The sequence below is a fragment of the Streptomyces sp. NBC_01317 genome, assembly GCF_035961655.1.
Classification (GTDB): Bacteria; Actinomycetota; Actinomycetes; order Streptomycetales; family Streptomycetaceae; genus Streptomyces.
This window is the reverse complement of the sequence record NZ_CP108393.1, coordinates 4,945,671-5,001,956: the sequence shown is the minus strand read 5'-3', so window position 1 is coordinate 5,001,956 and position 56,286 is coordinate 4,945,671. Positions and strand designations below refer to the sequence as shown.

Sequence of the window (56,286 nt, the reverse complement as noted above, 5' to 3'; positions counted from 1 at the left end):
CACCACGGGATAGGTCGCGAGCCCCAGCATCGGATTCGGGAATCCGAAGACCGACGCCTGGGCGCTCTTCATGATGTTCCCGCAGGACACGACCGGATTCAGACTGCACCCGGGGGTGAAATTCGGGTCCTCCAGCAGCTTGAACTTGTCCAGCGTGATCACCCACGCCGCCAGCAACCCCATCGCACCCGTGATCACCAGCATCAGCGCGAACGCCCGAACGCCTCCCGGGGAAAGCCCGGTTCCGTCCGGCGCCGCCGTCTCGTCCTTCGCGTGTTTCCTGTTTCCTTCGCCGGCTGTCGCATTGCCGACCAGTGCTGATGTCATGCTTTCCACGCTCCGTGAGTGAGGCGATGCTTTCCACGCCCGCCGCCTGGGGCCCGTCCGGCGGACTCAGCCGCGCAGGCTCCGTACGGGCAGCAGGCAGTGCGCGGCGCTGGAAAGCACTTCGTCGTCCCCGATGAAGGCGCGCAAACGCTCCTCGGTGACGGGCTTTCCGGGCGTCCCCGAGGTCCACGGCCGGGTGGCGACCATGAAGTAGACGTGCCCGATCTCGCGCGCGTCCTCCTCCCACTCCGGCGGGACGGGGCACTGCGCGTTGAGGTACGGCATGGTCAGGACGGCCCGGCCCGCCTCCACCAGCAGCTTGATCCCGAGGCCGGGGCTGCGGGAGAGGTCCATCAGGTCGCCGCCGGGCTTCAGCCCGACCTCGCCGAGGACGGTCCGCATGGTCTCCTCGCCGACCTCCGGGCCCTCGCGGCCGTCACCCAGTGAATAGGCCAGCAGATAAGGCGCGTTGCGTTCTTCGTCGGCGGGATCGCTGGTCCAGGGAATCACCGAAAGGGTGCCCAGGAGAGGGGTGTGACGAAGGCTGTTCGCGGCGGTGTGGGGAGTGGTCATGCTCCCGCACAGTAGCGGCCCGCGGGGAATGTCCGTGAGTCCGCGTCACCCGAGTGGGCGAGCGCACTCGCATTTCGTTCTCCTGTGCGAGAGTTGGTCCCGCGCCGGAACCTCCTCTTCGTGGCAAGCTCCTTGACCACACCCCGACCCGAGAGGAATTCCCATGACCACGCTGGCGGAACAGGCCGCGGTAGGGGGAGAAAAGCCGGAGGGACCGAGACCGGATCTCGGGGATCCGTCGTTCTGGCAACGTCCGCACGCCGAACGGCTGCACGCATTCGCCCTGCTGCGTCAATGGGACGCGCCTCAGTACTTCGTGGAGCGGGAAAAGGGCCGGGGGCGGCGGGAGCGCGGATTCCACGCGCTGGTCACCCACGCGGACGTGGTCGAGGCGAGCCGCAACCCCGAGGTGTTCGCCAGCGCGCCGGGCGCCACGACACCCGAGCCGGCCCGCTGGGTGCGCGCGCTGTTCGGCGACTCCCTGGTCAATCTGGACGGCCCGCACCACGCGCAGCTGCGCCGTATCGTCTCCCGGTCCTTCACCCCGCGCATCCTCGGCCGGACGGAGGAGGACATCCGGGCGGTGGCGGCGCGGATCGTGGACGATGTGCTGGCGGACGGGGGCGGCGCGGGCGGGGGCGCGGGCTTCGACGGCCGGCCGGGGGACTTCGTCACGGCGGTCGCGTCGCGGATGCCGTTCGAGGTCATCTGCAATCTGATGGGCATCCCGGAGAAGGAACGGCCGGCGATCCTGGGCCAGGTGAACCGCGCCTCGGGCGACACGGGGGTGGCGCGGGCGGCTCGCGACCGGTTCCGGATGCCGGGCAAGGGCCTGCGGGCGCTCGCCTCGATGCAGGGCATGGTGGCGGACCTGGGCCGGGAGCGCCGCAAGAACCCCACGGACGACCTGGTGTCGATGCTGGTCAGTGCCGACGTCGACGGGCAGGCTCTGACGGGTCGTCAACTGGGCGCCTTCTTCTCCCTCCTGATGGTCGCGGGCGTCGAGACGACCAGGAACGCCCTCGCGCACGGCCTGGACCTACTCACCCGCCACCCGGAGCAACGGGCGCTGCTGATGGGGGACTTCGACCGGTACGCGGACGGCGCGACGGAGGAGATCGTGCGGCACTCGACGCCGATCATCCAGTTCCGGCGCACGCTCACCCGGGACCACCGGATGAACGGCCACACCTTCCGCGAGGGCGACAAGGTCGTCCTCTTCTACGCGTCGGCCAACCGCGACGAGACCGTCTTCACCGACCCGGACGCCTTCGACATCACGCGCAGCCCGAACCCCCATGTCGGGTACGGGGGCGGGGGGCCGCACTACTGCCTGGGCACGTACCTCGCCAAGCAGGAGATGAAGGCGCTCTTCCGCGAGCTGCTGACGCGGGCACCCGGCCTGCGCGCGACGGCTGCGCCGGTCCTGGTCCCGTCGAACTTCGACAACCGGGTGCGGTCGATGCCGTACACGGTCGGGAGGGGGTGAGTGCCACCGTCACCGGCGACCTGCCGCGGCGTCCGGCGGTGGTCGCCCGGGTCGGGCAGGAGGACAGGGTCCGGGTCGTGGCCGCGGATCAGCTCTTCCTGATCGTCTCGCCCACCTGCGCCGGTGAGGTGCGCCAGGGGGCGCCGTGGCCGGGAAGTACCCAGGACGCCCGCAGTCCGGCGATCTTGTCGAGGGAGGCGAGTGCTTCGGCCTCGTCGTCCGTGAAGGGTGCGGGCTGTGGTCCGGTGCGGCCGGTGAGGACGTGCCGGGTGGTCAGGGCGTCCCCGACGAAGACGGCGTCGGCGAGGGGGACATGTACGGCCACGCTCCCCGGGGAGTGTCCCGGCATGCCCACGATCGAGGGGTTGCCGGGCAGGTCCAGGACGTCGCCGTCGTGGACCTCGGTGACCGAGGCGACGTATCGGGTCCTGAGGCCGTTCTTGCTCAACAAGTAGCCGAAGAAACGCAGCGTGGGGCCCGGCCGCAGGGGGCCGAGCGTGCTCTTGGGCTTGTCTCCGGTGCGCGCGCGGGCGGCATCGGCGGCGTGGATGAACACCGGCACACCGTGCTCCTCGCGGAGACGTTCGGCGAAGCCGATGTGGTCGGAGTCGCCGTGGGTCAGGACGAGTCCGCGGATGTCGGCGACGGACTTGCCCAGGGAGCTCAGTTCGCGCTGGAGATCGCGCCAGTGGCCCGGCAGGCCCGCGTCGACGAGCGTGATGCCGTCGGGGGTGTCGATGAGGTAGCACGCCACCACGTCGTTGCCGAGGCGGTGCAAATGAGGTGCGAGCTTCATGGAGACTCTCTCTGGGATGAGGACTGCGGGTTCTGATAGCTAACCTACGTAGCTATGATGGCTTCGGTCAATAGCTTTCAGAGGGGAAGTGTGGATCATGCCGACTCCGGAGAAGACCTCGCTCAGCCGGATCGTCACCGCCGGCCGTGAGCTGCTGGAGACGGGCGGTCAGCAGGGACTGACCATGCAGAGCGTCGCCAGTCGGGTGGGGGTGCGGGCCCCTTCGCTGTACAAGCACGTCGACAACCGCGGCGCCCTCCTGGCCGCCGTGGCCGAGGCGACCGTCGCCGACATGACCACTCACCTGGAGGCGACCGACGGCACCCTTGAGGACCTGGCACGCTGCTACCGGCGACAGGCTTTGAAGTGGCCCGAGGGCTTCCGGCTCATGCATTCGCCGCACGCGGCCCCCGAGGCCCTCGCCCGCCTGGCCGGCCCGGTATTGCGCATCGCCGCGGAACTCGTCGGCGAGGAGGAGGCACTTGAGGCCGCGCGCATGCTGACGGCTTGGGTCACCGGCTTCATCGAGATGGAGATCAACGGCGCCTTCCGGCTCGGGGGCGACATCGACCGCGCCTTCGAGTACGGCCTGAGCGGCATGCGCCGAGCCCTCACCTGACGCTCGGAGGGAGCCTGTCGGAGTACGGGGCCGCGGCGGCCGACCTGGCGCGCGCCGCCGTTCTCCCCGTACCGAAAACCGCTCGGCGTCCGCACCCCGTACATGCCATGGTGTGCGGATGTTGATCCGAGAAGCCACGGCGGCCGACTGGCCCGCCATATGGCCCTTCTTCCACGAGATCGTCGCCGCGGGCGAGACCTTCACGTACGCGACCGACCTGCCGGAGGAGGCCGGGCGGGACATGTGGCTGCTGCCGGCCCCGAACCGTACGGTCGTCGCCGTCGACGACGCCGGGGCCGTCCTCGGCACGGCGAAGATGAACACCAACCAGATGGGCAACGGTTCGCACATCGCGAGCGCGAGCTACATGGTCGATCCGGCGCGTTCGGGGCGGGGCGTCGGCCGGGCACTGTGCGAGTACACGGTGGAGTGGGCGCGGGCGGCGGGGTTCCGGGGGATTCAGTTCAACGCGGTGGTGGAGACGAACGAGCACGCGGTGAGGCTGTACCGCTCGCTCGGCTTCGAGGTGGTGGGCACGGTGCCGGGGGCGTTCCGGCACCCGGGGAAGGGATATGTGGGACTGCACGTCATGCACCTGGCGCTCTGACGTTGTTCACCGACGTTGTTCACCGAGGCGCCCTTGCAGATTTGACATGCTACGGACATGCTTTTCGGAGCATGGGTCTACCCGCATAGATCCACGGCTCACCGCTCACAGATCCACAGATCCGGCGCAGTCCTGAACGCAACGCCCCCACACCGCCGCCGCGTCGAGAGGCGCTCGCGGCCGGCCTCCAGGAGGATCGCTTGAGCCCGTCCCGCATGTCGCGCACGTCCCGCACGCGCCGCAGTGCCCTCGCTCTCGCACTCTGCGCCGCCGCTGTCGCCGCTCTGCAAGGAGTGGCGTCGCCGGCGGCGGGCGCGGCGCCGGCTTCCTCGCCGTCCGCCTCCACGTCCGCGTCCACCTCTACCTCCTCGCCCACCTCCACGTCGACGGTCGGCCGTATCGAGGACAGCACGGCCCGCGCGTTCGCCGAGTCGCTCGGCGAGGGGAGCTGGCGGACCCAGGTACGTACCGCCGCGCTCGCCTCGGACCAGATCGACCTGCGCGCGCTGACCGGCCGGACCACCACCCGGGCCGGCAGCGCCCTCGAACCGGCGATCGCGACCGCCGACCGGCACATCGCCGAGGCCAAGGGCCTGGCCGCCGACACCGGCTCCCTGCTGCGCCTGCGCCTGGCCGCCCCGTCCATGCGGGGTGAACTGGCTTCGGGTACGGCCCCGTTGGTCGCGGCGGCCACCACGGACGACAGCGCGGAGACGATCACGGCGTACGACAGCCGGGGCCGCGCGCACACGCTGGACGCCCGGCGGACCCCGGACCGCCCGGTCTACGTGGTGGACATCGACGTGTCGCGGGCGATGACAGCAGGACTGAGAACGCTCAACAAGGAACTGACGGAGCGGGGCCTGTCCGCTCCCGCCCAGCAGGCCCCCACCTCTCCCACCCGGTCGGCGGCGGCGGGCTTCTGGACCACCAAGATCGACTCGGTCCAGCTGTCGAGCGACGAGGAGCCCTGGGTCTCGGGTGACGCCGAGGTCTTCTCGATCGTCAGCGGCTTCGGTTTCGACGGCAAGGTGCGCGTCGACACGGTCGACATGCCGTACTTGGACAACGACGGCACGACGTACTACCCGAACCAGATTCTCGTCAACTGGTCCTCGTACAAGTACAACCTCGCCGACGTGGTGATGATGGAGGACGACGGCGACACCAACTACCAGGCCCTGGCCAAGGCCCTGGCGGACGCCCTGCTCACCATCACCGACCTGGGCACCTACATCCCCCTGGTGAACGCGATCCTCGACGCGATCCCCGCCTCCTGGTGGACCAACGACCCGGACTACGTGGACTCCTGGTACACCCTGGCCAACACCTCCACGGGCCGCCTCAACGGCGCCCGGGCCAACGGCTGGCTGACGGTGACCCCGTACTTCGTCACCCAGTCCTAGGGCGTGGCGAGACGGCGGGAAGGGACCGTTCCCCGGCAACGGTCCCTTCGCGCCCTCTCAGGAGTGGCGGTGATACGCCTTGTTGGCGATGCGCCAGCCGTCGTCGGTGCGGACCAGCAGGAAGACGTCGGTGAACGTGTCCGCACCGTGCGAGAGCGTCATGGTGGCGGTCGCGACGGTGCCGTGGACCTCTACGGAGTCGATACGGCGGGCGCGGGCCGGTTCGTCCGGTGCCGGCCGGCCCTGGAAGAGGGTGCGGTACTCGTCCAGGCGCCAGGAGACGAACGCGCCATCCCGTATCCCTTCGATGTGGGCGGTGGAGAGGAACGCGTCCCGGAAGTGAGCGGGGTCGCCGGTGGCGTGTCCGCGGATGTAGGCGCGGAGCGGTTCGAGCACGACGTCCGCCACGGCGGGGACCGTGGCGGCGACGGCGATGTCGTCGTCCAGGGCGGCAGGAGCGCCGGCCAGGCCCGTCGCCCCGCGCAAGGGAGTGTTCGACGCGGCGGCCAGCAGAGCCATGTCCTTGTCCAGCGCACCGATCGTGAATTCGGCCGTGGCGGCGGTCGGCTCACCGAGGAGGAAGGGGCGCTTGCGGGCCACGAGCCCGCCGAGCTGGCCGAGTTCAAGGATGTCCAGCGTCTGGGTACGGGGCAGGCCGAGGGCATTCGCCTGCCGCAGTGAGTCCCGCAGCGCGAGGACGGCACCGGCGAGGCTGTGGTTGGCGATCAGCTTCAGGGCGGCGGCGGTGGAGGCGTCGTCCACGTACCGGACAGTGCCCAGCGTTTCGAGCACCGGCCGGACCCGGTCGAGTGCGTCCTCGCCGCCGGCGGCAAGAATCCGCAGCGCACCGGCGTTGGCAGCGGACACCGAGCCGAGCACGGGCGCGTGGACGTAGGACGGGCCGAGTTCCCGGGCCAGACGGGACGCTTCGGCGGGTGCGACGGTGCTCGTGTTGAGCACCAGCGTGTCCGGTCGGAGTGAGTAACGGATGTCGTCGACGACCTGCCGACAGGCCGGTCCGTCGAACAGTGCCAGGAGTACGACATCGGCCCGCGCCACGGCCTCGTACGGGTCGTCTGTCGTCTTGACGGTGCCTGACGCGCGCCCGGAGCGGGTCCAGCCGACGACGTCCCGGCCCAGGGTGGCCAGCCGTGCCGCGATGGCGCCGCCCATGCGCCCCAGACCGAGGACGGCGATGGTGTGCGATGTGGTCATGGGCGCCATGCTGGTGCAGTGCGACGACTGCGACAAGCGCAGATCTCGCAGCCCAGGCATGCGTCATTCGCATACCACCCGCCATACTTGTCGCCATGGATCTGACGGTGTGGCGGGCCTTCGTGACCGTGTGCCGGGTCGGCTCGCTGTCGGCGGCCGCGGCCGAGTTGAATCACACGCAGTCGGCCGTTTCCCGGCAGATCGCCGGGCTGGAGCGGCAGCTCGGCGTGTCCTTGGTGGAGCGCCATGCCCGTGGGGTGCGCCCGACGTCGGCCGGTGAGGTGTTCCGGCGCCATGCCTTGGCCACGCTCGACGAGGCCGACCGCGCCGTTCGCGCGGTACGGGACCTCCACGGCGGGGTGTCCGACAGGCCCCTGGCCATCGGGGCGACGCCGTCTCTCGCCGGGGGGATCGTCCCCGAGGCCGTTCAGGGCCTGCTGAAACGGGACGGATCCCTCCGGTGGAGCCTGCGTCCCGGTCTCAGCGCACCCCTGCACAGCCGTGTGATCGCCGGCGCTCTCGACATCGCTTTTGTCACCGACGCCCCGCCGGGGCTGCCCGTCGACCCGCGGGTCGAGCGCCGGTTCCTCGGGCTGGACGAGATGGTCGTCGTCCTGCCCGCCGGCCATCCGCGCGCCGGGGGCGGGCCGGTGCGCATCCAGGAGCTGGCCGACGAGACCTGGGCCGAGGACAACGACGGCTCCGCGGCACTCCTCCACCAGCACGCCGCCCGCGCCGGAGTCAGCCCCCGCATCGGTCTGACCGCCGCCGACCTGCCCGGCAAACTCGCCCTGGTCGCCACCGGTCACGCGATCGCGCTGATCCCCGGCGTGCTGACGCCCGCGCTGCGGGCCGATGTCACTACGGTCGCCCTGGCCGACCCCCCGACCCGCGGCATCTACGCGATCACCCCGCGCCGCGACCCCCACCCCCGCGCGGTCCCCCTGCTCGAACTGCTCGCCACGGCCTTCGCCTCGGTCCGTACGGCCCGAGCTGCTCACCGGCCCGGCACGACGGACGACCGCACCGCCGCACCGGCGCCGCAGGACAACATCACGGAATCGTGAGCCGCGATCGTGGCGGCCAGGATTCCGGCGGACCCCACTGCCGGACGCGATCCCGCCCTTGGGTGTCCGGAACGACATCTGACGTTCCCTGGCCCCCCGAACACCCCGGAAACGACGAAGTCCCGTCCGATCAAACTGATCGGACGGGACCCGCGAACCGCCTACGAGCTGACCCGCGAACGGCCTTTGCGGTGGGGTGTTCACGAGTGGGGTTGACCAGCGGTGCGGCCGACGTTCGAAGATCGTCCCCACGCTGCCGATGACTTTGTCCCGCATAGAATCCCGGAATGCCGCAGCAAAGCCCGGTCCGGGTCGATGAAGGGGCACTGCTGGCCCGGCTCGGTCCTGATGCCACAAGGTTCGAGCTGACAGGCGCCTCGGTGGTCGTCGGCGCCACGGAGATCCTGATCATCGCCGATGCCGGTGACGACCTGGCGTCCAGCGGCGTCTGGAACGAAAGCCTGTTCCGGTTGGCCGGCGAGGTCCCGGAAGCGGCCGCTCAGGCACTCTCCGGGTTTACGGACTTCTGGAGCTTCGAGGAACCGCAGCAGCGGCCGATCCACGTCGCCGTCCGCGTAGGAACGGCCTGCCTGCTGCTCGGAGGCGTCCGGTTCGGCTGCGGCGGACCCGACCACTACGAGTTCAAGTTCTTCGAACCGCTGGACCGCGAGGTACTGGACGCGGTCCGCCCGCCCGGCCCTGATCCGCTACTGCCGGCACCGGTGTGGGTCGGTCTCGTCACGGACCGTCCGCAACAGGCACTGACGCTCTTCGTCGAGTCATGGTTCCCCGAGTCCCCGCCCAGGAACGCCGCCCCGTCGGCGGAAGCCGTGCCGACCGCATTGGCGGCGTTCTACCGCCTGGCCGAGGGGCGGCCCAAAATGCTCGGTACACAGAACTACATGCACCGGCCGCAGGAGAACGGCCACGACCGGGACGGCGAGTACATCGCGTTCGCGTCGGAGAACCAGGGCTGCTGGTCATGGTCCTGCCCCCGTCTCCCCGACACCGGGGACAGCGACCACAGCGTCCTCCTCACCCGGAATGGCCTGGCACTGCCCGAGCAGGAACCTCTGAGTAAATTCCTCCTCCAATTCCTCCTGCACGAGGCAACCTTCGAGGGCCCGTACCTGGCACACGCGTCCGCCCCCGCGGACGAGCTCCTCCCCAAGCTCCGCTCCGTACTGCGCGACGTCCCGCTCCGGCCCTTCATGACACCGGTGCATCCGATGTCCTTCCTCGCCGGCCCCGGACTCGTAGCCGTCATCGCGGCCGCCCCTTGGAACGAGGGCAGCGCCACCGTCGGCATCGGCGCCGTCCACCGCAGCGCCTTGCGCCCCCTCGGCCAACTTGGCATCCGCTGGAGCAGGTTCGATGGCTGACGACGGCACAGCTCACGTACCGGATCGCGAAGTCCTGGACCAGCTGTTCGAGCTGGAGATACGGCGCATCTGTCGGGCCGCGGTCGTCGATCGCTTCCCCATGGGCACGCGGCCGCCGCAGGCCGGGCTGCTGTTCGGGCCTGAGTGGAGCGTCCACGAGTAGCTGTGGCCAGCGGTCTAGAGAGCGCTTGAAGACCGCTTCCCGTCGAGAGAGTAATCCGTCTCCGCCGGAGGGGCTGGGCGGGATATACGGTCGCTCACCCCTGCCCCGCTCATCCACGCCACTACCGGCGCCGACGACGACACCGTCCGCGCACCCGGCGACGTCCTCGGCAAGAGGATCGAGGCCCGCGGTCCCTTTCACCTCAACTCAAGCAGGGCCCCGACGCCCGCGGCTCGATCCGTGTCCGGTGCCCCGCCGGCGGCTCCTGCCCGTCGGTCTACTACGCGCGCCGACGGCGGCTGCACCCCCGCGTCTCCGCCCCGATGCCCGCGCGAGTGGTCGACCTCGACGCCCCGCAATTCCATACCACCGAGGCGGCGGCCCGCCCCACCGTCCATGTCCCCGACGCCGAACGCCTCGCGCCACCGCCGAAGAAGGCCCTTCCCGCAGTCTGCGTGGCAGTCTCGGTCACCATGCCTGCCGACGCCGAGGGACCCGACTGGCCTCTGGCCAAGTACCGCCACGTCCCCTATATCCACGCCTCCTGGCTGAACACGTACAAGCCCATCCGCAGCCACAACGAGGCGCCAACGGCCGTCTCAAGAGCGGCACCCTCGACATCGGCAAGCGCAAGCACCGCCCCGCCCCGCCCCGGGCCAGGTCACTCAGGCCCTCTCCCTCGCCCTCTCCCTCGCCCTGGTGGTCACCGTCGCGAACTTGAGGATTCTCGAGAACTGGCTCACCGAAGTGGTCGGCCCCGACGAACTCACCGCCAACCACTTCGACGCCACCGACCCGCTGCCCCCGCTCAGCACCCCGGCCGTCGTGTTGCCGAAGGCAGGCACAGGGCGCCATCCGCCGCCACGCTCCCGCTGAATCCGGCTCCGTACGACAACTCCAGCCCATTCGCGCACGCCGAACTCCCCGACGACCGGCGTGCACAGCCATGTCCGCACGGCCCCAACAGGCCACACGGCACACATCCGTCCGGCCCATCCCGCGCACCCAGACCTCCCGACTAGCCCGGAAACGACGAAGTCCCGCCCGATCAAAGTGATCGGACGGGACCCGCGAACCGCCTACGAGCTGACCCGCGAACGGCCTTTGCAGTGGACCTGAGGGGATTCGAACCCCTGACCCCCTCGATGCGAACGAGGTGCGCTACCAGACTGCGCTACAGGCCCTTGCAACGAGTGAAACCTTAGCACCCCCGTCGCCGTGCCCGGAAATCCGTTGGGGCTTCGGCGGCTGGTCACGGGGTGGTCGTCACTCGTTGGCCGCTCGGGGGCGGTCGCCCTCCTCGTACTGGTCGAAGAGGGGGGTCCTGCCCCGGTCGCGGGTGCGGCGCGGTGGTGGGGTGCGCTGGGCCGGGGGCTGCGGGGGTGTCTCCGGGGTGGGTTCCGCCGTGGAGGAGCGGGCCGCGCTCCAGGTTTCCGGGTCGCCGACCTCGACGCCGCCGCTCGCACGGGGGGCGACCGGGGCCGTGACGTACGTCGGGAGCGGGACCGGGACCGGGTCCCAGCTGTCGCCCCGCGCCGGGCCGCGTTCGCGCTGCTGGTCCACCCACTCCGCGTGGTCGGTCTGCTCGACCAGGGCGCGGCGGCCCGCCTCCTGTGGCGAGACCGTCGCGGGGGGAGCGGAGTCCGGCGGGGACGCGGGCTCCTCCTCGTCCGGCTCACCGGCTCCGGCACCGGCGCCGCCGGCGGGCGACGGCTGGTGGCGGCGCGGGCGGTTCTCCCGCAGGCGCTGCGCCGCCGCCTCGGCCCTGCGCCGGTCCATGGTGAAGGCGAAGCGCCGTCGTTCCTGGCCGCGCAGATGCACGATGTAGACGCTGAGCAGGACCGCCGGGACCGCCGGTGCCCAGAGGAGTCCCAGGCCCCCCACCGCCGCCACGACGGCGCCGAGCGTGAAGGCCAGGAAGAGGAGGACGGTGGTACGGCGACGGCGCGCGAGGACCTGCGAGCGCTGCGCGCGCCGGGCGCGTTCCGCCGCCGCCCCCGACTGCCGTCCCGCACGCGGACGTACCGCACGCGGGACACGTACCGGACGGGCCGTACGGGAGGGACGCGACGGGCGGAACGTACGTTCCGGGCGCGCGGGCGCGGGCTCCGGGACCGGGGCGTGCGCCTGCGCCGGTCCCGATACCTGGGCCGCCGCCTGCCGGGGTGGCGCGGGGCGCTGCGCCGGCGGCCGGGGCTGCGCCTTGGCCTCCCCGCGAAGCTCCGCGGGGATCTCCAGGCGCGCCTCGGTCCGGTCCGGGGGCGCGGAGAAGGCCCGGACGTCGACGGAGCTCATCGACTCCGCCCGATCGTCCGGTTCGACGTCGGAACCCGCCTCCTCGGCGGCGCGTACCTGTAGCTCCTTGGCGTAACGACGCTCCATGGCGCCCCGGCCGGACAGCAACCGGATCGCGGTGCTGAACCGTTCCGTCGGGCGCGCCTCGTTGAGCTCGTCCTGCCTGCGGAGCCACATCGGCACCAAGTAGGCGGCCCAGGCCCCGACGATGACTGCGTAGATGAGGCCGCTGCTGCTCACGGTTCACACCGTAGAGGGGTTCGCGCGAGGGCATCCGCCAATTGGGCCGGTGTGTCGCACGATCTGGCTGATATCACGGACTTTTTTTGTGATTGTTCGGATCGCTTGATGGTCACATCGGACCAAATTCGAACACTTATTTTATTTCCGTGACGTTCCCGGCCTCCGCGCCTGGTGCCAGCGGTGGACCAGACCCTCCGGGGCCTCCTCCGCCGTGAGTACGTAAATGAGATGGTCCCGCCACGCTCCGTCAATGTGGAGATAGCGCGGGCGCAGCCCCTCCTCGCGGAATCCCAGCTTTTCGACGACGCGGCGGCTGGGCCCGTTCTCCGGGCGAATGCAGATCTCGACGCGGTGCAGCCCCACCGAACGGAAGCAGTGGTCGACCGCCATGGCCACCGCCGTCGGCATGACACCCCGCCCGGCGACCTCACGGTCCACCCAGTAGCCGACATGCCCGGAGCACATGGAGCCCCACGTGATCCCGGCGACGGTCAACTGCCCCACCAGCCGCCCCTGGTACTCGATGACAAACGGCAGCATCCGGCCCGCGTTCGCCTCGGCGCGCAGGTGACGGACCATCTGCCGGTACGTGGGGCGCTGGGCGAGCGGCGCCCCGGGGGCCGGCGGCGGAATCGTCGCTTCCCAGGGGCGCAGCCAGTCGCGGTTGCGCCGGTTGACCTCTCGCCAGGCGCGCTGGTCGCGCATCCTTATCGGACGGAGTGTCACGTCTCCGTCCACCAGCAGCACGGGCCAGGAGGGGTTCATCCGGAGGTACGGGGGTGATCGCCGCCGCGGAGCTGGTCCACGGCATGGGTGAGCAGCTTGCTGAGGACGGCGAGACCGTCCCGTACGCCTCCGGCCGAGCCCGGCAGGTTGACGATCAGCGTCCGCCCGGCCACGCCCGCGAGTCCGCGCGAGAGCGCTGCGGTGGGGACCTTGGTGGCGCCCTGGGCGCGGATCGCCTCCGGGATGCCGGGGATCTCGTGGTCCAGGAGGCGCCGGGTGACGTCCGGGGTGCGGTCCGTGGGGGAGATACCCGTACCGCCCGTGGTCAGGATGACGTCGTACGCGGCGGCCACGCCGTCGCGCAGCGCCCGCTCGACCGGGTCGCCGTCGGGGACGACCTTCGGGCCCTCGACGGAGAAGCCGAGCGCGGTGAGGCCCTCGACCAGGATCGGGCCGCCCGTGTCGGCGTAGACACCGGCGGCGGCGCGGTTGGAGGCGGTGACGACGAGGGCGCGGTAGGGGGTGGAGAGGGGAGAGGTGGTGGCTCGGAGGGCGGGATCGTCCGTCATGCCGTGCTCCCGTCCCCGGCCCCGCGCGCCCACGTGCCCGACTTGCCGCCGGTCTTCTCCTCGACCCGTACGTCCGTGATCACCGCGCCCTTGTCGACCGCCTTCACCATGTCGACCACCGTGAGCGCGGCCACGGAGACCGCGGTCAGGGCCTCCATCTCCACGCCCGTACGGTCCGTCGTCCTCACCGTCGCCAGGATCTCGACGGCGTCGTCCGCGACCGCCAGGTCGAGCGTGACGCCCGAGACGGCGAGCGGATGGCAGAGCGGGATCAGGTCCGGCGTCCGCTTGGCGCCCATGATGCCCGCGATACGGGCCGTGGCGAGCGCGTCCCCCTTGGGCACTCCCCCGCCCCTGAGCAGCTCGACGACGCGCGGCGAGACGAGGACACGTCCGCTGGCGCGGGCGGTGCGCGCCGTGACGTCTTTCGCGGAGACGTCGACCATGCGGGCCGCGCCCGACGCGTCGATGTGGGTCAGTCCCCCCGTCCGGCCCTCCCCCTGTCCCGACGGAGGGACGGGCGGAGGAGCTGACGGAGGATCCTGCTGAGACGGTCCGGAGGTCTCCCCCCGGTTAAACGCGGTCATTGCTGTGAGCGCTCCCGGTCCGGGCCCGAGAGGGCCTGTGTGGGCTGACACGCTACCGCCACCCTGGGGCGGTCAACCGATCAGGACCACGTCGAGTTCCGTGCCGGGTTCGACCGACACGGCGTCCTCCGGGACGACGGCCAGCGCGTCGGCGTGGGCGAGGGCCGCCACGAGGTGGGACCCGGCGCCGCCGACCGGCGCGATCGTGCCCGCCTCCGCGTCGTACTTGGCCCGCAGGAACTGCCGTCTGCCGCTCGGCGAGGAGAGCGGCTTGTCGCTGACCAGCGTGGCGCGGACCGTCGGGCGGTGGACGTCCTCCAGGCCCATCAGGGCGCGGATCGCGGGCCGTACGAACAACTCGAAGGAGACATAACACGAGACCGGATTGCCGGGCAGCGCGAGCAGCGGGACGTGCTCCGCGCCGATCGAGCCGAAGCCCTGGGGCTTGCCCGGCTGCATCGCCAGCTTGCGGAAGTCGATGCCGCTGCCCGGTTCGTCCTCGTCTCCTACGGAGGACAGCGCTTCCTTGACGACGTCGTACGCCCCGACGCTGACGCCGCCCGTGGTGACGAGCAGGTCCGCGCGGATCAGCTGGTCCTCGATGGTGGCGCGGAGTGTCTCGGCGTCGTCCGTGACGGCCCCGACGCGGTACGCGATGGCGCCCGCGTCCCGGGCCGCGGCGGTGAGCGCGAAGCTGTTGGAGTCGTAGATCTGGCCCGTACCCAACTGTTCTCCGGGCTGGACCAGCTCGCTGCCGGTGGACAGGACGACCACACGCGGGCGCGGCCGTACCCGGACGGAGCCGCGGCCGATGGCCGCCAGCAGGCCGATCTGCGAGGGGCCGAGCACCGTACCCGCCCTGAGCGCGAGATCACCGGCCCGTACGTCGCTGCCCTGGGCGCGGACATGGCCCCGGGCCTCGATCGAGCGGTAGACCCGCACCTCGCCGCTCCCGCCGCCCGGCGCGTCGCCCGCCGGGCGCATGGAGGTCGCGGGGCCCTCGCCCGTACCCCCGTCGGTCCACTCGACCGGCACCACGGCCTCGGCGCCCGGCGGGAGCGGGGCGCCCGTCATGATCCGGGCGGTCTCCCCCGGGCCGACCTCGGGCAGATCGCCGCTGCCCGCCGCGACGTCGCCGACGACGGTGAGCACGGCGGGGAACTCGTCCGTGGCGCCCGCCACATCGGCCGTACGGACCGCGTACCCGTCCATGGAGCTGTTGTCGAACGGCGGCAGGGCCACCGGCACCGTGACGTCCTCGACCAGGACGCAGCCCTGGGCGTCGGGCAGTTGCAGCTCGATGGGTTCGAGCGGGTGGATCGCGGCGAGGATGTCCGCGAGGTGCTCGTCCACCGACCACAGCTGCTCGTGGCGGGCCACCGGAGCCGATTCTGCCGTACTGCTCAAGGCGCTACATCTCCTCGCTGACATAACTGCGGAGCCAGGCGCGGAAGTCCGGGCCCAGGTCTTCACGTTCGCACGCGAGTCTGACAATGGCACGCAGGAAGTCGCCTCGGTCGCCTGTGTCATACCGGCGGCCCTTGAAAATCACACCGTGGACCGGTCCGCCGACCTTCTCGTCCACCGAGAGCTGCTGGAGGGCGTCGGTGATCTGGATCTCACCACCGCGGCCCGGCTCGGTCTTGCGCAGTATCTCGAAGATCGCGGGATCGAGCACGTAACGGCCGATGATCGCGTAGTTGCTCGGCGCGTCGGCGGCGTCGGGCTTCTCGACCAGGTCGTGGACCTTGACCACGTCGCTGTCGCGCGTGGGCTCCACGGCGGCGCAGCCGTAGAGGTGGATCTGCTCGGGGTCGACCTCCATGAGGGCGATGACGCTGCCGCCCTCGCGCTCCTGGATCTCCATCATGCGCGACAGCAGGGGGTCGCGCGGGTCGATCAGGTCGTCGCCCAGCAGGACCGCGAAGGGCTGGTCGCCCACGTGCGGCGCGGCGCACAGGATGGCGTGGCCGAGGCCCTTGGGGTCGCCCTGGCGCACGTAGTGCATGGTGGCGAGTTCGCTGGACTCCTGGACCTTCGCGAGCCGTTCGGCGTCGCCCTTGCGGGTGAGCGCCCCTTCCAGCTCGTAGTTGCGGTCGAAGTGGTCCTCAAGGGCGCGCTTGTTGCGGCCGGTGATCATGAGCACGTCGGACAGGCCGGCCGCCGCCGCCTCCTCGACCACGTACTGGATCGCGGGCTTGTCGACCACCGGCAGCATCTCTTTGGGAGTGGCCTTGGTGGCGGGGAGGAACCGGGTGCCGAGGCCTGCGGCGGGGATGACAGCCTTGGTGATCCGGGAGGGCGACTGAGTCATACGGATAACCCTATCCGGTGGGCTATGCGCGGAAGATGATGCTCCGGTTAACTTTCGCCGCACCTATGGGTGTACATCCGCAATCGAGAGGTTTGTGATGTCCGGTGGCGCATGAGATGTCCGGAAAGGCTTCCGTACGGAGTGAACTCCTCGCCGCGAGAGCCCTGCTGTCCAGTGAAGACGCGCGAAAGGCCGCGTTGGTTCTCGCGCGGCGGGCCGGAGATCTGGCCGCGCTTGCCGGGGCCCGTACGGTCGCCGCGTACGTCTCCGTCGGACGCGAACCCGGCACACGCGTGCTGCTCGACGTACTGCGCGGGCGGGGCGTCGAAGTCCTGCTGCCGGTGCTGCGCGCGGACAACGACCTCGACTGGGCGCGGTACGAGGGGGCGGAGCGGCTCGTACGCGCGGGGCGGGGCCTGTGGGAGCCGGACGGGACACCACTCGGCCCGGACGCCGTGCTGGCGGCGGAGGTCGTGCTGCTGCCCGGGCTCGCGGTGGACACACGCGGGATGCGGCTGGGGCGGGGCGGTGGCTCGTACGACCGGGTCCTCGCCCGGCTGGAGCGGGCCGGCGCCGCGCCGACGCTGGCCGTCCTGCTGTACGACGACGAGGTGGTCGCGCGGGTCCCGGCGGAGCCGCACGACCGTCCCGTACACGCGGTGGTGACGCCCGGAGGTGTCAGGCACTTCACCGGCGGCCGTCCTTGAGGGAGGGGGAGAGGAAGTGGGGGGCGTGGCCGCCCCCGTGTGAGGGGGGGCGGCCTCCGGACCGGCCGTCGATACCGCTGATACCGGCGTTACGGATTCAGCGTCAGGGTGTCGGTCGTGCTGCCTTCGACGGCGTTGGGCGTGTACGACCAGTCGAGCAGCTCGCCCTTGGCCCACTTGTCCGTCTGGTCGCTGTAGTGCGCGTTGTACGCGTGTCCCGAAGCGCCGGTCAGGTTGATCCAGCGGGATTTGTCCCAGTCGCCGACGTTGACGACCATCCGCATCGACGGGACCCAGATGACGTCGTAACCGCCTGCCGCGTTCCACCCCGTCGCGTCGACCGCCGCCTCGCCGCCACCCAGGTTCCACGGGCCGCGGTTCAGTATGAACTTCAGGACGCCCGGGCCCTCGGTGCCGAGGGTCTGGTTGTTGAGGTTCAACTGGTGCAGCCGGCCCCAGTTCCAGGAGGAGACGTCCTTGCCGAGCGCGGCGGTCAGCTCCCAGCGGGCGTCCGTCATGGCGCGGGCGAGGAGCTGGTCGCGGGTCTTCGTCGCGCTGTCCCTGCGGCCGCCGGCGGCGCTCCACCACGCGTTGTTGTCGTCCTTGATGATGTTGCGCACGACCTCCAGCCAGCGGTCGCCGCCGTCCGGCTGCGCCGAGTCCGGGTCACGCTGGCCGCATTCCCGTACCGCGCGCGTGTCGAGGTCGTCCACCGGGCCGGTGTTGTCGGCGGGCGCGACCGTGAGGCAATCGCCCTTGGCGCGCAGCTCCTTGGGCAGCTTGTTGCCAAAGGCGAGCTTGAGGACGTTGCGCCAGACCGCGTTGAAGTAGGCGGCCGCGGCGGAGTCCGGTTCCTGGGTGCCGTCCCAGCCTTCGAGGAGCTTCTGCGCCTCGCGGACGGAGGGGTCCGAGACATCGATCTTGAGCAGATAGCTCTTCAGCAGCGTCCAGGCCGGGCTGCTGTTGTCCATCTGCATGGTCTGCATGTCATCGGTCGAGATCTTGCCGCCGTCCTTGGTCTTCGACTCGATGAGGTCGTTGATCCGCTGGCTCCTGGCGCCGTAGCCCCAGTCCTCGGTCAGCGTGTACGGGTACTTCTTCGCGTCTATCACGGCCTGGTTGGCGGTGACGATGTACCCGCGCTTGGGGTTGAACTCGTACGGCAGCTGGTCGAACGGGATCGGGTCCTTCTCCCAGTTCGCCTTCGGGTCCCAGCCGGGGGCCGGCGTCCTGCCGTCGAAGCCCTTGGGGCGGATCGGGATCGTGCCCGGCGCCTGATAGCCGATGTTGCCCTTGGTGTCGGCGTAGATCAGGTTCTGCGAGGGGACCTCGAAGTGCGAGGCGGCCTTGCGGAACTGACCCCAGTCCGCGGCCTTGTCCAGCTCGAAGACCGCGTCCATGGACTTGCCCGGTTGCAGCGCGGTCCACTTGAGGGCCACCGCGTAGCCGGTGCCTCTGTCGGGGGCGAGATTGCCCACGGGGGCCTTGTCGCCGACCTTCTCCAGCTCGGTGTCGCGGTCCGACACCACGGGGCCGTTGTTGGTCTCGCGGATGGTGATCTTCTTGCTGGGGCCGCCGGCGACCTTGATGGTCTCCTCGCGCGTGACAAAGCGCTTCTCGCCGTCCCCGTAGAGGTACGAGTCGCCGTTGACCTTCTCCAGGTAGAGGTCGGTCACGTCGGCGCCGAGGTTGGTGAAGCCCCAGGCGATGTTCTGGTTGTGGCCGATCACGACGCCCGGCATGCCGGAGAAGGTGTAGCCGGCGACGTCGTACTGGCACTTCGGCGAGACGCTGCGGCAGTGCAGGCCCATCTGGTACCAGAGCGACGGCATCTGGGGCGCGAGGTGCGGGTCGTTGGCCAGGAGGGGCTTCTCCGTCGTCGTGAGCTTTCCTGAGACGACCCAGGAGTTGGAGCCGATGCCGCTGCCGCTGGGGCCGAGCAGGGCCGGGATGTCGTCGAGGGTGCTGGAGAGGGAGCCGAGCTGGGAGGCCAGGGCCTGGGTGGCGCCGGCGGGGCTGTCCTGGGCGGCGGGGTCGCCACCGCTGTTGGTGCTGATGCCGGTGCCTGTTCCCGTACCGGTGCCTGTGCCTGTGCCGGTGCCGGTGCCGGTGCCGGTCCCTGTGCCTGTGCCCGTACCGTCTCCGAGGCCCGTGCCGGTGCCGTCCCCGACGCCTGTGCCCGTACCCGTGCCGGTGCCTGTACCGACGCCCGTACCGTCGCCGGTGTCGCCGAGCTGGTCCGTCGCCGGGGCCTTGGGGTCGTACTTCCCGGTGACGGGGTCGATCCCGCCCTCGTCCACGATCGGCGTGTTCCGGTCGTACGGGTACTCCGGGTACAGGTCGGCGACCTGCTTCGCGCTCAGCCGGCTTGTCATCAGTGAACGGTCGATCTCGTCCTGCATGTTGCCGCGCAGGTCCCAGGACATCGCCTTGAGCCAGGCCACAGAGTCGACCGGCGACCACTTCTCGGGCTTGTAGTCGTTCGTGAAGCCCAGCGCCGCGTACTCGACGGAGATGTCCTTGCCGTCACGGCCCTTGAGATAGGCGTTGACGCCCTCCGTGTACGACTGGAGGTTCTTCTTCGTCTCCGCCGACAGCTGGGTGTCGTACTCCTGCTGCGCCACCCGGCGCCAGCCGAGCGTGCGGAGGAAGGCGTCGGTCTTCACCTGCCCCTTGCCGAACATCTCGGAGAGGCGGCCGGACGTCAGGTGACGCCGGACGTCCATCTCCCAGAAGCGGTCCTGCGCCTGGACGTAACCCTGGGCGCGGAACAGGTCGGCGTCGGTGTCCGCGTAGATCTGCGGGACGCCGTAACTGTCCCGTCTCACGTCCACGGAGCCGGACAGGCCCTTGAGCTGGACGGACCCCGTGGTCTGGGGGAAGGAGGCGCGGACCGTACTCACACCCCAGTACGCGCCGAAACCGACACCCGCAACGAGCGCCAGCACCAGCACGATCAGGATCAGACGGGCGCGTCGCCCCTTCTTTTTGGCGGAAGGGGGGGCTGTGTTGGCGGGCATCGCTGTCCTTCGAGGGGCAGGGTGGTCCTGGGAATGCTGGAGCAACCATAGGCGCAGCGCTTCAACGATCAGGACTCGGTGTCATGTAGTGCGACTGATCAGACGATCACACAAGGATGAGGGGCGCGTGAGGCGGCATAGGGGGTGGCGCTCGTACTGACGATCGAGCGCGTCAAGAAAACGTTAAAGATTAGGTAAGGTAACGAAGTACCCGCTGCCGGAGGAACGATCCGGCGAGCACGAGGGGAAGGATCGGCCGCTGACTGTCCACCAGCTCAATGAACTCCTGCTCATCTGCTCCCTCGTGCTGTTGATCGCGGTCGCGGCCGTACGGATCTCGTCCCGCAGCGGCCTCCCCAGCCTGCTGCTGTATCTGGGCATCGGGATCGCCATAGGCCAGGACGGGATCTTCAACGTCAAGTTCGACAACGCCGAACTGACGCAGGTCATCGGCTATGCCGCCCTGGTCGTCATCCTGGCCGAGGGCGGTCTGGGCACGAAGTGGAAAGAGGTCGCGCCCGCGCTGCCCATGGCGGTGGTCCTGTCGACCGTCGGCGTCGCGGTGAGCATCGCGGTGACCGCCACCGCCGCGCACTATCTGGTCGGCCTGGAGTGGCGGGCCGCGCTGATCATCGCCGCCGTCGTGTCCTCGACCGACGCGGCGGCCGTCTTCTCCGTGCTGCGCAAGGTGCCCCTGCCGACCCGGGTGACCGGGGCGCTGGAGGCCGAATCCGGCTTCAACGACGCCCCCGTGGTGATCATCGTCGTGGCGCTCTCCGCGTCCGGTCCGGTGGAGCACTGGTACGTCCTGGTCGGCGAGATCGCGATGGAGCTGGCCATCGGCGCCTTCATCGGGCTCGCGGTCGGCTGGGTCGGTGCACTGTGTCTGCGGCATGTGGCGCTTCCTGCCTCCGGTCTCTATCCGATCGCCGTGATGGCCATCGCTGTCTCCGCGTACGCGATCGGTGCCACGGCCCACGGCAGTGGCTTCCTCGCCGTCTATCTCGCCTCCGTCGTCCTCGGGAACTCCCGGCTGCCCCACGCTCCCGCCAACCGCGGTTTCGCCGAAGGGCTCGGCTGGATCGCGCAGATCGGCATGTTCGTCCTGCTGGGACTCCTGGTGACGCCGCACGAACTGGGCCACGACTTCTGGTCCGCCGTGATCGTCGGCCTGGTGCTGACCGCCGTGGCCCGGCCGCTGTCGGTCCTGGTGAGCCTCGCGCCCTTCCGAGTCCCCTGGCAGGAGGGGGCGTTGATGTCCTGGGCGGGACTGCGCGGCGCCGTGCCCATCATCCTGGCGACCATCCCGATGGTGTCCGAGATCGAGGGCAGCAAGCGGATCTTCAACATCGTCTTTGTCCTTGTCGTCGTGTACACACTGGTACAGGGGCCGACCCTGCCCTGGCTGGCCAAGGCACTACGGCTGGGCGGCTCCTCCGACGCCGCCGACCTGGGGATCGAATCGGCGCCTCTGGAGCGGCTGCGGGGGCATCTCCTCTCCGTGGCGATCCCCGCCCGCTCGAAGATGCACGGCGTGGAGGTCGCGGAGCTGCGGCTGCCCGCCGGGTCTGCGGTGACCCTGGTCGTACGGGACGGGACGAGCTTCGTCCCCCTGCCGTCGACCGTGCTGCGCCGCGGCGACGAACTGCTGGTCGTCGCGACGGACCCGGTGCGGGACTCGGCGGAACGGCGGTTGCGGGCGGTCGGACAGGGCGGAAAGCTCGCCGGATGGCTGGGGACGAACGCGGGCGTCTAGGACGTGACCGCGGCCGTCTCTTTCGGATCTCGCCCGGCCCGCCGCCCGCCTGGGATTGCGGGACAGCTCTTGGCAATCCCAGGCACGCCCCCGGGCCGCTGGGGGTTTCCCAGCCACCACAAAGCTCCTACCTGTACGATGAAGGCGTACTTGATCGACCACCTCTGCCTGACGCAGAGCTGGCGCGACCGTATGGCGGCCGTGGAGTCCCCCACCGTGGGCCCCGGTATCTACCGCAGATCCGCGCAAGAGGACAGCTCTCGGCCGCCCCCGCACGCGCGGGGGCCTGCTACCAGGCGGCAGAAAGGCACGGACCGTGTCCCACACGGTCGACACCGCCGGGCGGACCTCGGACACCGATACCGCCGCGGCACCCCGCCCCGGATACGGGCGGCTGCTCCGCACTCCCGGCGCCTGGACCTTCCTGCTGCCCGGCTTTGCCGCCCGGCAGCCGTTCGCGATGCTGACGATCGGCATCGTCCTGCTCGTCGAGCACACCTCCGGTTCGTACGGGACGGCGGGCGCCGTCGCCGCCGTCACGGGTGTCTCGATGGCGCTCTTCGCACCCCAAGGAGGCAAGCTCGCCGACCGGTTCGGCCAGCGCGCGGTCCTCGTACCGGGCGTGCTCGTCCACGCCGCGTCCGTCACGGCGCTGATCGCCCTGTCGCTGGCCGGCGCCCCGCTGTGGGCCCTGTTCGCGGCAGCCGTCCCGACCGGGGCCTCCGTCCCGCAGATCGGTCCCATGGTGCGGTCGCGCTGGGCCGCCGTCCTCGGGAAGGGAAACGGGTCTTCGCTGCTGCCGACAGCGGCCGCCTTCGAATCCGTCACGGACGAGTTCACCTTCGTCATCGGTCCGGTGCTCGCGACCGCGCTGGCCACGGGCGTCCACCCGGCGGCCGGGCTGATCGCGGAAGGGGCGCTGACGCTCGTCGGCGGCCTGCTCTTCGCGGCCCAGCGGGGCACCCAGCCCCGGACCGCGCAACAGCGCCACCGGGACGCTGCGGGCGCCCCGTCCCGGCCGCGTACCTCGGCACTCTCTGTGCCGGGCATACCTGTCCTCGCCGTGGCCTTCCTCGGCATCGGGTCGGTCTTCGGCGGGATGCAGGTCTCCCTGACGGCGTTCGCCGAGGAGATCGGGAAGCCCGGGAGCAACGGTGTGCTGTACGGCATCTTCGCGGCCGGCAACATGCTGGCCGGGATCGTGTGCGGCGCCGTGGCCTGGAAGGTGGGCCCGCGCCGCAGGCTTCTGGTCGCGTACGCGGCGCTGACGCTGGCCGCCTCCGCGCTGTGGACTGTGCATTCCGTTCCTCTTCTCGCCGGACTGGGTCTGCTGGTGGGTCTGTGCATCGCGCCCGCACTGATCACGGGCTACACGCTGGTCGAGTCCCTGGTGCCCGCGGAGGCGCGCACCGAGGCCTTCACGTGGCTCACCGGAGCCGTGGCGCTCGGCCAGGCGGCGGCGGTCACCGTCGCCGGACAGCTCGCCGACGCGCACGGTGCGAGCGCCGGATTCCTGGTGCCGCTCGCCGGTACGGCCCTGGCTCTGGCGACGCTGGTGGCACTGCGCTCACGGCTCTCGCCGAAGGGTCCCGGACGGGTCGCGGCGCGTGGGATGAGTCACCGCGTGCCGGTGACAGTGGACTGAACTCTCGGAATACGTCACTATGGAGCGTCGTTAGCACTCATTGAGTGAGAGTGCCAGGAGGAACAAGTGCCGACCTACCAGTACCAGTGCACCCAGTGTGGCGAGGGCCTCGAAGCGGTGCAGAAGTTCACCGATGACGCCCTCACCGTGTGCCCCACCTGCGAGGGACGCCTGAAGAAGGTGTTCTCCGCGGTCGGTATCGTCTTCAAGGGCTCCGGGTTCTACCGGAACGACAGCCGCGGCTCGTCGTCCAGCAGCGCACCGGCGTCGGCGGGCTCTTCCACCTCGGGCTCCGCCGCCACGAAGTCGTCGTCGGACGCCAAGTCCTCGACACCGGCCTCGTCGTCCTCCGCCTCCGGCTCCTCGTCGGGTTCGTCGGGCTCCAGCAGCTCGTCGAGCGGATCGGGCTCCGGTTCGGGCTCGTCGAGCAGCTCCAGCGGCTCCTCGGCCGCCTGATCCCTCCTCTCCAGGGCCCCGCCGTCACCGACGGCCGGGGTCCTTGGCGTACGCCTCTGCGGCTAGTGTGATCGGCATGGCGAACGCAGAGATCGGCGTGATCGGTGGGTCGGGTTTCTACTCCTTCCTGGAGGACGTGACCGAGGTCGAGGTGGACACTCCCTACGGGGCGCCCAGCGATTCCCTCTTCCTCGGCGAGATCGCCGGCCGTCGGGTCGCGTTTCTCCCCCGGCACGGACGCGCCCACAACCTGGCGCCCCACCGCATCAACTACCGCGCCAATCTCTGGGCGCTGCGATCTGTCGGTGTGAAGCAGGTCCTCGGCCCGTGCGCGGTGGGCGGCCTCGTGCCGGAGTACGGACCGGGCACGCTGCTCGTACCCGATCAGCTGGTGGACCGTACGAAGGCGCGGACGCAGACGTACTACGACGGGGTGCCGCTGCCCGACGGCAGCGCGTCCAAGGTCGTCCACATCTCGCTCGCCGACCCCTACTGCCCGGAGGGCCGTAAGTCCGCGCTGGCGGCTGCGCGCCGGCACGCGTGGGAGCCGGTGGACGGCGGAACGCTGGTAGTCATCGAAGGACCTCGTTTCTCCACCCGGGCGGAATCCCGGTGGCATGCGGCGATGGGCTGGTCGGTGGTCGGGATGACCGGACACCCCGAGGCGATCCTGGCTCGTGAACTCGGGCTCTGCTACACCTCCATGACGCTCGTGACGGACCTGGACGCGGGAGCCGAGACGGGCGAGGGCGTCTCCCACGAAGAGGTGCTGAGGGTGTTCGCTTCCAACGTGGACCGGCTGCGCACCGTCCTGTTCGACTCAGTGGGCGGACTGCAGGCGAGCGAGACCCGGGACTGTCTGTGTGCGCATGCGCTCGACGGAATCGACACCGGTCTGAAACTGCCCTGAGCAAAACCGCGCCAATCGGCCTGACCGCCGAACCACCCGCGCGAGTGGCCGAGTTATCCACAATCGGCGGCCCGTCCACAGGCCGCGGCAGGATCGCCGCGGATCGTGGATCGTGAGGAGCGACCGCAGAAACTCCTCACGACCGGCGGTGGTTGCCATGTCCCGTTCGTCCGCGCACGATCACTCTGCTCCTCACTCCTGCTCTCCCCTCTCCCGCCCGCCCTCGACGTCCCCGGTCCCGCTGCCCGCGCCCACCGGCTCGTCGGCACCGGATCTCCGCGGCGTGCCGGCTTTCGAGCCGCTGCGGGTGGGCGGCCCCCGCCACCGGCTGAGCCGCGCGCTGCGCAGGCGGCGGCGCGTGATGGCCGCCGGCCTGGCCATGACGGCGGCGGCCCTGGCCGCCGGCGGTGCGGGCGGCTCGGTGGGGGCGACGGGGAACGCCGGGTCCCGCGGCGACAACGCGGCCGGTGCCCCTGACGGGGCCCCACCCCACGGAACCTCACCGCCTCAGGCGTCCGCCGCCGGTCCCGCCCCCGTCGAGATGGCGTCCGCGCCCGTGCGGATCGCCGACGCGGCGACGGTCCGGCTCCTGCGGCGCGGCGACCGGGTCGATGTGATCGCCACGCCCGCGGCCGGGCTCGACGGCGCGGAAATGAGTGCCGGGGCACGTGTGGTGGCGGCGGGTGCCCGGGTGACGGAGATCCCTGACTCCACCGGCAGTGGCGGGGACACGGACCAGCAGACGCCGATGGAGGCCGGAGCGCTGGTCGTTCTGTCCGTGCCGCGCGCCACCGCCGCCGAGCTGGCCGGGGCGGGCGCGGTGTCCCCCTTGGCGGTGACGCTGTGCTGAGTCGTACTGACGAGCTGGCGGGTCGCCTGATCGCGTGTGCGGATTGGACAGCACGGGCACGCGCTGTCGTAGGTTGCGGGGCAGTTGGTCGTCCGTACCGCAGATACGAAGAAGGGCTCACTCGTGAGCAAGGACAAGGAGAGCGTGCTGGCGGGCTTCAAAGCCTTCCTGATGCGCGGGAACGTGATCGACCTCGCGGTCGCGGTGGTCATCGGCGCTGCGTTCACGAACGTGGTGAACTCGGTCGTGAAGGGCGTCATCAACCCACTGGTCGGCGCGTTCGGCACGAAGGACCTCAACAAGTACCACTCGTGCCTCAAGTCGCCGTGCTCGACGGACGAGGCGGGCAACGTCGTCGAAGGCATCCCGATCATGTGGGGAACGGTCGTCAGCTCGGTCCTGACCTTTGTGATCACGGCCGCCGTCGTCTATTTCCTGATGGTGCTGCCGATGTCCAGGTTCCTCGCCCGGCGGGCCAAGAACCAGGCCGCCAAGGAAGAGGTCAAGGAAGTCATGGAGGTGAGCGAGCTGGAGGTCCTGAAGGAGATCAGGGACGCCCTGGTTGCCCAGCGCGGCCCGGGGGACAGCGCGCCTACCACCCCTGCCCCCAGGACGCCCTAGTCGTCCGCCGCCGGAGCGTGGCAGGCGGTCCGGATCAGAGGTGGTGGGGCGGCTTCTCGTCCAGGAAACGGGCCAGGTCGGCGGCGCTGTCGCCGCCCCCGGTGGGCCGCTCTCCCCAGCCGCCGTCCGTGTCGTCCGAGGACTGCTGGTCCAGCGGATCGTCGAAGACCAGCCCCGGGCTCGGGCGGGGCGGCTTCGGACGGGACGGCCGGGACGGGGTCGCGGCCGGCTCGGGGGTGGAGGCGGTGCTCATGCCTCCAGAGTACGGTCACGGCGGTCCCGCCCGGATCGGCGGCCGGGCGGACCCGTGCGCGCGTCCGGCCCGGCCACCGGGGTCACCTCTGCTGTGCTGGGCGCATGACGTCGACCAACGCGGCAGGCCCGCTGCGCAGAATGACCGCGCGCGGCCGGGACGAGCCGCATCGCACCGCCACCCCGCTGGAGCTCTTCTTCGACCTGTGCTTCGTGGTGGCGGTCGCGCAGGCCGGACTGCAACTGGTGCACGCGCTCGCCGAGGGCCACCCGGGCACCGGGATCATCGGCTACCTCTTCGTCTTCTGGGGGGTGTGGTGGGCCTGGATGAACTTCACGTGGTTCGCCTCGGCCTACGACTGCGACGACGTCCCGTACCGGATCGCGACGCTGGTGCAGATCTGCGGGGTGCTGATCTACGCGGCGGGCGTGCCCCGCGCCTTCACGGACAACGACTGGGTCATCGCCGTCATCGGATATCTGGTGATGCGGGTGGCGCTGACCGGGCAGTGGCTGAGGGCGGCAGCCTCCGAACCCCCGGGGCCGGCCAGGACGGCCGCGCTGCGCTACGCGGTCGGGCTGGTGATCTGTCAGGGGGCGTGGGTGGCGCTGCTGACCGCGCCGGAGAGCATGCGGCGCTGGCTGTTCCTCGTGGTCGGGGTGGCCGAGCTGCTGGTGCCGGTGATCGCGGAGCGAGCGCACGAGACGCCCTGGCATCCGCATCACATCGTGGAGCGCTACGGGCTGTTCACCCTGATCGTCCTCGGCGAGACGATGTCGGCCGCGACCGTCGCCGTCCAGTCGGCGCTCGACGAACACCAAGCCGTCGGGAAACTGCTGCCCATCGCGGGCGGGGGCATCCTGCTCGTCTTCTCCGCCTGGTGGATCTACTTCGCGGTCCCCGCGCACCAGCGGCTGACCAGCAACAGGGAAGCCCTCCCGTGGGGATACGGTCACTTCGTGATCTTCGGGTCGGCCGCGGCCATCGGGGCGGGACTGGAGGTCGCCGTGGAGCACGCGGTGGAGAAGACGCACATCTCGACGGCGGCGGCCTCGGCCGCCGTGACCATCCCGGCCGCGCTGTTCGTGGTCACGGTGTGGGCGCTGCACGCGAGGCACTTCAAGACGGGTACGGCGCAGCAGCTCGTGCTTCCCGGCGCGGCGGTGGTGATCATCGGCTGTACGTTCGCGGGGGTGTGGGCGGTCCTCTCCGCGGGGGTGGTGGCGGCGACGGCGGTCGCTGTGGGAGTGACGCTCGCCGCGCGGTCCGCACGCGTGGCCCGATTCTGAGGAAGGGAACGATGTTCATGGCAGCCGACGCCGCACTGACCGATGTGGCCGGACTGAGGGTCGGCCACGCCCAGGTGGCGGGGGCGCTGGCCCTCACCGGCACCACCGTGGTCCTCGCGCCGGAGGGTGGGATGGTGGCGGCGGTGGACGTACGGGGCGGCGGGCCGGCCACCCGGGAGACCGATGCCCTGGATCCGCGCAACATCGTCCGGCGTATCGACGCGGTCGTGCTGTCGGGCGGCAGCGCGTTCGGGCTCGATTCCGCGGCCGGGGTGATGGCGTGGCTGGAGGAGCGCGGGCGCGGGGTCCGGGTCGGCCCTGATCCCGCCCAGGTGGTGCCGGTCGTCCCGACCGCCGGCATCTTCGACCTGGGCCGCGGGGGCGACTGGCTGATCCGTCCGGACGCGGCGACCGGGCGGGCCGCGGTGGAGGCCGCCGACGCCACCGGAAGCGGGGCGCCGGTCGCCGAGGGCGGGGTGGGCGCGGGCACGGGCGCCCTCGTCGGCCCCCTCAAGGGCGGGGTCGGCACGGCGAGTACGGTCCTGGGCTCCGGGATCACCGTCGCCGCGCTGGTCGTGGCCAACGCGGCGGGCTCCGCGGTCGATCCGCTGACCGGGGTGCTGTACGGGCGGTACTTCGACGGGCCGGTGGCGTATCCGCCGGCCGAGGTCCACGAGGCGGCCCGGCGGCGCCTGGCCGAGTTGCGCGAGCGGAGCGGGCCACCGCCCCTCAACACCACGCTCGCCGTCGTCGCCACCGACGCCGGACTGACCCGCGCGGAGGCGCACAAGCTCGCGGGGACGGCGCACGACGGCATCGCGCGCGCCGTCCGTCCCGTACACCTGCTCAACGACGGCGACACGGTCTTCGCCCTCGCGACGGGCGACCGTCCCCTGGCCGACGACGGGCCACTCGCCCTCAACGAGGTGCTCGCCGCCGGGGCCGACGTCGTGACCAGGGCGATCGTGCGGGCCGTGCTCGCCGCGGAGAGCGTCGAGGGGCCGGGCGGAATGTTTCCCTCCTACCGGGAGTTGTACGGGCTCGACCGGCCTGCGGGCCAACGGAGTTGAGGGGGCGCGCATGAACCACGCGAACGCGCCGATAGTTTTCATAAACTTGGGACGCAATGTCACCCCCAGGGGCTACGTTATGCAATCACCAAGTGACATGTGGCGACGGCCTGGAGACCCAACTTGAACGATCCGCATGAGACAACCGAGACGCACCTCGAGCGACTCCTGGGTCGGGCACTCAACTCCTTCGACCTTCCCGACGCACTGGTCGAGCGGCTCGATTCGGCGTTGGCGCACGCCAGTTCGCTGTGTTCCGCCCACCACAGTGCCGGACTGCACCGCGAGACGTACCGACACTCCTACCTGCTCACCGACGGCAGCACCATGACGCTCTGGGAGCTGGTGCACAACACCGGGCGCGGCGGTGCGCAGCTCCACGAGCTGTACGCCGACGAGGAGGAGGCGCAGCTGGCCGCGTCGCGGCTGTGCCGTCCCGGCAGCCCCGAGGCACCTCGGCTCGGGTCGCCGGATCCCCTCGTGTCCCCCGGGCCACCGCCACTGCACGACTTCGACCTGGACCTGGACCTCCTGGACCACCTGCTGACCACGCCGCCGACGCCTGCGCCTCGTATGTACGTCCCGGACAACTCCCCGGACCACGCCCGCCGGGTCCTGCGCCGCGCGGAGAACGCGGACCGGCCGGGCGAGGAGACGGCTCGGCTGCTGCGGACGGCTTTCGCGCACCACATCACGCAGGTGTTCGGGCGGCAGTGCCAGGTGGAGGGCAAGGATGCGGGATTCATGCTGTACGAGCACGCGTTCTTACTCGTTGACGGCAGTGAGATGAGCCTGTGGGAGGTCGAGCACACGGCGACGCCGGACGGGCGCCATATGTGTGAGGTGTACGGGGCGGAGAGGACGGCTCGGGACGTGATGGAGGCGAGGGCGCGGGTCCGCTAGGCCTGGGTGTGGGGTTCGTCGCGTCTGCGGCGCGCGCGGCCTGGAGTCCGTGCCTTTTGTCCTCAATCGCCGGACCGGCTTGGTTTTGGCGTCTGCCCGGTGCGTTTGGCGCGGCTTACTGATTGTCCTCAATCGCCGGACGGGCTGGGTTTGTCATGGTGGCGGGGGGTGGGGCCTGCGGAGGTGCGTATGTCCGGACTGCATGTTTTACGGCGCCTCAGGAACTCGTCCAGTTCACCGGTAGCCACGCGCCACAAAACACGCTTTACGTCCGGACACACGCACCTCCTCCGACCCCACCCCCCTCACGCCGAGGGTGAGCTGAACGACCCCCCGCTGCGGGGAGCGCCTGGCGCCCGGTGGGCGAGCGCGGCTTACCGATGTCCTCAAACGCCGGACAGGCTGGATTTTGGCCTCTGCCCGGTGCCGGGTGCGGGTTACCGCGTCCTCAAACGCCGGACGGGCTTGATTTGCCTTGACGCGGGCCTGGGAGGGGGACGGGCAGGGGTCGTGTCCGGAACGTAAAGCGTGTTTTGTGTCGCGTGACTACCGGTAAACCAAACAAGACCCCGAACGCGACGTAAAACATGCAGTGCAGGACACGACCCCTGCCCGGCCCCCGGCAACAACCCGCACCCAGCCCACCGGCCCGCAGCGGGCACAACCAAGCCCGTCCGGCGATTGAGGACAATCAGTAAGCGCAACCCGGTCACCGAGAACGCGCGGCCCACCGGCCCCAGAACGCCCGTCCGGCGACCGAGGACAAAAGCACGGCCGCCAGGCCGGGCAGGAGGTAGCCGTGGGCCGCTCCAGGGACATCGAGACCTTGTGGCGCTATCACCGCATGCGCCACGAACCCCGCGTCGTCGACGTGGCCCTGGGGCTCGGGAGCCATGATCTTGGGGTGGCCGCGCACTGCGCCGCGCTCTACCACGCCGGGCTCTTCGCGACCCTGTTGTTCACCGGCGGCTACAGCCCAGGCACCCGCGCGTGGTTCCCCCGCGGAGAGGCAACCCACTTCCGCGAGCACGCGATCGCGCTCGGTGTCCCCGATGAGGCGATCCTCGTGGAGCCAAGGGCGGCCAACACCGGGGAGAACATCGTGTTCTCGCGCGACGTGCTGGCCGCCGCCGGGATCGTGCCGCGAAGCGTGTTGCTCGTCTGCAAGCCGTACATGGAGCGCCGGGCCTACGCGACGACCCGGAAGCTGTGGCCCGAGGTCGAGGTGACCTGCGCCTCGGTGCCGTTGGAGTTCGAGGAGTACGTGAAGACCATGGGGGACGAGAAGCTGGTCGTGGACATGCTCGTCGGCGATCTCCAGCGGGTGATCGAGTATCCGAAGCGCGGGTTCGCCGTCGAGCAGGACGTGCCGGAGGAGGTGCTCGCCGCGTACGCGTCCCTCGTGGACGCGGGCTTTGACGGGCACCTCCTCGGAGCGGGAGCGCAGACCCCCTAGCCCTCCGTGCTCCGCGCCTTCGAGGGCAGGGCGAACATCACCGCGAAGATCAGCGTCAGGACGCCCACCACCCACCACAGCGCGTTCTGGAACCCGTCCGTGTACGCCGCGCCCATCGCCCCCGGGGCCCCCGCCCCCACCCGGTCGTCCACCACGCCGAAGAAGACCACCGACACCAGGCCGAGCCCCAGCGCGTTGCCCATCTGCTGAGTGGTGTTGATGAGTCCGGACGCCGAGCCGGAGTGTTCGCGGGGTACTTCGGACAGCACCGCGTCCGTCAGCGGCGCCACGATCAGGCCCATCCCGATCCCCATGACCGTGAGCGGCAGGATCATCTGCCAGGAGTGGATCTGCGTGCCGTAGCGCGCCGTCTCGCCGATGTAGAGCAGCAGGCCCAGGATCATCGTCAGCGCACCCGCCTGGAGCACCTTGCGGCCGAAGCGCGGCACCAGGACCTCGACGGAGAGACCGGCGGCCACGGACACCGCGACGGAGAACGGCAGACCCGTCAGGCCGGCGCGCAGCGGGGTCCAGCCGAGGCCGATCTGCATGTACAGCGTCCAGACCAGGAAGAAGATGCCCACAGCGACCCCGAAGGTGAGCTGTACGGCGATGCCCGCGACGAAGCTCTTGACCTTGAAGAGGGACAGTTCGACCAGCGACGATCCGTCCTTGCGCGTCTTGTACCTCTCGTACGCCACAAACGCGCCGAAGACGACCAGGCTGCCCGCCATGCACAGATGGCCCCAGAGCGGCCAGCCCAACTCGCGCCCCCGCGTGAGGGGGTAGATCAGCATCAGCAGGCCGGCGGTCGCCAGCACGACGCCGACGAGGTCGAGGCGCAGCGCCTTGGGCGCCTTGGACTCGGTGATGAACTTCCGGCCCAGCAGCACCCCGGCCATCCCCACCGGCAGGTTGATGAGGAAGATCGGGCGCCATTCGAGGCCGAACAGGTTCCACTGCGTGAGCAGCGCCCCGAGCAGCGGTCCCGAGACCGCGCCCAGCCCGATGATCGCGCCGAACATGCCGAAGACCTTGCCGCGTTCGTGCGCCGGGAAGGTGGCGTGGATGATCGCCAGCACCTGAGGCACCATCATCGCCGCCATCGCGCCCTGGAGGAGGCGGGAGGCGACGAGCATGTCCGGGTTCACCGCGAACCCGCAGAGCGCGGACGCGACGGTGAAGCCGGTGATGCCGACGAGGAAGAGCCGCTTGCGGCCGTAGATGTCACCGAGCCGGCCGCCCGTGATCAGCCCGGCCGCGAAGGCCAGCGCGTATCCGGCGGTGATCCACTGGATCGCCCCGAAGGAGGTCGACAGGTCCCGTTCGATGCTCGGGACGGCGATGTTGACGATGGTGACGTCGACCAGGTCCATGAAGGCCGCGGTCATGACGACCGCCAGCGCCAGCCAGCGGCGCCGGTCGCCCGCGGGGCCGGGGAGTCCGCCGCCCGCGCCGGGGTGGTCGGTGTCTCCGGGCTCGGTGACAGTTCCAGGGTCGGTGACAGCTCCCGGGTCGGTGACAGGAAGAGAAGCCGTATCCGGTACGGCGGCCGAAGTGGTCATGGGAAGAAGCTAGGCGGCATATAGGCCAGCTTGTGTCCTAGATGGACGCCATCATGGAGACATGACGGACACCCCGGCACGGCTCCTCAACCTGCTCTCCCTCCTCCAGACGCCACGCGAGTGGCCGGGCAGCGAGCTGGCACAACGGCTCGACGTCAGCCCGCGCACCATCCGCCGCGACATCGACCGGCTGCGTGACCTGGGCTATCCGGTCGAGGCGTCCAAGGGCGCGATCGGCGGCTACCGGCTGGTGGCCGGCACGGCGATGCCGCCGCTGCTCCTCGACGACGAGGAGGCCGTCGCCATCGCGGTGGGGCTGCGCGCCGGTGCCGGGCACGCCATCGAGGGCGTCGAGGAGGCCTCCGTACGCGCGCTCGCGAAGCTGGAACAGGTGCTGCCGTCACGGTTGCGGCGCCGGGTGTCCACCCTCCAGGCCGCGACGATGCCGCTGACGCGGGGCGACGGCGCGACCATCGACGCGCGGACGCTGACGGTGACGGCGTCGGCCGTCACCGGCACGGAGCGGCTGCGCTTCGGCTACCGGTCGGGCGACGGTACGGAGACGAAGCGTCAGGTCGAGCCGTACCGCCTGGTGTCGACGGGCCGCCGCTGGTACCTGGTCGCGTACGACCTGGGGCGGGAGGACTGGCGTACGTTCCGCGTCGACCGGGTCAGCGACCCCGTGGCCACCGGGGCACGCTTCACGCCGCGCGCGCTGCCGACGGGGGACGCGGCGGAGTACATGGCACGGTCCATGGCGCGGATGCAGCCACGGCTGGAGGTGGATGTGAGCTTCGCCGCACCCGCGGAGTTCGTGGCGGCGCGGCTGCCCGCCTACCTCGGCACGCCGGAGCCGACCGGGCCCGGCTCCTGCCGGCTCCGCACCACGTCGCACGACTCGCTGGAGTGGTTGGTGCTGCGACTCGCGCTGGTGGACTGCGAGTTCACCGCCCACGGCCCCGCGCAGCTGACGGACTATCTGAACGGCCTGGGGGCCCGGCTCACCCGGGCGGCGGCCGAAACCCCACCCGACGGGCCCGGAAAAGCGACGCCGGGGCAGAGGTGAGCCCCGGCACCTGGGGGGGGTTGGTGCCGGGGCTCGTCTGAGGGGGCCGACGTGTCGGCCCGTACGCGACACCCAGAAGCAGTGTGCGTAGGACTGACACTACGGCCGATGGGCGGCGACGTCACGCCGCCGCGTCGAAGCCGGTGTCACGAGCCATTTTCTTCAGCTCCATGAGCGCGTGCTTTTCGATCTGCCGTATCCGCTCGCGCGTGAGGCCGTGTTCCTTGCCGACCTCGGTCAGCGTGCGCTCCCGGCCGTCCACGATGCCGTAGCGCATCTTGATGATCGAGGCCGTGCGCTCGTCGAGCTTGCCGATCAGATCGTCCAGCTCCTCACTGCGCAGGAGCGTCATCACCGACTGCTCGGGCGAGACCGCGGAGGTGTCCTCCAGCAGGTCACCGAACTGCGTGTCCCCGTCGTCGTCCACCGACATGTTCAGGCTGACCGGGTCACGGGCCCAGTCCAGCACGTCGTTGACCCGCTCCGGGGTCGAGTCCAGCTCCTTGGCGACCTCGGCGGGCTCAGGATCGCGGCCGTTCTCACGGTTGAACTCGCGCTGTACGCGGCGGATCCTGCCCAGCTCCTCCACCAGGTGGACGGGCAGCCGGATCGTACGGGACTGGTCCGCTATGGACCGGGTGATGGCCTGACGTATCCACCACGTGGCGTACGTCGAGAACTTGAAGCCCTTGGCGTAGTCGAACTTCTCCACGGCACGCACCAGGCCGGCGTTGCCCTCCTGGATCAGGTCGAGCAGGGGCAGGCCGCTGCGCGGATACCGGCGCGCGACCGCCACCACCAGACGGAGGTTGGAACGGATGAAGACGTCCTTCGCACGCTCGCCCGCGGCGACCAGCGCCTCGAGCTCTTCGTGCGAGGCTCCGCCCGCCTCGCTCCTCACCTCTCCGTCGAGGATCTGCCGGGCGTACACACCTGCCTCGATGGTCTGGGACAGCTCGACTTCCTTGGCGGCGTCGAGCAGGGGTGTGCGCGCTATCTCGTCGAGGTACATGCCGACCAGGTCGCGGTCGGCGATCTCCCCGCCCACGGCGCGAACACTGCTTGCCGCTTTCGAACCGCCGGTGGCGGAACGACGGGCGACGGCACGGGTTGCCATGCGAGCTCCCTTAACTGGACTGAGTAGGTCGCGACACCCTTTCGGGTGCCCTGCATCCGTTGGAAACAACGACTGGAATCAGGACAGAATTCCCCTGCGTACCTGGATTTTTGTGATCATGCAGTACCCTGTCCGGCCGACGAGGGAGGGCGCATGCCGCAGCCGCCGACGGACGTGCAGGTCAGGGCCGGGACGGAGGCCGATCTCGGCGCACTCACGGACATTTACAACCACTTCATCCATGAGACGGCCATCACTTTCGACACCGTTGCCTTCACTCCGGAGGAGCGGCTGCCGTGGCTGCGCTCTCACCCTGTAGACGGCCCGTACCGCCTTTTGGTTGCTCAGGATGTCCCGTCTGCCCGCATTCTCGGGTACGCGACGAGCAGCCCGTTCCGTCCCAAGCCCGCCTACTCCACTTCCGTGGAAGTCAGCGTCTACTGCGCGCCCGACCGCGTGGGCCGGGGCCTCGGCACCCTGCTCTACCAGGCGCTTTTCGACGCGCTGGCGGATGAGGACGTGCATCGCGCGTACGCGGGCATCGCCCTGCCCAACGACGCCTCGGCCCGGCTGCACACCCGCTTCGGCTTCCGGCACGTGGGGACGTACGGCGAGGTCGGCCGGAAGTTCGGGCGCTACTGGGACGTGGCGTGGTACGAGAAGCGGCTGGGGCCTGAGGTGTAGCTCTTGCCGGGTCCCACGGCTTCGGTCCGTGGGCCGTCACCGAAGGTCTGCGGTCCGTCACGTCATCGTCGGCGCCGCGCCTGGCGTGCGGGTAAGCACACCACCGGCGTCACCACCGGCATCAGTAACAACAACAGCAACGGCCCTGGCGATTCCACCGGCGGCCCGATCGACAGCGACGGCCCGCCCGATTCCACCGGCACGCTCGACGAGGCCCTGGAGCGGCTGCACTCCTCCGGGCCCGACCCGCCGGCCCGCTGAGGACCGCCCCGCGCACCCGCCCCCTCAGCCGAATTGCAGCGACCTCTTCGCCAGCCCCATCCAGAAGCCGTCGATCACGCTCCGCCCGCTGTCCAGCTCCCCGACCGCCTCCGAGGCGCCGAGCGTGACGAAGAGCGGCGCGAAGTGTTCCGTACGGGGATGGGCCAGCCGCCCCGCCGGCGCCTTGTTCTCGAAGTCGAGCAGCGCGTCGATGTCCTGCGCGAGCAGCGCCCGCGTCCCCCAGTCGTCGAACTCCGCCGACCAGCCCGGCACCCCGCCGCCGGCGTGTCGCAGTGCCGCCAGGTTGTGGGTGAAGAAGCCGCTGCCGACAATCAGCACCCCTTCGTCCCGCAGCGGCGCCAGCTTGCGCCCGATCTCCAGCAGCTTCCTCGGATCGAGGGTGGGCATGGAGACCTGGAGGACGGGGATGTCGGCCTCGGGGAACATCTCCACCAGGGGCACATAGGCCCCGTGGTCGAGACCGCGGTCCGGTACGTCCTGTACGGGCGTACCGGCGCCGCGCAGCAACTTCCTTACGGAGTCAGCCAGTTCCGGCGCACCCGGCGCCGCGTACTCCACCGTGTAATAGCGTTCGGGGAATCCCCAGAAGTCGTACACAAGAGGTACGGTCTCGGTCGCACCGAGCGCGAGCGGAGCCTCTTCCCAGTGGGCGGAGACCATCAGGATCGCCTTGGGGCGGGGCAGTGCCGCGGACCACGCGGCCAGTTCGCGGGTCCAGTTCGCGTCGTCCGCGAGAGGGGGCGCGCCATGGGAGAGGTAGAGGGCTGGCATGCGCTCCGCGACGGCGTTCATGGCGACTCCAAAGGTGATCCGTTCGGATGGTCCGGACTCTTACTTGAGACCTCAAGCACTTGCCGCAGCAAGCCTAGCCGCATCTAGTTTAACTTTCAAGAATAGGTAGAGTGGCCTCATGACCACGGCATCCTCCGGCAGCGCGGCCGGAACGGGCGGTAGTACGGACAGCACACGCGGTACGGACAGCACAGGCGGTACGAGCAGCACGGGCGGTACGAGCAGCCGTACAGGCGGTATAGGCAGCGGCGCGGACCCGCGCTGGCTCACCCCCGCCGAGCAGGACACCTGGCAGGCCTACGTCCAGGGCAGCACCCTCCTGGAGGACCATCTCGACCGCCAGCTCCAGCGCGACGCCGGCATGCCGCACATCTACTACGCCCTGATGGTCTACCTCGCCCGCGCCCCCCGCCGCCGCATGCGGATGACGGAGCTGGCCAGGGCCGCCAAGATCACCCGGTCCCGGCTCTCGCACGCGATCGCGCGGCTGGAGAAGTACGGCTGGGTCCGGCGCGAGGACTGTCCCTCCGACAAGCGCGGCCAGAACGCGTACCTGACGGACGAGGGCAACGAGGTGCTCGCGCGGTCCGCGCCGGAACACGTCACCGCCGTACGCCAGGCGATCTTCGACCGGCTGACCCCCGAGCAGGTGACCCAGCTCGGCGAGATCATGTGGGTGATCGCGAAGGGGTTGCAGCCGGAGGGTACGGGCGCGGATCTGCCCTGGCGCCGCTGAACCGCTGCGACACCAGGGCAGATCCGTCTTACCGTGCCGCGCGATCGCCGACCGCGCTTTTTCGCACTCTTTTTCGCACTCTTTTTCTCACCACGGCCGGCACGGGATCACCGCGCCACCGCTTCGTACACCGTCGCCTTCCGCTTCCGCGGCACCGTCAGTGCATCGCGACCGGGACCTGGACCTCGCCCTCGGCCCCTTCGCTGCCGCCGACCTTCGTCGGGTCCATGTTCGGACGCCCGGCGGTGATGAACGTGACCGCGATCGCCGAGGCGGCGACCAGGATCCCGACGGCCCACCAGATGGCGCTCGCGTAACCGTGCACCAGCGCCTGGGCCTGGAGCAGCTTCTGGCCGCCCGAGCCCACGGCGTGGGAGGTGAGGTACGAGGTGGTCGCGGAGGCCGCGATCGTGTTCAGCAGGGCCGTACCGACCGCGCCGCCGACCTGCTGCGAGGTGTTCACCATCGCGGAGGCGACGCCCGAGTCACGCGGCTCGACTCCGAACGTGGCGAGGGACATGGCCGGCATGAACGCCGTACCCATGCCGAGACCCAGCATGACCTCGGCCGGGAGGATCAGACCGGCGTACGAGGAGCCGATCTCCAGCTGCGTCAGCAGCAGCATGGCGATGGCCGCGAGCAGGAAGCCCGGGCCCATCAGCAGCCGGGCGGGCACCCGGGTCATCAGCCGGGCACCGATCTGGGTCGAGCCGATGATCATGCCCGCGATCATCGGGAGGAAGGCGAAGCCGGTCTCGACCGGCGAGTAGCCCTTCACGATCTGGAGGTAGAACGTCAGGAAGAGGAAGAGCCCGAACATCGCGATGATCGCGAGGCCCAGCGAGAGGTAGACACCACCGCGGTTGCGGTTGGTCACCACGCGCAGCGGCAGCAGCGGGTTCTTGACCTTGGACTCGACCACCGCGAACGCCGCCAGGAGCACGGCGGAGGCGACGAAGAGACCGATGGTCGACGGGTCGGACCAGCCCTCGGACTCGGCGCGGGTGAAGCCGTACACCAGCGAGACCAGGCCCAGCGTGGAGAGGACCACTCCGGGGACGTCCAGGGCGGAGCGGTTACGAGTGCCCGAGGGCTCCCGGATCACGAAGTAGGCGCCGAGGGCGGCGACCACCGCGAAGGGAACGTTGACGAAGAACGTCCAGCGCCAGTCGAGGTACTCGGTGAGGAAGCCGCCGAGGATCAGACCCACGGCGCCACCGCCACCGGCGATCGCCCCGTAGATGCCGAAGGCCTTCGCGCGCTCCTTGGGGTCGGTGAAGGTCACCGCGAGGAGCGACAGGGCCGCCGGGGCGAGAAGGGCACCGAAGGCACCCTGGAGGGCACGGGCGCCGAGCAGCATGAACTCACTGGTGGCCGCGCCGCCGAGCGCGGACGCCAGGGCGAAGCCGGAGAGACCGACGACGAAGCTGCGCTTGCGTCCCCACAGGTCCGAGATACGGCCGCCGAAGAGGAGGAGCCCACCGAAGGCGAGCGCGTAGGCCGTGATGACCCACTGCCGGTTGCCGTCCGATATCCCGAGGTCCTTCTGGGCGGAGGGCAGGGCGATGTTCACGATCGTCGCGTCGAGCACGACCATCAGCTGGGCGAGGGCGATGAACGCCAACGCTTTCCAACGGGTCGGGTCAGGAGCCGAGGCGTCCTGGTCGGGGAGCCGTGTTTCGGCTGTTTTTGACATGGAGGGATCCACCTAAGGGTGCAGAAAGGCGAAAACGTACGTAAGTACATGCGACGGTGCATGCCTTACGAGGTCATGGAGTCACTGGGGTCACTGAGTGACGGAGTGATGGACGGACGAAGTTCGGCACGTTCGCCCGGGACGTTCGTCCTGGTGAGGTCTGGCCCGGTGTCCTGGAGATCTGGCCCGGTGTCCTGAGGGTTTCTTCGGTCCGGTGTCCTGAGGGTTTTGGTCCGTGGGTCTTGGTTCAGGGTGCGTCACGGAGCGGCGCGGCGCAGATCCTCCAGGGTGGCGGCCTTGCCCGGCAGTACGGACCGGGCCGGGGCGGCCAGTCCGTCCAGGAACAGCTGGAGATGCCGGTGGGTGAACCGGTCCATGTCTACGCAGCCGGTACCGGGCAACGGGCGGGTGAGCTGGGACAGCGCGACCATCAGATCGCCCACGGCGACGTCGGCGCGCAGCTGTCCTGTCCTTCTGGCCCTCTCCATCAGCCCTTCCACGGCGCCTTCGAGGCGCTCGCGCTGGGCGTCCAGTTCGGGGCGGTCCCGGTCGAACGTACCGGAGAGCATGGGGCACAGGGCCCCGATCCGCTCGTCGGCGGCGGCGTGCACGAAGCGGCGCAGCGCGGCGAACGGGTCGTCCTCCTCGATCGCGGCCCGCTCCGCCTGTTCGGCGGTACGGGCCATCACGGAGAGCACGACGTCGTTGACGAGGGAGTGCCGGTCGGGGAAGTGCCGGTACAGCGTGGCGTTCCCGATGCCGGCGCGGCGGGCGATCTCGTCGAACGCGGCCTCGGGGCCGAACTCCACGAACATCTCACGGGCCGCGTGCACGATGCGCTCCCGGTTGCGCAGCGCGTCGGCGCGCGGCCGGGGAATGCGGCGCACGCGTGGTTCCGCGGCGGTGGTGGTCACGTCCGGCCCTCCCTCGGTCGATCCTCGGTCGATCTTCGTTCGATCCGATCCCCCGGTAAGCGGGGATCGCTTCCCCGTTTTCCTTGGAACACCGGTGCAAACGGGGAGAGGGTCCCCGCTTATTTCACCTTCCCCGCGTGACCTGGGTCACATGGGGAACGATCATGCGCGAACCACACACAAACCCGGAAAAAACCCACGATCGGCGCACCCAGCGAGCGCCGACACGCCGACCGACGGAGGGTGATCGAACAGGCAGGTGAGCGAACAGGCAGCGGTATCGAACAGGCAGCGGTCAGGACCGGCCCGCCGCCGCGGACCCGGAGGCGACCGCATGCAGCAGACGCGTCGGATACGCAGGGGCGGAGGGGGAGGCGGAGGCGGAGGCGGAGGCGCAGGCGGAGGCGGAGGCGCAGGGGGAGGCGCAGGGGGAGGCAGAGGCGACGGACGGTCGGGCCCGTACCGCGGCCGTCATCGCAGGCCCGGCCGGCTCGGCGCGCTCGCGGGTCTCGCCGCGGTCACCCTCGCCGCGCTCACCACGGCGAGCGCGACCCTCCAGGCCCCGTCCCGGGCCAGCGCCGGTCCGGCGGCCACCGGTCTGGACTCGCCCCTCGGCCCGTGCCGTATCGCCTCCGGCTCCACCGTACAGATGTCCGAGGGTGTGCCCACCCCGCCCGGCTACTCCCCCTCCACCGGCACGGTCCGCGCCCTGAACCTGATGATCGACTTCCCCGACGCGCCGGGCCCGGGGGACGCGCTCGGGCGGCTGGGGGAATTCTTCCCGCAGACGTCGGAGTGGTTCAGGACCAGCTCGTACGGGCGGCTCGACTACCGTCCCGAGGCCCCGGTGACCACGTGGCTGCGGATGCCGCAGGACTTCACGGCGTACGGGATAGTGCGCGGGTCACCGTACGAGCCGGGCTACCGGAAGCTCGTCGAGGACCTCGTGCGGGTCGCGGACCCGAAGGTCGACTTCAGCGAGTACGACCTGATCAACGTCCTGGTCACGCCGAACGCGGGCCCCTCGGCGCTGGACACGGTCCTGTCCGTGACCTTCTCGGGGAACGGGGACGCGCCCCACGCGGACGGCGTGCCGCTGGCCAACACGTCGTTCGTCTACAGCCGCCAGGACGACGGCTCGGGGTCGTACGCGGAGACGGGTTACCGGGTGCTGCCCCACGAGAACGGCCATGTATTCGGCCTGCCCGACCTGTACACGCCGCAGGGCGGGGGCACGGTCGGGCACTGGGACATCATGTCGGAGGACTGGGGGGCCAACAACGACCTGCTGGGCTGGCACAAATGGAAGCTCGGCTGGCTGGACGACTCACAGATCAGCTGCGCCTCCACGGACGGGAGCAGTGAGCACCTGCTGGGCCCGCTGGCGACGGCGGGGGGCCCGAAGCTGACGTTCGTACCGATATCGGAGGACGCGGGGTACGCGGTGGAGGTACGCACCCGGGCCGGCAACGACGAGGCGGTGTGCCGGCCGGGGGTGCTGATCTACCGGGTGGACTCGGGGGTCGACACGGGGCGCGGGCCGGTGACGGTCGCGGACAGCGCGAAGACGAGCGGGGGCTGCACGCGGCGGCCGAACGTACACGCGGAGCTGTCGGACGCGCCGTACCGCCCGGGCGAGTCGTTCGTGGACCGGGCGAACGGGATCCGGATCGCGGTGGTGGGGGAGGAACGGGGCGAGTTCAGGGTGCGGGTGACGAGGTCGTAGGCGGGCCCCCTCACTCTCCCCCGTCCCGGCTGACACGTCCCTCCCGGACAGCGGCCCGGACACAGGTCAGGAACCACCCACCGTCGCCTTCCGGGAAAGCGGCACGGCCGGCCTCCGGATCGCCCCAGTACCCCCGCGCGAGCGACTGCCCACGCAGCCACAGCTCCCCGGCTTCCCCGTCGGGGAGGACTTCGCCGCGGGCCCCGGTGACGCGGACTTCGGTGACGGGGGTGGGCCGCCCGTCGAGAAGCACGGCGCCACAGGTCTCCGCGAGAAACCCACCCGGGTCGGCATCCGCCTCCCCCTTCCCCTCTTCCTTTCTCTCCCCCACCAGGAGGGCGCCGCCGACTGCCATGGCGCGATAGACGTCGGCGAAGGCGGCGGGGTGGAAGAAGGGGTACGCGAGGTTCGTGACGGGCACAGGCCCGAACCCAGGAATCCGCCCCCGCTTCCCAAGATCGGAGACGGCGGCGAAGAAGCGCGCGTTCATCACGGCCCCGGCCTGAGCAAGGTGGGTGGCAACGGCGCCGAGGGGCGGCCGGCCCGAACTCGCCTCACCCGCGTAGAAGATGGTGGAGAAGTCCTCAGGCCGCACGTCGAGCGCGGGAGGAGCGAGAGCAGGATCGACGCCCCCCAGCTCCCCCTCTCCGCCCTCACCCCACACGACAACCCGCGCCGCGGCGGCATCGGCCCAACCAGCAGCGCGCGGCAGCCTCTCACGATCGACGAACAACAACCGGGGGTCGCAGTCGTCGAGCACGGACGTGAACGCCTCCTCCCCCCAAGAGGTGTCAACGGGAACAGCCACCAACCCCGCCAACTGAACGCCCCAGAAGGCAACCTGCCACTCGACCCGATCGCTCATGGCAATGCACACGCGATCCCCGCCCCGCAGCCCGAATTCCTCACCCACAAGCCGCACAGCCAAAGCGGAAGAGGCGGCGAAGAACTCCCCGTAACTACAGGTCCGCTCACCGATCAGGAGAAACGGCCGGTCCCCGAAGGCCCAAGTGGTCTCCACAAACTCAACCAGGGTCCGGGGCCCACTCGCATAAACGAGGCCGCCCCCCTCCCCCCGTACCACCCCAAAGGGCGCCCCGGACGAGCTCAACGCACCGACATCCCGCCCAAGATCCCCCACACCACGGGACGCTATGCGCCCCCACCCCCGAGGTCAACAACCGGACTCCAGCACGCCCTTCACGGCAATCGGCATGCACCCGGCAGCTGAATTCCGGCCTCTCCCGCCCTGGCGCAAGACTCAGGAACGCTTCAAGCCCCACGTCTGCAAAACGTAGGGCCGCCCCTTCTCCTCGCCGGTGATCAGCGGCACGTCGAGCAGCCCGAAGCCCGTCCTGATGGCCACGGACACGCTGGCGGCGTTCTCGGCCTCCACTTCCAGAACGACCTGCTCAACGCCCAACTGCTCGAAGGCGTACGCGGCCATGACGCGCACCGCCCGAGCTGCCAGCCCTTGCCCGCGATGGGCCGGACCAACCGCGTACCCGAGTTCCGCGCCCTCGGACACCCGCCGCAACATCACTTCACCCAGCGGCGCGCCGCCCTCGACGGTGATGGCGAGGAGGATGGTCGTACCGTCCTTCCGCATCTGCCGGTCCCGCTCCAGCCGCGCGCGTGCGGCCGCCTCGTCGAAGGGCGAGACGATCGGTGTCCAATAGGCGATGTCGGGGTGATCGAACAGCGCCGGCATCGCGACCAGATCCGCCTCCGTCCAGTCACGAAGGACAACCCCCTCCCCCGAGAGCTCGATCCGCTCGGGCAGCGACGACGTGGTGACACTCACGGTGGGAACCTCTCTGGACCTCTCTGGCCTGGTCAGATCGAGGCAGGCTACCCAGAACAGACATACGTTCCCACCACGTTCCCCGAAGCCCCGCCGAAGGAACGCGTCGTGCGGCACGGACGAACCGGACGCTGCCCCGGCGGCCGCCCGAGTCCCGGCTCGCTACCCCTCTCCGAGGCGTCGTCCGGGACGGGCATCCGCTACCCTGTTTCCTGGTGAGCCGCTGAACCGGTTGGCTGCGCCCCACAAAAGGGTGCAACAGTGCTGGTACCACGTCTGACCAGCGGACTTGGCCGCCTTGCCAGGAGGATTCATTCGTTCAAATTCCTCGAAGGCTTAACCCAAGCCCCGCCTTCGTAGCTCAGGGGATAGAGCACCGCTCTCCTAAAGCGGGTGTCGCAGGTTCGAATCCTGCCGGGGGCACCACACGTTAAGCCGCTGACCTGGGGTTTCTCCTCCAGGAAGGCACGCTATCCGGCCTCGGACTCCTCGTCCGGGGCCGTTTGCGTGAGCGGTGAGTGAGCGGCCCGGCCGCCATTCCCCGATATTTCCCCCATAGGGTCGACGGGAACCTCGACTTGCAGGTCCCGGAAGCCGTCCGAGACCTACTGGAAGAGATCAACAGCAGCGACTTCGAACAAGGTCTGACAACGGCCAACAGGATGAGTTGATCTGTCGCAGGCGATCAGGGCGCAGGCGAGCTTGAGGAAGGCTTCGTGGATGCTGCTCGGCGTTCCCAGCGGATGCGGAGTCGTTTGAAACCGTGGAGCCCCGCGAAGGTGCGTTCGGCGACCCACCGGTGGGTGCCCCGTCCTGATCCGTGTCGGGTACCGCGTCGTGGGATGGCCGGCACGATACGGCGGGCGCGGACTCGGTTGCGGTAGAGGTCGTGGTCGTGGTCGTACCCACGGTCGGCAAACAGTGAATCCGGCGTGCGGTTAGGGCGGCCGCCTCGGCCTCTGATCGCGGGAACGGCGTCGATCAGGGGCAACAACGGGTGACGTCGTTGCGGTTTGCCGCCGGTCAGGATGACGGCGAGCGGGGTTCCGCAGCCGGCGGTGATCAGATGGCGTTTCGAGCCGGGCCGGCCTCGGTCGACTGGCGAGGGGCCCGTGCGTAACCCCCTTTCAAGGCCCTGCCGTGCCAAGAGTCGACCACGGCTCCCCACTAGTTCAGCCTCGCTGCGGCGTTCAGCTCGGCAAGCAGGACTTCGTGGAGACGCCGCCACACACCGGCCCTGTTCCAGTCCCGCAGCCGGCGCCAGCACGTCATCTCCGACCCGGGGCCCAGCTCCTGCGGCAGGTGCTCCCACTGGATTCCCGTGTGCAACACGAACAGAATCCCGCACAGCACCTCGCGGTCCGGAACCGGCCTACGGCATAGATCTGATCCCACTTCTAAAGCGGGTGTCGCAGGTTCAAATCCTGCCGAGGCACATGGGAAAGAGGCCTTGGACCGATCAGGATCCGGGGGCTTTCTGTGGGAGGCGTTGGCGTCGGCGTTGGGTTGGGTGACGGGTGGGGGGTGCGGGGGCACGATGGGGGTGGCGGTTTTGGGTCTTTGGAGGGCTGCGCATGGGGGACGTTCCGGCGAGGATCGATGCCAGGAGTATGGGGATTCTGCATGAGGCGTATCACAAGATGCGCGGGGGGCTTGCAGGGGATCGGTACGATTTGTATGACTACGTCCGCGCTACCGCTGCGAAGCTGGCGCCGTTCGACTCCTTCTACGTGGCGCTGCTGCACGGCGCCAACCGGGTGCGCTTTCCGTACGGTTATGAGGGGAGCGTCTTCGATGACCCCACCTCCCACACCTACGGACCGAGCGGGCAGACGGCCTGGCTGGTCAGGCATCGGCAGACGTATCGCTTCGCCTATGACAACGGCGCGGTGCTGAACGCGAGCATGTCGTTCGGGGACACCCGCAGACGGTCGGCCGACGCGGTCACCGTACCGATGTTCCGGACCGAACAGGGGTCTCGCGACGTGCTGTTCGGGATGGTGTCCATGCACAGTTACACCCCGGGCGCCTTCGACGACAACGCCGTTCGTTCCTTCGAGTGGCTCACCGGGTTACTGGCGCGGGTCCTGACCCGCGAGAAGGAGGACACCGAGGCCTTTCTCCTGCTGCTGCCGGGCGGCGGGGTGTCACGGACCCTCACGTCGGATCATGTCATCGAGTACATGGCCGCCCGGCTGTCCGAGATCCACGGCATCGCCCGGCACATGGTGGAGGAGGCGGGAGCCGAGGCCGGGGACGGAGGAGCGGGCAGTCTTCGGGCTCCTGAAGAGATCGTCCGGCTCTGTGAGCAGACCCAGACCGAACTGATGGAGATGGCGCTGTGGGCCGACCAGGGGCCCGAACAGCGCTTTCTCTCACTGACCGAGGTGGAGCAGCGGGTGGCGGTGCTGCTGGTGAACGGGCTGGGGAACCAGGAGTTGGCCACCGAGATCGGCCGTAGCCCGAACACCGTGAAGGCGCATCTCAAGAACATCTACCGGAAGTACGGGATGACCACCCGGGAGCAGGTCGCCGAGGACGTCCGTCGGCACCTCGCGCGCTAGGGGTCGTCTTCAAAGCTGTTTGTGCGATGCGGGATTATGGCGGGTGTGGTGCGTCGTCATGAGTTGTCGGATGTTGAGTGGGCTGTGTTGTCGCGGTTGTTGCCGAGTTCGGGGACGGCTGGTCGGCCCCGGTCGGATGACCGGGTGGTGCTGAACGGGATCGTGTGGAAGCTGCGGACCGGTTCGGCCTGGCGGGACGTGCCGGAGCGTTACGGTTCCTGGCAGACCTTGTACACGCGTTTCCGCAGGTGGGCGCTGGACGGAACCTTCTCCCGCATGCTGAAGGCGATCCAGGCGGAGAGGGACGCGGCGGGTGACATCGACTGGCTGGTGTCGGTGGACTCCACGATCGTGCGGGCCCACCAGCACGCGACCGGTGGGAAAAGGGGGCTGCCGACCGGGACGAAGCGGGTGATCACGCCCTCGGCCGATCCCGTGGAGGACTGAGCACCAAGGTCCACCTGGCCTGCGACGGACACGGCCGGCCCCTCGCCTTCGTCCTGACCGGCGGCAACACCAACGACTGCACCCGCTTCGAAGACGTCCTGGACGCCATCCGTGTTCCGCGCACCGGCCCGGGACGTCCCCGCACCCGACCCGACCACGTCATCGCCGACAAGGGCTACAGCTCTCGCAAGATCCGCGCCTACCTGCGCAGACGCGGTATCGGGCACACCATCCCCGAACGCATCGACCAGGCCACAGGCCGCCTGCGCAAAGGCTCACGCGGCGGCCGCCCACCCACATTCGACAGGAGGGTCTACCGGCTCCGCAACGTCGTCGAACGATGCTTCAACCGACTCAAGCAATGGCGCGGCCTGGCCACCCGCTACGACAAAACCCGCGAGTCCTACCAAGCCACCGTCACCATCGCCTCCATCTTCCTCTGGATATGACCTTTGAAGACGACCCCTAGGGCGGGTCCGCGAAGTGGCGTCGTTCGCCCGCAGGGCGGGGCTCGCGGCGTCTGGTGCGTGCGATCGCAAGGCGGAGGACCGAGCGTGTACTGGATGCACTCGCCCGGTCCGACAACGCCGCGAGCGCGCGTGCCAGGCGTCGCGAGCCAGACGCCACTTCGCGGACCCGCCCTGGGGCGTGTCCGTCGCTCCGTCCCTCACCCGGCGGGTGAGCCCGGCCCCCGTACCGCTCATCCTCCGAGGGATGGGCGCGCGCCGGCCCTGGTGGCACGGTGGTGGCAGGCCGCCGCGGCGGGCGGCGGGCCTTCCGTTCGGAACACAGGGGACGCACTTCCATGACCCTCGATCTCTACCTGGACAAGACCGACGACGAGCTGTTCGAGCTGCTCGGCGCCGGCCTCCTCGACGACGGACTCGGCATCTCGCCGGCGGACCGGGGCGCCAACCGCCGTTTCGGCAAGCAGTGGTTCGAGCACAAGCACCGTGATCTGCAACGCAAGATCTGCCACCAGGAGCGGGTCCGGGGCCTGCTCGGCACCACCGGCTCGGACCGGGTGCTCGACGCGGCAGCGGTGTACGAAGTACTCCAGCACCTCGGTGAGGAGCCGGCCACCGCGGGCGTGCTCGCCGTGCTGGTGGCCCGTATCGGTCTCGGATCCTTCTGTGCGAACGCCCCGGCGCCGTCATGAGCGGCGGGGAGTCGATGGCGGAACGCAAGCTCCGCCGGTTGCAGGTCAACCGAACCGACCAGCTGGCGCACATCCGTGCCGAACTGGCCAGGCTCGGCGACCACGAGTCGCTCCGTCAGCTGGACGCGAGCATGGCGGACTGGCGGAAGAGCGAGGGGGCGTCACCGTACGATCCGGCGACGGCGTTGATGCGGCATGTGACCGAGGAGATGAAGACGGCGCTGCGGGACCTGGGCTTTCCCCAGGAGCGGCTGGACACCGTGTTCGTCTGCTCGTTCCCGCAGGACGACGTGTCGGCCCAGATGACACCGTTCGCCGACGGATCGGGGCTGGTGGAGGTCTCCGACTCGATTCTCACGCTGGCCGGTGTGTACGGTCAGTTCTCCGGGATCGGACTGGCGCGGATCGGCGGGCGGGGCCCGGTCAGAGGACTGTTCGAGGCCCTCCGCGCGGCCCGTGAGGGGGCGATGGGTGGGGATCCCGCCGTACTCACCGCGTTGTTGCGCTACTACAACGTGAACCAGCGGGTGTACGGAAAGTCCGCGAAGCTGGGGCATCGGGCGGACCCGCTGGTCATGGAGATCGGCAGCCTCGTCACGCTCCAGGCCGCCCGCTTCGTCGTCGGTCATGAGATCGCGCACCACGTGCTGGGGCACCGGACCCCGATGAGCGCCTTCTCACCCGGTGAACACGTCCCGGCGTGCTCCGGCGACCAGCGTCTGGAACTCGACGCGGACCTGCTGGCCCACCGGGCCACCGTACGGGCGTCGGAGCGCGAGTTCGCGGGCACCGAGGCGGAACCGGCCATACAGTTCTCCTCGGTTCTGGGCCCGCTGGTCGCGATGCTCGCGGTCCATGTGACCGAGCGGGCCCTGTTCGTCCGCAGCGGCACCACCCACCCGCCGGCGCGGATCCGGGCCAAATTGCTCCTCGACCGGATCGACGAGCGGGAGCAGAAGGTCGCCACGCTCTTCCTCGGCACCCTGCTGACCGCGACGGAGCGCTCGGCGGTGTTCGACGGATCGGCACCGGTCTTCGACTGGGAGTGGGTCGACCGGTCGCCCGATCTGTTGTCGACCCAGCCCCAGGAGTACCTGCGGACCATCACCGTCCTCGACCGGATCCAGAGCCGGTCGCGGGACTCGCTGGTCGAGATGCTGGAGCGGATGGCCGGGGATGCCGGGAGCTGGGTGGCGGAGGGCGCGCGGCTCGCCGTCGGGGGCAACTGTGAGGGTGCGCTGCGGAGTTGGGGCGTCGACGCGGAGACCGCGGCCGTGCTCGCCGATTCCCGGCGGGCGCTCCTCTTCCACACGCTGGTGGACGAGATCCGTACAGGGCTCGCCAAGCGCGGTACGGCGGACACGGCGCTCCTCACGGTCTCGGTGGCGGCGGCGTGCCTGGCCGGCTCGGGGCTGAGGGCGGCCGCCGGGCGGTGAGGGGGGCGGCCAGCAGCCGGCCAGCAGCCGTGCTCTGTGGGGCGGCTGTTATCCGCGTACGGACCCGGCTACTACCGGCCTCTTCGGCCGGGGAAGGCCACCCGGGAACGGGGGGAACGGGGGGAACGGGGGGAACGGGGGGAACGGGGGGAACGGGGGGAACGGGGGGAACGGGGGGAACGGGGGGATGGGACAGCTGGAGACAGCTGTCCCATCCCCCCACCTACGGAAGGGTTCGGGGCCGGGCGTCAGGTGCGGTCAGGTGCAGGTCAGGTTCATCTGGGCTGCCGCGTGGTGGGCTCCGTAGCGGGACGGGGTGCCCCAGTCCTGGCCTCTGTCTCTCAGGCGGACCGTGAAGTGGTCCGCCTTCACACGGTAGTTGCCAACCTTCAGCAGGGTGCCCCGGTGTGCTGATTGGCGGATGCCGAAGGCCGCGTAGCCCGACGTGGGGTCGTCCTTGTCGGACAGGACCTCGTAGACCGAGGGGTCGCCGGCCGTGTCGCGGGTGTTGTCGGTCTTCGGGATGTAGACCGACAGGGCGCACTTCTCGTAGCCCCTGCCCAGTTCCCACGACCAGGTCGCCGTCGAGCCGCGGTCGTCGTTCGCGCTGCCCGACATGGGGATCGCCGAGAAGCTGCCGTCGCACGAATCGCCCTGGTGGCCGCCGGACTTCACCGTGTACCAGGCCGCGTCGCCGTTCTCGAAGCGGCCCTTCTCCTCGTACTCCCCCGTCTCACAACCCGGCCCCGCCCACACCGAGTAGCCCTGATTCGGTTGCGAGGTGGGAACCACTGCCCCTCGCAGGGCGGGGAGTTGGGGCTGTATGACGTCCGTCGGCGCCGACGTGGACGGTGCGGTGTCGTCCGTCGCCGCGTCTGTGGTGTCGCTTGCTGTGAGTGTGAGCGTGACTACCGCCGCGACCACGGCCCCCAGCGCCAGGACCGCCAACACCGCGCGCAGTGCTCTGCGCGACGGGTACTCGGGGTGCTCGGGCCTCATGCCGCCCCACTATGCGCGATCACACCCCCACCGGAAACCGGAAGCCGGGGATTGACCTTGCCCCAACGGCAGGGTTCACCCTCCCGTCACCGGGCCGACAGCGGCCCGGCGACGGAAGATGGGGCCATGGAAGACCTCGGGGAACTCCTCACCATCGGCGAGTTCGCCGCCCGATCGCGGCTCTCGCCCAAAGCGCTGCGCCTGTACGACCGTCTCGGTCTGCTCGCGCCCGACCGGGTCGACGCGGTCACCGGCTATCGCTGGTACCGCCCCGACCAGGTCGAGCGGGCCCGGCTGGTGGCACTGCTCCGGCAGCTCGACATGCCCCTCGCCCGGATCGCCGAGGTCGTGGCGCTGCCGGGACCGCAGGCCGCCGACGTACTCGCCGGCTACTGGGCCGAGCGCGAGGAACGCCACGCCACACAGAGTGCGGTGGCCACCCATCTCCGTGACCGATTGTCCGGTAGAAGGAGAAGTCCGATGTACGAGATCAAGACCGTGGACGTGGGCGAGCAGGCCGTACTGACCGAGCGCAGGCATCTGCTCGCCGCCGAGCTGCCGCGCTGGATCCCCGCCGCCCTCGACCGGCTCACCGGCGCCGCCGAGCGGTGCGGGGGAGTCGCGGGCACCCCCTTCGTCGCCTACCACGCCGAGGTGAGCCTCGACAGCGACGGGCCGGCGGAGACCTGCGTGCCGGTGTGGGACGTACGGGCGGCGGAGGCGTACGCGGCCGAGAACCACCGTACGACCGGACTGCGCATCGAACCCGCGCAGCGGCTGGCGTACGTACGGGTCACCAAGGCCCAGGTCGCGCACCCGCAGATCCTGTCCGCCTTCGAGGCCGTCGAGGAGTGGATCGCCGAGCGGGGGCTGACCATCGCCGGGCCCTGCCGGGAGATCTACTTCGAGGCCGATTGGGACGGGGCCGGACCGTCGGACGAAGTCTGCGACGTCGCCTTCCCCGTCAGGTGAGACGCTGCCTTCCCTGTGAGGTGAGACGTCGCCTTCCCCGTGAGGTGGGGTGACAACAGCACGGTTGAGGGGGGCCTCCCGGTCCCCCTCAGCGCAGTTCCTCCGGGCAGCCCGTCCCCCTGGGCAGCTGGTACGGCGCCGCCAGGCGGTACACCCCCGCCCGGGGCGCGAGCAGTTCCGTCCACTCGTCGCCCTCCGCGTCCTCCTCGGTCTTCATCAGGCACCCGTTGGGGTTCGTGTAGACCTTGGGGCCGTCGTCGTCCTTCGCCTTGGACGCCTCCGTCTCCTGCGGCGGCAGCACGCTCTTGCCCTCCGCGTCGACCAGGCCCAGCCAGGGCGAGTACGGGATACGGATCAGCACCCGGCCCGCCGTCTTCACGTGGATCGTCAGCTCGCCCGCGCCCGCCCGGTCCACCGTCGCCGGCGGATCGGCCAGCGGCATCGGGTCCTCGACGGCGAACAGCTGCCAGTTGGCGTCGCCCCACAGTGGCTTGAGGTAAGGCTGGCCCTTCTGGACCAGCTCCGCCTCCATCTTCGCCCCCGTGTCGGGCTTGCCCTTCGGCAGCACGACGAAGTGCACGGCCCAGCGGTCCAGCCAGCCACGGTAGTTGTCCGCGGACAGGGTGTCGTCGTAGAAGATCGGGTTGCGCTCCATGTCCGCCTGCCGGTTCCAGCCCCGGGCGAGATTGACGTACGGGGCGAGCGCCGAGGCCTCGCGGTGGCTCCTGGCCGGGACCACCTCGACCCGGCCCCGCTCGGCGCCGGCCCGCTGCAACTGGTTGACCAGCGGCGCCAGCTCACGGGTCCAGGAGGCGGTGGGTGCGGTACGGACGATGTCGTCGACGCCCTTGAAGCCGATCCAGAAGTTCAGGCCGGCGAACGCCACCACCAGCGCGTACCACCGGCGTGAGCCGGGGTGTGTGTACGGGAGCGCGGCCAGCAGCACCACCCCCGCGACGATCATCGCGAGGCGGGACACGTTCGAGCCGATCTGGGAGTCGACCACCCAGGTCAGCAGCACGCCGACGCCGTAGACGGCCGCGGCGGCCCGTACCGTACGCCAGTCGCGCGGCACCAGTACGAAGACGAACACCGCGAAGACGAACGGCAGCGACGCCGTCCCGACCGACATCGGCTGCGTCCCCGAGAAGGGGAACAGCCAGGCGGACACGGCCACCACGACGGCCGGGGCGAGCCCGAGCGCGTACGCCCCCGGGCGCCGCTTGTTCACGAACAGCGCCGCCGCGACGACTCCGAGGAACAGTCCGGCAACGGGACTCGCCGCGGTCGCCAGCCCGGCGAGCGGGGCGGCGGCCACCGCCTTGAGCCAGCGCTTCCTGCGCCAGCGGTGCGGCCAGCAGAACACGGCGGCGACCGCGCCCAGCGCGAACATCACGCCGAGCCCGAACGTCACGCGCCCCGACAGGGCATTGCAGAGGAACGCGAAGACCCCGGCCATCGCGCACGCGACGGGGTTACGGACCGCGCGGACGCGCACCAGGATCAGGGCGAGCAGGGCGGCGGAGACGGTCCCGGCGATCATCATCGTCGTACGGACGCCGAGGACCGACATCAGGTACGGCGAGACGACGCTGTACGAGACCGGGTGCATCCCGCCGTACCAGGCGAGGTTGTACGCGGAGTCGGGGTGGCGGCCGACGAACTCGGCCCACGCGTCCTGGGCGGCGATGTCTCCGCCACTGTTTGCGAAGAAGAAGAACCAGAGGAGATGGACGACCGCCGCGAGCGCGCCGGTGAAGAGGACCGGGTGCCTCCGCACGCGGTCACGGAAGCCGCGGAGACCGGTGGCGAAGGCCCCGGTCTCGCCGGCCGGCGGCGCGGGCAGCTGTCTCAGCGCCCCCTCGGGGGTGGTGCTGCCGTCCGTACGGGCCGGCTCAGTGGTGGTCACTGCGGCTCTCCACGTCTCCCCGACATGCCCCTCCGGGCGCCGCCTTGCCGCGTGCGCCCGGGGGCCTCATGTCCTAAGGACGCCGTCCCCGCGTCCCACAGTTGCCCTGCCCCGTTCAGCAGATGTCCGTTTCGGACGCTAGCACGGCGGGCGGGCCGGGGAGAGGGGCATGTGAGACCCCTCTCCCCGGGGTGGGGATCAGTGCTTCCTGGGGGGGCGGGTCGGCGCTTCCCTCCGGGGGGGGCGGGTCGACGCGCCCCCCAGGGGGAGGTCGACGCGCCCCCGGGGGCGGGTGGGTGCTCCCCTCCGGGGAGCAGGTCGGCGTTTCCCGGCGGCGGGTCGGCGCTTTCCCCCGGGCGGAGATCAGCCGACGCGGGTCAGCTTGGCGCCGAAGCCGGGCTCCGCCAGGTCCTTCTGGAGGGCGACCGGGGTGGAGACCTTGCCGTCGCCGGTGCCGATCGTCAGCTCGCCGACCACCGTGCCCGCCTTCGCCGTGTGCGGGACCTTCGTACCCTTGTCACCGAGCTTGAGCGTGACCTCCAGGCCGGCCCAGCCGACCGGCTTGAGGTCCTTGGTGGCGACGACCGGCGTCGTACCGCCCAGCCCGTCGTCCACCTGCCCCACGACCTCGCCCTTCTTGACGACCGCGGCGGACGTGACGCCGTCCTGGGACGCCTTGATCAGCTTGAGGCTGTTCTGGATGGCCAGGTTGAGCTTGTCGTCCAGGGTGGTGGCCTGCTGCGCGCCCATCACTATGCCGATGATCCGGCGGTTCTCGCCGTCGATGATGGTCTGCGCGGTCCAGAGCAGGTTGCCGCCGGCCGGGGTGGAGGAGCCGGTCTTGATGCCGCTCACGCCGGGCTCGGCGAGGATCTTGTTGTTGTTGAAGATCCGCTTGCCGATGCCCGGGATCTCGATGTCCGGGGTGTTCACGATCTCGCGGAAGACGTCGTTCCGTACCACCGCCTCGGCCAGCTTGAGCTGGTCGGCCGGGGTGGACACGGTCGTCTCCATGAGCCCGCTCGGGTCCGTGTACGTGGAGTTCGTCATCCCGAGGTCGTCGGCGGCCGCGTTCATCTTCGCGACGAAGGCCTTCTCGGAGCCGGCGTCCCAGCGGGCCAGGAGCCGGGCCGCGTTGTTGCCCGACGGGATCATCAGGAGCTGGAGCATCTCCTTCTGCGTGTACTGCTGGCCCTCCTGAAGAGGCGCCGTCGACTCGTCGGGACGGTTCGACTCCTCGCCCGCCTGCTTGTCGACCGTGATCTTGGGGCCGACCTGCTTGCCGGTGATGGGGTGGTCCTTGAGTATCACGTAGGCCGTCATGGTCTTCGCGACGCTCGCGATGGGCGCGGGCTTGCCGGCGCCGTACTTCCCGAGGCTGCCGACTCCTTCGACCTCGAGGGCACCCTGGCCCTCGGACGGCCAGGGCAGGTCGAGCTTGCCGCCGTCGAAGGTGAAGGTGGCAGGGGCAGTGAGGGAGAGCGCGGGGTCGGGCAGCGGGCGGAAAGCCTGCACGATCGCAAAGATGATCAGTACGAGGAGGACCAGCGGGGTCCAGATCTTGACCCGCCGGACCGCCGTACGGACCGGGGTCTGGGGCGGGGGCGGGGTGTTGGTCAGCTCGGCGAGGAGATCGAGCGGGGGCATGGGCGGCATGGGCTGCTGCCGGGTGCGTTCCGCGCCGGAGAGCGCGGGTCCGGTGTAGCCGGCGGGTGTGGGGGTCGGGGTGCCCGGGGTGCTCGTTCCGGTGGAGCCGGGGAAGGGTGCCGGCTTCGACGCGGGGGCGGAGGCGGAGGGCGGGGGCGTTGCCCGGACCTCGGACTTCTCGTCCCTGCGCAGCGGTACGAAGGTGCTGGCGCTGGTGCCCGGGTTGTTCTTGGCGGGCGGCGGCGTGGGCCTTTTGAGCGTGGTGGTGGGCTGGTCGACGGGCCGCGGCCGCTCGAAGGCCTTGAAGACGGCGGTCTGGCGGTCGACGGGGGTTTCGTCGGCGGGGGGTTGGCCGGGGGCCGGGTCGGTGGCGGAGCCCGGCTTGGGCTCCGTGCCGGAGCCGGAGTCGGAGTCGGAGTCGGATCCGGCCTGTGGCTTGGAAGCGGCCTGTGGCTTGGAAGCGGCCGTCTGCCCGGCCTTCGAGTCGGCCTTCGAGTCGGCCTTCGAGTCGGCCTTCGGCTCGGGTCCCGCTTCCGGGGCGGAGCCGGGATCGTCGTCGGTACGGGACCGGCCCCACGACGTGCCCGTGGAGGTCTCGGACTTCACCGGCCCGTTCGGGCGGCCGGGTGCATCGCGTCCGTCAACTTCCCCGAACCCGTCGGATCCCTCGGACTCTCCCGAAGCGGAATCCGGCGACTGGGCGTCCGAAGAGCCCGAATCATCCCGGATCCCGGACGCGGCGGCCTCGGCCGGCTCCGACGCCTCGGCGTCGCGTACGGAATCGGAATCGCCGTCAGCCCCCGCGGCACCGACCGAAGCGGACTCCTCGTCCCGCCCGGACGCGGCCCCGGAAGCCCCCTGGCTGCCCGTGTCGGCCTCCGGAGCGCCCGACTCCGTGGAATCACCCGCACCGCGCTCCCGAAGCCCGGAGACGGCCGCAGGAGCGCCCCCGGGCTCGAACGAGCGCCGCTCCGCCGGGTCCTGGCCGTCCTCCGGGGCCGGCGTGGCTGCGGAGGTTGGCGTGGCCGCCGGGTTTGCCGTGCGCGCCGCGGTCGGAGTGACCGCCAGGGTGGGCGTGCCCACCGGGGTCGGGGTGCCCGCCGGGGCCCGCGTGGCCCCCGGGGACTCAACAGCCCCCGACGGGGCGAAGGTCTCAGAAACATCGGCGGCCCCCGAGGACGCCGGGATCCCGGGCGCCTTAGCGGTCTCCGAAGGCGCCGGGTTCCCGGAAGCCTTAGCAGCCTCCGAAGGCGCCGGAGTCTCCGGGGACTCAGCAGCCCCCGAACGCGCGCCTGTCACACGGGACTCGGAAGCCTCGCCCTCGGACCCTCCGCCCTGCGAACCCTGTTCCTGCGGAGCTTCGCCCTGCCGGACCTGACCCCCGGGGGCCTGCCCCTGCAAGCCCCGGTCCTCGGACGCTCGGCCCTGCGGAGCCCCGCCGCCGTCGGACACATCGC

Annotated in this window: 51 protein-coding genes, 2 tRNA genes and 1 pseudogene (1 of these 54 cut by a window edge); 30 read left to right on the top strand and 24 right to left on the bottom strand. The window is 70.3% G+C overall.

Features of this window, described 5'->3' with window-relative positions; genetic code table 11:
* Window positions 1-327, bottom strand: the 5' portion of a protein-coding gene (locus OG349_RS21655; protein WP_327236177.1) for a vitamin K epoxide reductase family protein. It extends 342 nt beyond the left edge of the window; 327 of the gene's 669 nt are visible here — the first part of the coding sequence; its start codon is at window positions 325-327; its stop codon lies beyond the left edge, outside the window.
* Window positions 328-393: 66 nt separating this feature from the next.
* Window positions 394-900, bottom strand: coding sequence for a DUF5949 family protein (locus OG349_RS21650; protein WP_327236176.1), 507 nt, complete (start codon window positions 898-900; stop codon window positions 394-396).
* Between the two features lie 163 nt (window positions 901-1,063).
* Between OG349_RS21650 and OG349_RS21645 the strand changes: the two genes are divergently transcribed.
* Complete coding sequence (locus OG349_RS21645; RefSeq protein WP_327236175.1) at window positions 1,064-2,389, top strand: cytochrome P450; 1,326 nt, start codon at window positions 1,064-1,066, stop codon at window positions 2,387-2,389.
* An 88-nt stretch (window positions 2,390-2,477) separates the two neighbouring features.
* Here the strand turns inward: OG349_RS21645 and OG349_RS21640 are convergent, their stop codons facing one another.
* A complete protein-coding gene (locus OG349_RS21640) occupies window positions 2,478-3,185 on the bottom strand; it encodes an MBL fold metallo-hydrolase (RefSeq protein WP_327236174.1) in 708 nt (235 codons plus the stop codon).
* A gap of 97 nt (window positions 3,186-3,282) precedes the next feature.
* Between OG349_RS21640 and OG349_RS21635 the strand changes: the two genes are divergently transcribed.
* The 3 genes from OG349_RS21635 (at window position 3,283) to OG349_RS21625 (ending at window position 5,817) form a co-directional block, all read left to right on the top strand.
* A complete protein-coding gene (locus tag OG349_RS21635) occupies window positions 3,283-3,804 on the top strand; it encodes a TetR/AcrR family transcriptional regulator (RefSeq protein WP_327236173.1) in 522 nt (173 codons plus the stop codon).
* Window positions 3,805-3,922: 118 nt separating this feature from the next.
* The gene (locus OG349_RS21630; RefSeq protein ID WP_327236172.1) at window positions 3,923-4,411 is read left to right on the top strand and encodes a GNAT family N-acetyltransferase; all 489 of its coding nucleotides are present in this window, start codon (window positions 3,923-3,925) and stop codon (window positions 4,409-4,411) included.
* A gap of 200 nt (window positions 4,412-4,611) precedes the next feature.
* Window positions 4,612-5,817, top strand: a complete 1,206-nt coding sequence (locus OG349_RS21625; protein ID WP_327236171.1) for a DUF3103 family protein — start codon at window positions 4,612-4,614, stop codon at window positions 5,815-5,817.
* A 57-nt stretch (window positions 5,818-5,874) separates the two neighbouring features.
* Here OG349_RS21625 and OG349_RS21620 read toward each other — a convergent pair whose 3' ends face one another.
* Entirely contained in the window at window positions 5,875-7,032 is a 1,158-nt protein-coding gene (locus OG349_RS21620) for a nuclear transport factor 2 family protein (protein WP_327236170.1), read from the bottom strand.
* A 95-nt stretch (window positions 7,033-7,127) separates the two neighbouring features.
* Between OG349_RS21620 and OG349_RS21615 the strand changes: the two genes are divergently transcribed.
* The 4 genes from OG349_RS21615 to OG349_RS21600 all read left to right on the top strand — a co-directional run bounded on the left by OG349_RS21615 (window position 7,128) and on the right by OG349_RS21600 (window position 10,520).
* Window positions 7,128-8,099, top strand: a complete 972-nt coding sequence (locus OG349_RS21615; protein WP_327236169.1) for a LysR family transcriptional regulator — start codon at window positions 7,128-7,130, stop codon at window positions 8,097-8,099.
* A 287-nt stretch (window positions 8,100-8,386) separates the two neighbouring features.
* Window positions 8,387-9,481, top strand: a complete 1,095-nt coding sequence (locus OG349_RS21610; protein WP_327236168.1) for a hypothetical protein — start codon at window positions 8,387-8,389, stop codon at window positions 9,479-9,481.
* The gene (locus tag OG349_RS21605; RefSeq protein WP_327236167.1) at window positions 9,474-9,644 is read left to right on the top strand and encodes a hypothetical protein; all 171 of its coding nucleotides are present in this window, start codon (window positions 9,474-9,476) and stop codon (window positions 9,642-9,644) included. Before OG349_RS21610 ends, OG349_RS21605 begins: the two co-directional genes overlap by 8 nt.
* Before the next feature lie 717 nt (window positions 9,645-10,361).
* The gene (locus tag OG349_RS21600) at window positions 10,362-10,520 is read left to right on the top strand and encodes a hypothetical protein (protein ID WP_327236166.1); all 159 of its coding nucleotides are present in this window, start codon (window positions 10,362-10,364) and stop codon (window positions 10,518-10,520) included.
* A 234-nt stretch (window positions 10,521-10,754) separates the two neighbouring features.
* Here OG349_RS21600 and OG349_RS21595 read toward each other — a convergent pair.
* The 7 genes from OG349_RS21595 to galU all read right to left on the bottom strand — a co-directional run bounded on the left by OG349_RS21595 (window position 10,755) and on the right by galU (window position 16,378).
* A tRNA-Ala gene (locus OG349_RS21595) sits at window positions 10,755-10,828 on the bottom strand.
* A gap of 82 nt (window positions 10,829-10,910) precedes the next feature.
* Window positions 10,911-12,179, bottom strand: a complete 1,269-nt coding sequence (gene sepX / locus OG349_RS21590) for a divisome protein SepX/GlpR (RefSeq protein WP_327236165.1) — start codon at window positions 12,177-12,179, stop codon at window positions 10,911-10,913.
* 141 nt (window positions 12,180-12,320) lie between these two features.
* Window positions 12,321-12,947, bottom strand: coding sequence for a GNAT family N-acetyltransferase (locus OG349_RS21585; RefSeq protein WP_161312720.1), 627 nt, complete (start codon window positions 12,945-12,947; stop codon window positions 12,321-12,323).
* The gene (locus OG349_RS21580; protein ID WP_327236164.1) at window positions 12,944-13,477 is read right to left on the bottom strand and encodes a MogA/MoaB family molybdenum cofactor biosynthesis protein; all 534 of its coding nucleotides are present in this window, start codon (window positions 13,475-13,477) and stop codon (window positions 12,944-12,946) included. Before OG349_RS21580 ends, OG349_RS21585 begins: the two co-directional genes overlap by 4 nt.
* Window positions 13,474-13,923: a cyclic pyranopterin monophosphate synthase MoaC gene (gene moaC / locus OG349_RS21575; protein WP_327236163.1), complete on the bottom strand. Its 450-nt coding sequence runs from the start codon at window positions 13,921-13,923 to the stop codon at window positions 13,474-13,476. The genes OG349_RS21580 and moaC overlap by 4 nt, the downstream gene beginning before the upstream one ends.
* Before the next feature lie 213 nt (window positions 13,924-14,136).
* Window positions 14,137-15,495 carry a molybdotransferase-like divisome protein Glp gene (glp, locus tag OG349_RS21570; protein ID WP_442806287.1) on the bottom strand — a complete coding sequence of 453 codons (1,359 nt, stop codon included), beginning with the start codon at window positions 15,493-15,495 and terminating at the stop codon, window positions 14,137-14,139.
* Window positions 15,476-16,378: a UTP--glucose-1-phosphate uridylyltransferase GalU gene (galU, locus tag OG349_RS21565; protein ID WP_161312717.1), complete on the bottom strand. Its 903-nt coding sequence runs from the start codon at window positions 16,376-16,378 to the stop codon at window positions 15,476-15,478. The genes glp and galU overlap by 20 nt, the downstream gene beginning before the upstream one ends.
* 116 nt (window positions 16,379-16,494) lie before the next feature.
* Between galU and OG349_RS21560 the strand changes: the two genes are divergently transcribed.
* Window positions 16,495-17,085 carry a 5-formyltetrahydrofolate cyclo-ligase gene (locus OG349_RS21560; protein WP_327236161.1) on the top strand — a complete coding sequence of 197 codons (591 nt, stop codon included), beginning with the start codon at window positions 16,495-16,497 and terminating at the stop codon, window positions 17,083-17,085.
* Window positions 17,086-17,174: 89 nt separating this feature from the next.
* Here OG349_RS21560 and OG349_RS21555 read toward each other — a convergent pair whose 3' ends face one another.
* The gene (locus OG349_RS21555) at window positions 17,175-20,105 is read right to left on the bottom strand and encodes a penicillin acylase family protein (protein WP_327236160.1); all 2,931 of its coding nucleotides are present in this window, start codon (window positions 20,103-20,105) and stop codon (window positions 17,175-17,177) included.
* Window positions 20,106-20,319: 214 nt separating this feature from the next.
* Here OG349_RS21555 and OG349_RS21550 point away from each other — a divergent pair, with 214 nt between their 5' ends.
* The 6 genes from OG349_RS21550 to mscL all read left to right on the top strand — a co-directional run bounded on the left by OG349_RS21550 (window position 20,320) and on the right by mscL (window position 26,343).
* Window positions 20,320-21,861 (top strand): potassium/proton antiporter, encoded by a 1,542-nt coding sequence (locus tag OG349_RS21550; RefSeq protein WP_327238657.1) that lies wholly within the window; start codon window positions 20,320-20,322, stop codon window positions 21,859-21,861.
* Between the two features lie 316 nt (window positions 21,862-22,177).
* Window positions 22,178-23,506, top strand: coding sequence for an MFS transporter (locus OG349_RS21545; RefSeq protein WP_327236159.1), 1,329 nt, complete (start codon window positions 22,178-22,180; stop codon window positions 23,504-23,506).
* A gap of 66 nt (window positions 23,507-23,572) precedes the next feature.
* Window positions 23,573-23,962 carry an FmdB family zinc ribbon protein gene (locus OG349_RS21540; RefSeq protein WP_327236158.1) on the top strand — a complete coding sequence of 130 codons (390 nt, stop codon included), beginning with the start codon at window positions 23,573-23,575 and terminating at the stop codon, window positions 23,960-23,962.
* 76 nt (window positions 23,963-24,038) lie between these two features.
* Entirely contained in the window at window positions 24,039-24,872 is an 834-nt protein-coding gene (locus OG349_RS21535; protein ID WP_327236157.1) for an S-methyl-5'-thioadenosine phosphorylase, read from the top strand.
* A 283-nt stretch (window positions 24,873-25,155) separates the two neighbouring features.
* Window positions 25,156-25,722, top strand: coding sequence for an RcpC/CpaB family pilus assembly protein (locus OG349_RS21530; protein ID WP_327236156.1), 567 nt, complete (start codon window positions 25,156-25,158; stop codon window positions 25,720-25,722).
* A 123-nt stretch (window positions 25,723-25,845) separates the two neighbouring features.
* On the top strand, window positions 25,846-26,343 hold the full coding sequence (gene mscL, locus OG349_RS21525; RefSeq protein ID WP_327236155.1) for a large conductance mechanosensitive channel protein MscL: 498 nt from the start codon (window positions 25,846-25,848) through the stop codon (window positions 26,341-26,343).
* A gap of 34 nt (window positions 26,344-26,377) precedes the next feature.
* Here the strand turns inward: mscL and OG349_RS21520 are convergent, their stop codons facing one another.
* Window positions 26,378-26,596, bottom strand: coding sequence for a hypothetical protein (locus tag OG349_RS21520; protein WP_327236154.1), 219 nt, complete (start codon window positions 26,594-26,596; stop codon window positions 26,378-26,380).
* 104 nt (window positions 26,597-26,700) lie between these two features.
* Between OG349_RS21520 and OG349_RS21515 the strand changes: the two genes are divergently transcribed.
* From OG349_RS21515 to OG349_RS21500, 4 genes are all read left to right on the top strand, one after another.
* Entirely contained in the window at window positions 26,701-27,885 is a 1,185-nt protein-coding gene (locus OG349_RS21515; RefSeq protein ID WP_327236153.1) for a low temperature requirement protein A, read from the top strand.
* Between the two features lie 17 nt (window positions 27,886-27,902).
* Window positions 27,903-28,955 (top strand): P1 family peptidase, encoded by a 1,053-nt coding sequence (locus OG349_RS21510; protein ID WP_327236152.1) that lies wholly within the window; start codon window positions 27,903-27,905, stop codon window positions 28,953-28,955.
* Window positions 28,956-29,078: 123 nt separating this feature from the next.
* Complete coding sequence (locus OG349_RS21505) at window positions 29,079-29,858, top strand: DUF6227 family protein (protein WP_327236151.1); 780 nt, start codon at window positions 29,079-29,081, stop codon at window positions 29,856-29,858.
* Window positions 29,859-30,702: 844 nt separating this feature from the next.
* Window positions 30,703-31,314 (top strand): YdcF family protein, encoded by a 612-nt coding sequence (locus OG349_RS21500; protein WP_327238655.1) that lies wholly within the window; start codon window positions 30,703-30,705, stop codon window positions 31,312-31,314.
* Here OG349_RS21500 and OG349_RS21495 read toward each other — a convergent pair.
* The gene (locus OG349_RS21495; protein WP_442806406.1) at window positions 31,311-32,705 is read right to left on the bottom strand and encodes an MFS transporter; all 1,395 of its coding nucleotides are present in this window, start codon (window positions 32,703-32,705) and stop codon (window positions 31,311-31,313) included. The two genes, OG349_RS21500 and OG349_RS21495, sit on opposite strands and share 4 nt — an antisense overlap.
* A 235-nt stretch (window positions 32,706-32,940) precedes the next feature.
* On the opposite strand from OG349_RS21495, the gene OG349_RS21490 reads away from it, so the two are divergent.
* The gene (locus tag OG349_RS21490; protein ID WP_327236149.1) at window positions 32,941-33,945 is read left to right on the top strand and encodes a helix-turn-helix transcriptional regulator; all 1,005 of its coding nucleotides are present in this window, start codon (window positions 32,941-32,943) and stop codon (window positions 33,943-33,945) included.
* A gap of 121 nt (window positions 33,946-34,066) precedes the next feature.
* Here the strand turns inward: OG349_RS21490 and OG349_RS21485 are convergent, their stop codons facing one another.
* Window positions 34,067-35,062 (bottom strand): sigma-70 family RNA polymerase sigma factor, encoded by a 996-nt coding sequence (locus OG349_RS21485; RefSeq protein ID WP_327236148.1) that lies wholly within the window; start codon window positions 35,060-35,062, stop codon window positions 34,067-34,069.
* 153 nt (window positions 35,063-35,215) lie between these two features.
* Between OG349_RS21485 and OG349_RS21480 the strand changes: the two genes are divergently transcribed.
* Together OG349_RS21480 and OG349_RS21475 are read left to right on the top strand one after the other, a co-directional pair.
* Window positions 35,216-35,746 carry a GNAT family N-acetyltransferase gene (locus tag OG349_RS21480; protein ID WP_327236147.1) on the top strand — a complete coding sequence of 177 codons (531 nt, stop codon included), beginning with the start codon at window positions 35,216-35,218 and terminating at the stop codon, window positions 35,744-35,746.
* A gap of 3 nt (window positions 35,747-35,749) precedes the next feature.
* Complete coding sequence (locus tag OG349_RS21475) at window positions 35,750-36,007, top strand: hypothetical protein (protein WP_327236146.1); 258 nt, start codon at window positions 35,750-35,752, stop codon at window positions 36,005-36,007.
* A gap of 24 nt (window positions 36,008-36,031) precedes the next feature.
* On the opposite strand, the gene OG349_RS21470 is transcribed toward OG349_RS21475, so the two are convergent.
* Window positions 36,032-36,820: a dioxygenase family protein gene (locus OG349_RS21470; protein WP_327236145.1), complete on the bottom strand. Its 789-nt coding sequence runs from the start codon at window positions 36,818-36,820 to the stop codon at window positions 36,032-36,034.
* 118 nt (window positions 36,821-36,938) lie between these two features.
* Between OG349_RS21470 and OG349_RS21465 the strand changes: the two genes are divergently transcribed.
* A complete protein-coding gene (locus OG349_RS21465; protein ID WP_327236144.1) occupies window positions 36,939-37,556 on the top strand; it encodes a MarR family winged helix-turn-helix transcriptional regulator in 618 nt (205 codons plus the stop codon).
* A gap of 157 nt (window positions 37,557-37,713) precedes the next feature.
* Here the strand turns inward: OG349_RS21465 and OG349_RS21460 are convergent, their stop codons facing one another.
* Both OG349_RS21460 and OG349_RS21455 read right to left on the bottom strand, forming a co-directional pair.
* Complete coding sequence (locus OG349_RS21460) at window positions 37,714-39,252, bottom strand: MFS transporter (protein ID WP_327236143.1); 1,539 nt, start codon at window positions 39,250-39,252, stop codon at window positions 37,714-37,716.
* A gap of 257 nt (window positions 39,253-39,509) precedes the next feature.
* Complete coding sequence (locus OG349_RS21455) at window positions 39,510-40,166, bottom strand: TetR/AcrR family transcriptional regulator (protein WP_327236142.1); 657 nt, start codon at window positions 40,164-40,166, stop codon at window positions 39,510-39,512.
* Window positions 40,167-40,500: 334 nt separating this feature from the next.
* Between OG349_RS21455 and OG349_RS21450 the strand changes: the two genes are divergently transcribed.
* Window positions 40,501-41,892, top strand: a complete 1,392-nt coding sequence (locus OG349_RS21450; RefSeq protein ID WP_327236141.1) for a M6 family metalloprotease domain-containing protein — start codon at window positions 40,501-40,503, stop codon at window positions 41,890-41,892.
* 10 nt (window positions 41,893-41,902) lie between these two features.
* On the opposite strand, the gene OG349_RS21445 is transcribed toward OG349_RS21450, so the two are convergent.
* Both OG349_RS21445 and OG349_RS21440 read right to left on the bottom strand, forming a co-directional pair.
* Complete coding sequence (locus tag OG349_RS21445) at window positions 41,903-43,033, bottom strand: AMP-binding protein (protein WP_327236140.1); 1,131 nt, start codon at window positions 43,031-43,033, stop codon at window positions 41,903-41,905.
* Between the two features lie 120 nt (window positions 43,034-43,153).
* Window positions 43,154-43,696 (bottom strand): GNAT family N-acetyltransferase, encoded by a 543-nt coding sequence (locus OG349_RS21440; RefSeq protein WP_327236139.1) that lies wholly within the window; start codon window positions 43,694-43,696, stop codon window positions 43,154-43,156.
* Between the two features lie 350 nt (window positions 43,697-44,046).
* Here OG349_RS21440 and OG349_RS21435 point away from each other — a divergent pair.
* Window positions 44,047-44,122 (top strand) — tRNA-Arg (locus OG349_RS21435).
* 179 nt (window positions 44,123-44,301) lie between these two features.
* Here OG349_RS21435 and OG349_RS21430 read toward each other — a convergent pair.
* Window positions 44,302-45,073: pseudogene (locus OG349_RS21430) on the bottom strand (IS5 family transposase); the annotation flags it as partial.
* 197 nt (window positions 45,074-45,270) lie between these two features.
* On the opposite strand from OG349_RS21430, the gene OG349_RS21425 reads away from it, so the two are divergent.
* The 4 genes from OG349_RS21425 (at window position 45,271) to OG349_RS21410 (ending at window position 49,302) form a co-directional block, all read left to right on the top strand.
* Window positions 45,271-46,260: a helix-turn-helix transcriptional regulator gene (locus OG349_RS21425; RefSeq protein ID WP_327236138.1), complete on the top strand. Its 990-nt coding sequence runs from the start codon at window positions 45,271-45,273 to the stop codon at window positions 46,258-46,260.
* A gap of 48 nt (window positions 46,261-46,308) precedes the next feature.
* Window positions 46,309-47,156, top strand: a protein-coding gene (locus OG349_RS21420) for an IS5 family transposase (protein WP_442806354.1) whose coding sequence is annotated in 2 segments (ribosomal slippage) — window positions 46,309-46,656 and window positions 46,659-47,156 — 846 coding nt in all. Because the reading frame shifts where the segments join, the coding sequence is not laid out codon by codon here.
* Between the two features lie 356 nt (window positions 47,157-47,512).
* A complete protein-coding gene (locus tag OG349_RS21415) occupies window positions 47,513-47,866 on the top strand; it encodes a hypothetical protein (RefSeq protein ID WP_327236137.1) in 354 nt (117 codons plus the stop codon).
* Window positions 47,863-49,302, top strand: coding sequence for a hypothetical protein (locus OG349_RS21410; RefSeq protein WP_327236136.1), 1,440 nt, complete (start codon window positions 47,863-47,865; stop codon window positions 49,300-49,302). The genes OG349_RS21415 and OG349_RS21410 overlap by 4 nt, the downstream gene beginning before the upstream one ends.
* A gap of 258 nt (window positions 49,303-49,560) precedes the next feature.
* On the opposite strand, the gene OG349_RS21405 is transcribed toward OG349_RS21410, so the two are convergent.
* Window positions 49,561-50,301 carry an adhesin gene (locus OG349_RS21405; RefSeq protein ID WP_327236135.1) on the bottom strand — a complete coding sequence of 247 codons (741 nt, stop codon included), beginning with the start codon at window positions 50,299-50,301 and terminating at the stop codon, window positions 49,561-49,563.
* A 126-nt stretch (window positions 50,302-50,427) separates the two neighbouring features.
* Here OG349_RS21405 and OG349_RS21400 point away from each other — a divergent pair, with 126 nt between their 5' ends.
* Window positions 50,428-51,273, top strand: a complete 846-nt coding sequence (locus OG349_RS21400; RefSeq protein WP_327236134.1) for a MerR family transcriptional regulator — start codon at window positions 50,428-50,430, stop codon at window positions 51,271-51,273.
* Between the two features lie 88 nt (window positions 51,274-51,361).
* Here OG349_RS21400 and OG349_RS21395 read toward each other — a convergent pair whose 3' ends face one another.
* Window positions 51,362-53,182: an MFS transporter gene (locus OG349_RS21395; protein ID WP_442806285.1), complete on the bottom strand. Its 1,821-nt coding sequence runs from the start codon at window positions 53,180-53,182 to the stop codon at window positions 51,362-51,364.
* A 363-nt stretch (window positions 53,183-53,545) separates the two neighbouring features.
* Window positions 53,546-55,435, bottom strand: coding sequence for a serine hydrolase (locus tag OG349_RS21390; RefSeq protein WP_327236133.1), 1,890 nt, complete (start codon window positions 55,433-55,435; stop codon window positions 53,546-53,548).
* Window positions 55,436-56,286: the final 851 nt, after the last annotated feature.

Excerpts from the sequence above, each read along its gene's own strand:
- OG349_RS21650 (WP_327236176.1), bottom strand. The coding sequence starts at position 900 with ATGACCACTCCCCACACCGCCGCGAACAGCCTTCGTCACACCCCTCTC.
- OG349_RS21645 (WP_327236175.1), top strand. The coding sequence starts at position 1,064 with ATGACCACGCTGGCGGAACAGGCCGCGGTAGGGGGAGAAAAGCCGGAG.
- OG349_RS21640 (WP_327236174.1), bottom strand. The coding sequence starts at position 3,185 with ATGAAGCTCGCACCTCATTTGCACCGCCTCGGCAACGACGTGGTGGCG.
- OG349_RS21635 (WP_327236173.1), top strand. The coding sequence starts at position 3,283 with ATGCCGACTCCGGAGAAGACCTCGCTCAGCCGGATCGTCACCGCCGGC.
- OG349_RS21630 (WP_327236172.1), top strand. The coding sequence starts at position 3,923 with ATGTTGATCCGAGAAGCCACGGCGGCCGACTGGCCCGCCATATGGCCC.
- OG349_RS21620 (WP_327236170.1), bottom strand. The coding sequence starts at position 7,032 with ATGACCACATCGCACACCATCGCCGTCCTCGGTCTGGGGCGCATGGGC.
- OG349_RS21615 (WP_327236169.1), top strand. The coding sequence starts at position 7,128 with ATGGATCTGACGGTGTGGCGGGCCTTCGTGACCGTGTGCCGGGTCGGC.
- OG349_RS21610 (WP_327236168.1), top strand. The coding sequence starts at position 8,387 with ATGCCGCAGCAAAGCCCGGTCCGGGTCGATGAAGGGGCACTGCTGGCC.
- OG349_RS21605 (WP_327236167.1), top strand. The coding sequence starts at position 9,474 with ATGGCTGACGACGGCACAGCTCACGTACCGGATCGCGAAGTCCTGGAC.
- OG349_RS21585 (WP_161312720.1), bottom strand. The coding sequence starts at position 12,947 with ATGAACCCCTCCTGGCCCGTGCTGCTGGTGGACGGAGACGTGACACTC.
- OG349_RS21580 (WP_327236164.1), bottom strand. The coding sequence starts at position 13,477 with ATGACGGACGATCCCGCCCTCCGAGCCACCACCTCTCCCCTCTCCACC.
- moaC (WP_327236163.1), bottom strand. The coding sequence starts at position 13,923 with ATGGTCGACGTCTCCGCGAAAGACGTCACGGCGCGCACCGCCCGCGCC.
- glp (WP_442806287.1), bottom strand. The coding sequence starts at position 15,495 with ATGTCAGCGAGGAGATGTAGCGCCTTGAGCAGTACGGCAGAATCGGCT.
- galU (WP_161312717.1), bottom strand. The coding sequence starts at position 16,378 with ATGACTCAGTCGCCCTCCCGGATCACCAAGGCTGTCATCCCCGCCGCA.
- OG349_RS21560 (WP_327236161.1), top strand. The coding sequence starts at position 16,495 with ATGTCCGGAAAGGCTTCCGTACGGAGTGAACTCCTCGCCGCGAGAGCC.
- OG349_RS21555 (WP_327236160.1), bottom strand. The coding sequence starts at position 20,105 with ATGCCCGCCAACACAGCCCCCCCTTCCGCCAAAAAGAAGGGGCGACGC.
- OG349_RS21535 (WP_327236157.1), top strand. The coding sequence starts at position 24,039 with ATGGCGAACGCAGAGATCGGCGTGATCGGTGGGTCGGGTTTCTACTCC.
- OG349_RS21520 (WP_327236154.1), bottom strand. The coding sequence starts at position 26,596 with ATGAGCACCGCCTCCACCCCCGAGCCGGCCGCGACCCCGTCCCGGCCG.
- OG349_RS21515 (WP_327236153.1), top strand. The coding sequence starts at position 26,701 with ATGACGTCGACCAACGCGGCAGGCCCGCTGCGCAGAATGACCGCGCGC.
- OG349_RS21510 (WP_327236152.1), top strand. The coding sequence starts at position 27,903 with ATGGCAGCCGACGCCGCACTGACCGATGTGGCCGGACTGAGGGTCGGC.
- OG349_RS21500 (WP_327238655.1), top strand. The coding sequence starts at position 30,703 with ATGCGCCACGAACCCCGCGTCGTCGACGTGGCCCTGGGGCTCGGGAGC.
- OG349_RS21495 (WP_442806406.1), bottom strand. The coding sequence starts at position 32,705 with ATGACCGCGGCCTTCATGGACCTGGTCGACGTCACCATCGTCAACATC.
- OG349_RS21490 (WP_327236149.1), top strand. The coding sequence starts at position 32,941 with ATGACGGACACCCCGGCACGGCTCCTCAACCTGCTCTCCCTCCTCCAG.
- OG349_RS21485 (WP_327236148.1), bottom strand. The coding sequence starts at position 35,062 with ATGGCAACCCGTGCCGTCGCCCGTCGTTCCGCCACCGGCGGTTCGAAA.
- OG349_RS21480 (WP_327236147.1), top strand. The coding sequence starts at position 35,216 with ATGCCGCAGCCGCCGACGGACGTGCAGGTCAGGGCCGGGACGGAGGCC.
- OG349_RS21470 (WP_327236145.1), bottom strand. The coding sequence starts at position 36,820 with ATGAACGCCGTCGCGGAGCGCATGCCAGCCCTCTACCTCTCCCATGGC.
- OG349_RS21465 (WP_327236144.1), top strand. The coding sequence starts at position 36,939 with ATGACCACGGCATCCTCCGGCAGCGCGGCCGGAACGGGCGGTAGTACG.
- OG349_RS21460 (WP_327236143.1), bottom strand. The coding sequence starts at position 39,252 with ATGTCAAAAACAGCCGAAACACGGCTCCCCGACCAGGACGCCTCGGCT.
- OG349_RS21450 (WP_327236141.1), top strand. The coding sequence starts at position 40,501 with ATGCAGCAGACGCGTCGGATACGCAGGGGCGGAGGGGGAGGCGGAGGC.
- OG349_RS21425 (WP_327236138.1), top strand. The coding sequence starts at position 45,271 with ATGGGGGACGTTCCGGCGAGGATCGATGCCAGGAGTATGGGGATTCTG.
- OG349_RS21415 (WP_327236137.1), top strand. The coding sequence starts at position 47,513 with ATGACCCTCGATCTCTACCTGGACAAGACCGACGACGAGCTGTTCGAG.
- OG349_RS21410 (WP_327236136.1), top strand. The coding sequence starts at position 47,863 with ATGAGCGGCGGGGAGTCGATGGCGGAACGCAAGCTCCGCCGGTTGCAG.
- OG349_RS21405 (WP_327236135.1), bottom strand. The coding sequence starts at position 50,301 with ATGAGGCCCGAGCACCCCGAGTACCCGTCGCGCAGAGCACTGCGCGCG.
- OG349_RS21400 (WP_327236134.1), top strand. The coding sequence starts at position 50,428 with ATGGAAGACCTCGGGGAACTCCTCACCATCGGCGAGTTCGCCGCCCGA.